This is a genomic window from Acinetobacter sp. 102, assembly GCF_037028485.1.
Taxonomy (GTDB): Bacteria; Pseudomonadota; Gammaproteobacteria; order Pseudomonadales; family Moraxellaceae; genus Acinetobacter; species Acinetobacter higginsii.
This window is the reverse complement of record NZ_JAZEZK010000007.1, coordinates 57,672-115,342: the sequence shown is the minus strand read 5'-3', so window position 1 is coordinate 115,342 and position 57,671 is coordinate 57,672. Positions and strand designations below refer to the sequence as shown.

Annotated in this window: 47 protein-coding genes (2 of these 47 cut by a window edge); 31 read left to right on the top strand and 16 right to left on the bottom strand. The window is 42.8% G+C overall.

The window, feature by feature from the left end; genetic code table 11:
* Together WA352_RS08810 and WA352_RS08805 are read left to right on the top strand one after the other, a co-directional pair.
* Positions 1-262: the end of an electron transfer flavoprotein-ubiquinone oxidoreductase gene (locus WA352_RS08810; protein ID WP_005315055.1), read on the top strand. The gene continues 1,451 nt to the left of window position 1, outside the view; the window shows 262 of its 1,713 coding nt (coding positions 1,452-1,713); its start codon lies off the left edge, out of view; the stop codon is at positions 260-262.
* Positions 263-671: 409 nt separating this feature from the next.
* Positions 672-1,109, top strand: coding sequence for a hypothetical protein (locus WA352_RS08805; protein ID WP_005315052.1), 438 nt, complete (start codon positions 672-674; stop codon positions 1,107-1,109).
* A gap of 68 nt (positions 1,110-1,177) precedes the next feature.
* Here the strand turns inward: WA352_RS08805 and tusA are convergent, their stop codons facing one another.
* Complete coding sequence (gene tusA, locus WA352_RS08800) at positions 1,178-1,435, bottom strand: sulfurtransferase TusA (RefSeq protein ID WP_004656127.1); 258 nt, start codon at positions 1,433-1,435, stop codon at positions 1,178-1,180.
* 175 nt (positions 1,436-1,610) lie between these two features.
* Here tusA and WA352_RS08795 point away from each other — a divergent pair, with 175 nt between their 5' ends.
* Both WA352_RS08795 and lnt read left to right on the top strand, forming a co-directional pair.
* Entirely contained in the window at positions 1,611-2,450 is an 840-nt protein-coding gene (locus WA352_RS08795; RefSeq protein WP_004802396.1) for an HlyC/CorC family transporter, read from the top strand.
* Positions 2,447-4,006 (top strand): apolipoprotein N-acyltransferase, encoded by a 1,560-nt coding sequence (lnt, locus tag WA352_RS08790; protein WP_005315036.1) that lies wholly within the window; start codon positions 2,447-2,449, stop codon positions 4,004-4,006. The genes WA352_RS08795 and lnt overlap by 4 nt, the downstream gene beginning before the upstream one ends.
* A 1-nt stretch (position 4,007) precedes the next feature.
* Here lnt and WA352_RS08785 read toward each other — a convergent pair whose 3' ends face one another.
* Positions 4,008-4,346: a tRNA-binding protein gene (locus WA352_RS08785; RefSeq protein ID WP_032812754.1), complete on the bottom strand. Its 339-nt coding sequence runs from the start codon at positions 4,344-4,346 to the stop codon at positions 4,008-4,010.
* Positions 4,347-4,591: 245 nt separating this feature from the next.
* Here WA352_RS08785 and WA352_RS08780 point away from each other — a divergent pair, with 245 nt between their 5' ends.
* The gene (locus tag WA352_RS08780) at positions 4,592-4,855 is read left to right on the top strand and encodes a DUF2798 domain-containing protein (RefSeq protein WP_005200416.1); all 264 of its coding nucleotides are present in this window, start codon (positions 4,592-4,594) and stop codon (positions 4,853-4,855) included.
* Positions 4,856-4,910: 55 nt separating this feature from the next.
* Here the strand turns inward: WA352_RS08780 and WA352_RS08775 are convergent, their stop codons facing one another.
* From WA352_RS08775 to gspF, 3 genes are all read right to left on the bottom strand, one after another.
* Positions 4,911-5,255 carry a hypothetical protein gene (locus WA352_RS08775; protein ID WP_005315033.1) on the bottom strand — a complete coding sequence of 115 codons (345 nt, stop codon included), beginning with the start codon at positions 5,253-5,255 and terminating at the stop codon, positions 4,911-4,913.
* A 261-nt stretch (positions 5,256-5,516) separates the two neighbouring features.
* On the bottom strand, positions 5,517-6,101 hold the full coding sequence (gene gspG, locus WA352_RS08770) for a type II secretion system major pseudopilin GspG (RefSeq protein ID WP_081401672.1): 585 nt from the start codon (positions 6,099-6,101) through the stop codon (positions 5,517-5,519).
* Positions 6,102-6,109: 8 nt separating this feature from the next.
* Positions 6,110-7,315, bottom strand: a complete 1,206-nt coding sequence (gene gspF, locus WA352_RS08765) for a type II secretion system inner membrane protein GspF (protein WP_005315020.1) — start codon at positions 7,313-7,315, stop codon at positions 6,110-6,112.
* A gap of 161 nt (positions 7,316-7,476) precedes the next feature.
* Between gspF and WA352_RS08760 the strand changes: the two genes are divergently transcribed.
* The 6 genes from WA352_RS08760 to WA352_RS08735 all read left to right on the top strand — a co-directional run bounded on the left by WA352_RS08760 (position 7,477) and on the right by WA352_RS08735 (position 14,776).
* A complete protein-coding gene (locus tag WA352_RS08760) occupies positions 7,477-9,702 on the top strand; it encodes a primosomal protein N' (protein WP_017402455.1) in 2,226 nt (741 codons plus the stop codon).
* Positions 9,703-9,810: 108 nt separating this feature from the next.
* The gene (locus tag WA352_RS08755) at positions 9,811-11,628 is read left to right on the top strand and encodes a cation:proton antiporter domain-containing protein (protein ID WP_005315018.1); all 1,818 of its coding nucleotides are present in this window, start codon (positions 9,811-9,813) and stop codon (positions 11,626-11,628) included.
* Between the two features lie 118 nt (positions 11,629-11,746).
* The gene (gene hslO / locus WA352_RS08750) at positions 11,747-12,622 is read left to right on the top strand and encodes an Hsp33 family molecular chaperone HslO (RefSeq protein WP_005315016.1); all 876 of its coding nucleotides are present in this window, start codon (positions 11,747-11,749) and stop codon (positions 12,620-12,622) included.
* 118 nt (positions 12,623-12,740) lie between these two features.
* Positions 12,741-13,352, top strand: a complete 612-nt coding sequence (locus WA352_RS08745) for a LysE family translocator (protein ID WP_005315014.1) — start codon at positions 12,741-12,743, stop codon at positions 13,350-13,352.
* A 141-nt stretch (positions 13,353-13,493) separates the two neighbouring features.
* Positions 13,494-14,438, top strand: a complete 945-nt coding sequence (locus WA352_RS08740; RefSeq protein ID WP_225761781.1) for a DnaJ C-terminal domain-containing protein — start codon at positions 13,494-13,496, stop codon at positions 14,436-14,438.
* Between the two features lie 11 nt (positions 14,439-14,449).
* Entirely contained in the window at positions 14,450-14,776 is a 327-nt protein-coding gene (locus tag WA352_RS08735; RefSeq protein WP_004802375.1) for a chaperone modulator CbpM, read from the top strand.
* Between the two features lie 29 nt (positions 14,777-14,805).
* Here WA352_RS08735 and WA352_RS08730 read toward each other — a convergent pair whose 3' ends face one another.
* From WA352_RS08730 to rpsO, 4 genes are all read right to left on the bottom strand, one after another.
* Positions 14,806-16,029 carry a magnesium transporter CorA family protein gene (locus WA352_RS08730; RefSeq protein ID WP_005315010.1) on the bottom strand — a complete coding sequence of 408 codons (1,224 nt, stop codon included), beginning with the start codon at positions 16,027-16,029 and terminating at the stop codon, positions 14,806-14,808.
* A gap of 140 nt (positions 16,030-16,169) precedes the next feature.
* Complete coding sequence (locus WA352_RS08725; RefSeq protein ID WP_005315007.1) at positions 16,170-17,492, bottom strand: dicarboxylate/amino acid:cation symporter; 1,323 nt, start codon at positions 17,490-17,492, stop codon at positions 16,170-16,172.
* Between the two features lie 260 nt (positions 17,493-17,752).
* On the bottom strand, positions 17,753-19,840 hold the full coding sequence (gene pnp / locus WA352_RS08720; RefSeq protein WP_171066419.1) for a polyribonucleotide nucleotidyltransferase: 2,088 nt from the start codon (positions 19,838-19,840) through the stop codon (positions 17,753-17,755).
* A gap of 255 nt (positions 19,841-20,095) precedes the next feature.
* Positions 20,096-20,365 (bottom strand): 30S ribosomal protein S15, encoded by a 270-nt coding sequence (gene rpsO / locus WA352_RS08715; protein ID WP_004656162.1) that lies wholly within the window; start codon positions 20,363-20,365, stop codon positions 20,096-20,098.
* Between the two features lie 240 nt (positions 20,366-20,605).
* Between rpsO and WA352_RS08710 the strand changes: the two genes are divergently transcribed.
* Positions 20,606-21,904 (top strand): serine hydrolase domain-containing protein, encoded by a 1,299-nt coding sequence (locus tag WA352_RS08710; protein WP_005315005.1) that lies wholly within the window; start codon positions 20,606-20,608, stop codon positions 21,902-21,904.
* A gap of 704 nt (positions 21,905-22,608) precedes the next feature.
* On the opposite strand, the gene recD is transcribed toward WA352_RS08710, so the two are convergent.
* From recD to WA352_RS08695, 3 genes are all read right to left on the bottom strand, one after another.
* Positions 22,609-24,327, bottom strand: a complete 1,719-nt coding sequence (recD, locus tag WA352_RS08705) for an exodeoxyribonuclease V subunit alpha (RefSeq protein WP_277607266.1) — start codon at positions 24,325-24,327, stop codon at positions 22,609-22,611.
* A gap of 132 nt (positions 24,328-24,459) precedes the next feature.
* Positions 24,460-28,173, bottom strand: coding sequence for a UvrD-helicase domain-containing protein (locus WA352_RS08700; protein WP_005315001.1), 3,714 nt, complete (start codon positions 28,171-28,173; stop codon positions 24,460-24,462).
* Positions 28,174-28,176: 3 nt separating this feature from the next.
* Positions 28,177-31,815: an exodeoxyribonuclease V subunit gamma gene (locus WA352_RS08695; protein WP_005314999.1), complete on the bottom strand. Its 3,639-nt coding sequence runs from the start codon at positions 31,813-31,815 to the stop codon at positions 28,177-28,179.
* Positions 31,816-31,998: 183 nt separating this feature from the next.
* Between WA352_RS08695 and WA352_RS08690 the strand changes: the two genes are divergently transcribed.
* Together WA352_RS08690 and WA352_RS08685 are read left to right on the top strand one after the other, a co-directional pair.
* Entirely contained in the window at positions 31,999-32,505 is a 507-nt protein-coding gene (locus WA352_RS08690; RefSeq protein WP_005314996.1) for a hypothetical protein, read from the top strand.
* Between the two features lie 188 nt (positions 32,506-32,693).
* A complete protein-coding gene (locus WA352_RS08685; protein WP_005314994.1) occupies positions 32,694-33,986 on the top strand; it encodes an MFS transporter in 1,293 nt (430 codons plus the stop codon).
* Positions 33,987-34,014: 28 nt separating this feature from the next.
* On the opposite strand, the gene pap is transcribed toward WA352_RS08685, so the two are convergent.
* Positions 34,015-35,433: a polyphosphate:AMP phosphotransferase gene (gene pap, locus WA352_RS08680; protein ID WP_005314992.1), complete on the bottom strand. Its 1,419-nt coding sequence runs from the start codon at positions 35,431-35,433 to the stop codon at positions 34,015-34,017.
* 210 nt (positions 35,434-35,643) lie between these two features.
* Between pap and WA352_RS08675 the strand changes: the two genes are divergently transcribed.
* From WA352_RS08675 to WA352_RS08595, 17 genes are all read left to right on the top strand, one after another.
* Positions 35,644-36,351: an FFLEELY motif protein gene (locus tag WA352_RS08675; protein ID WP_005314990.1), complete on the top strand. Its 708-nt coding sequence runs from the start codon at positions 35,644-35,646 to the stop codon at positions 36,349-36,351.
* A gap of 204 nt (positions 36,352-36,555) precedes the next feature.
* A complete protein-coding gene (gene ubiE / locus WA352_RS08670; RefSeq protein WP_005314987.1) occupies positions 36,556-37,497 on the top strand; it encodes a bifunctional demethylmenaquinone methyltransferase/2-methoxy-6-polyprenyl-1,4-benzoquinol methylase UbiE in 942 nt (313 codons plus the stop codon).
* 10 nt (positions 37,498-37,507) lie between these two features.
* Positions 37,508-38,188 (top strand): ubiquinone biosynthesis accessory factor UbiJ, encoded by a 681-nt coding sequence (locus tag WA352_RS08665; RefSeq protein ID WP_004802349.1) that lies wholly within the window; start codon positions 37,508-37,510, stop codon positions 38,186-38,188.
* A gap of 12 nt (positions 38,189-38,200) precedes the next feature.
* On the top strand, positions 38,201-39,820 hold the full coding sequence (locus WA352_RS08660; RefSeq protein ID WP_004802347.1) for an ABC1 kinase family protein: 1,620 nt from the start codon (positions 38,201-38,203) through the stop codon (positions 39,818-39,820).
* Positions 39,821-40,060: 240 nt separating this feature from the next.
* Complete coding sequence (locus WA352_RS08655; protein ID WP_005314980.1) at positions 40,061-40,660, top strand: cytochrome b; 600 nt, start codon at positions 40,061-40,063, stop codon at positions 40,658-40,660.
* A gap of 134 nt (positions 40,661-40,794) precedes the next feature.
* On the top strand, positions 40,795-42,111 hold the full coding sequence (locus WA352_RS08650; RefSeq protein ID WP_005314979.1) for an FAD-dependent oxidoreductase: 1,317 nt from the start codon (positions 40,795-40,797) through the stop codon (positions 42,109-42,111).
* A 12-nt stretch (positions 42,112-42,123) separates the two neighbouring features.
* Entirely contained in the window at positions 42,124-42,516 is a 393-nt protein-coding gene (locus WA352_RS08645) for a VOC family protein (protein WP_336142103.1), read from the top strand.
* A 39-nt stretch (positions 42,517-42,555) separates the two neighbouring features.
* The gene (locus WA352_RS08640; RefSeq protein WP_005314975.1) at positions 42,556-42,978 is read left to right on the top strand and encodes a hypothetical protein; all 423 of its coding nucleotides are present in this window, start codon (positions 42,556-42,558) and stop codon (positions 42,976-42,978) included.
* A 79-nt stretch (positions 42,979-43,057) separates the two neighbouring features.
* Positions 43,058-43,825 (top strand): bifunctional phosphoribosyl-AMP cyclohydrolase/phosphoribosyl-ATP diphosphatase HisIE, encoded by a 768-nt coding sequence (hisIE, locus tag WA352_RS08635; protein WP_005314971.1) that lies wholly within the window; start codon positions 43,058-43,060, stop codon positions 43,823-43,825.
* Positions 43,826-43,834: 9 nt separating this feature from the next.
* Positions 43,835-45,337, top strand: coding sequence for a UvrD-helicase domain-containing protein (locus WA352_RS08630; RefSeq protein WP_005314969.1), 1,503 nt, complete (start codon positions 43,835-43,837; stop codon positions 45,335-45,337).
* A 24-nt stretch (positions 45,338-45,361) separates the two neighbouring features.
* Positions 45,362-46,744 (top strand): AAA family ATPase, encoded by a 1,383-nt coding sequence (locus WA352_RS08625; RefSeq protein WP_005314966.1) that lies wholly within the window; start codon positions 45,362-45,364, stop codon positions 46,742-46,744.
* 254 nt (positions 46,745-46,998) lie between these two features.
* Positions 46,999-49,851 (top strand): monovalent cation/H+ antiporter subunit A, encoded by a 2,853-nt coding sequence (locus WA352_RS08620; protein ID WP_005200479.1) that lies wholly within the window; start codon positions 46,999-47,001, stop codon positions 49,849-49,851.
* Complete coding sequence (locus tag WA352_RS08615) at positions 49,844-50,212, top strand: Na+/H+ antiporter subunit C (protein WP_004656199.1); 369 nt, start codon at positions 49,844-49,846, stop codon at positions 50,210-50,212. The genes WA352_RS08620 and WA352_RS08615 overlap by 8 nt, the downstream gene beginning before the upstream one ends.
* Positions 50,212-52,023: a monovalent cation/H+ antiporter subunit D gene (locus WA352_RS08610; protein WP_005314962.1), complete on the top strand. Its 1,812-nt coding sequence runs from the start codon at positions 50,212-50,214 to the stop codon at positions 52,021-52,023. Before WA352_RS08615 ends, WA352_RS08610 begins: the two co-directional genes overlap by 1 nt.
* Entirely contained in the window at positions 52,023-52,550 is a 528-nt protein-coding gene (locus WA352_RS08605; protein ID WP_005314959.1) for a Na+/H+ antiporter subunit E, read from the top strand. The genes WA352_RS08610 and WA352_RS08605 overlap by 1 nt, the downstream gene beginning before the upstream one ends.
* Complete coding sequence (locus WA352_RS08600; RefSeq protein WP_004656203.1) at positions 52,547-52,822, top strand: monovalent cation/H+ antiporter subunit F; 276 nt, start codon at positions 52,547-52,549, stop codon at positions 52,820-52,822. Before WA352_RS08605 ends, WA352_RS08600 begins: the two co-directional genes overlap by 4 nt.
* 11 nt (positions 52,823-52,833) lie before the next feature.
* Positions 52,834-53,208 (top strand): Na+/H+ antiporter subunit G, encoded by a 375-nt coding sequence (locus WA352_RS08595; RefSeq protein WP_004802326.1) that lies wholly within the window; start codon positions 52,834-52,836, stop codon positions 53,206-53,208.
* A 51-nt stretch (positions 53,209-53,259) separates the two neighbouring features.
* Here the strand turns inward: WA352_RS08595 and WA352_RS08590 are convergent, their stop codons facing one another.
* The 3 genes in view from WA352_RS08590 to nusA are tightly spaced (at most 10 nt apart) and all read right to left on the bottom strand, a layout consistent with a single transcriptional unit that may run on beyond the window.
* Entirely contained in the window at positions 53,260-53,661 is a 402-nt protein-coding gene (locus WA352_RS08590) for a ribosome-binding factor A (RefSeq protein ID WP_004774100.1), read from the bottom strand.
* Positions 53,661-56,375, bottom strand: a complete 2,715-nt coding sequence (infB, locus tag WA352_RS08585) for a translation initiation factor IF-2 (protein ID WP_004802324.1) — start codon at positions 56,373-56,375, stop codon at positions 53,661-53,663. Before infB ends, WA352_RS08590 begins: the two co-directional genes overlap by 1 nt.
* Before the next feature lie 10 nt (positions 56,376-56,385).
* A protein-coding gene (gene nusA / locus WA352_RS08580) for a transcription termination factor NusA (RefSeq protein ID WP_004802322.1) crosses the window boundary here: on the bottom strand, positions 56,386-57,671 show its 3' portion. Its footprint extends 199 nt past the window's final position; 1,286 of the gene's 1,485 nt are visible here — the last part of the coding sequence; its start codon lies off the right edge, out of view — the gene reads right to left on this strand; its stop codon occupies positions 56,386-56,388.

Sequence of the window (57,671 nt, the reverse complement as noted above, 5' to 3'; positions counted from 1 at the left end):
AGAAAACCAGCCTGCTCATTTGAAGTTAACTGACCCTTCAATTCCAGTGAACGTGAACTTACCGAAATGGGATGAGCCAGCTCAACGCTACTGCCCTGCTGGTGTTTATGAAATCATGGAAAATGATGATGGTTCTAAACGCTTCCAGATCAACGCAGCCAACTGTGTACACTGTAAGACTTGTGATATCAAAGACCCATCACAGAACATTACGTGGGTAACGCCTGAAGGTGGCGGTGGTCCGAACTATCCGAATATGTAATTCCTTGCGACCCACTAAGACGCTGTCTTGGTGGGTTTTATCTTTGTGGACTTTAGCTACTTCAATATTCAAATATATTTTCAGCATCGGATATAACAAACAGACAAGGTCTGAAATAAAAAATAAATATTTATAAAATCGGCACCATCTGATTAAATTTAGTGCATAAAACGTAAATTAATTAAAATCTCAATATGATAATTTCAAACCTTAAAATAATTTTAAAGGTTAAAGATGAATAATTTTAAGAAGTGTATATTTTTACCATTTATAGCTTTATGCTCTTTTCATACTTATGCAGCTAATTCTCCATTAGCCCAAGAATTAAAAGCACAAGCGAATGTACAGAATATTATTATATGTCTACGGATGAAATTTATAACCTAGGATTTTCTTTAGTCTATTGATCATGAATAAAAAATTTAAACTATTTAGCTCATTCATTGGGTTCATATGTTTTCTTTATGGATGTAACAACCCTAACCAAGAGACTAAAAGCTCTCAATCTACAGTCATTATTCCTCAAATAAAATATACTGGTGAAGGAGACAATGCCAGTTATAGCGAGGCAACTATAAACATTGAAGGGTCATGTTTATATTTTGAGAATAGGGAAAATAGAATTCTTCCTATTTTCGCAACTCAAGAAGCTTATTGGGATTCTAAAAAAAATGTTTTAGTGGTTGATGAAAAAGAATACAAAAATGGAGAAGTAATAGCATATGGAAGTGGAGAGCCTTACCCTATTGATCTTAATACCGACAAATGGATTATTAAACCAGCAAATTCTTGTAGTTTAAAGAAAGGCATTATTATTAATAAATTAATACAACCTTTAATTAAATAACTTAAATCACGATAACGTTGATAAAATCAATTTAGTCGTGATTTAAGCTTTATATTTAAATACTGACCTTAGCCTTTCTGCACTAAATAACGATATTCAGTATTACTGTTTTCATCCAGACTTTCTTCTTTTAACACCAACTCGTGTCCGAGATGCATACAAAACTTTGGAATATCCCATGATGTAGACGGATCTGTAGCAAGTACCTCAACCACATCGCCAGACTTGGCTTTGCGAATGGCTTGGTGCAACATCATCACAGGTTCAGGGCAACGTAAACCTCGCGTATTGATTTGAACAGCAGGAAGTTTTGGTTGTTCAGACATCATAAAACTCAAATATTCGAAGATTCACATTTTAGCATAAACCGCTCATATAAAAATCATCAACAGTGTTTTGAAAAACTGTACGTTTTTTACATAGTATTATTGATGCATATCCGCTTTATCTTCGGTATGATGAAAATCATCTAATTGATATAGAGAGTCTTTAGGAAAGATCATGGTCGAGGAATCCAGTCCATCGTGGGGTATGCGTGGCTTAAGAAAATGGTTAGGTACCGCACCTGAAACCCGCGATGAATTACTCAAGTTAGTTCAAGACTCACGTCGCTTTTTAGAGCCAGATACTGTTGCTATGCTTGAGGGTGTTCTCGATCTGCCAGCAACCAAGATTCGAGAAGTCATGACGCCGCGTACAGCGATTATCAGTTTGCAGGAAGATGATCAATTACTTGATATTCTGCATGTGCTGATTGATTCGGCACATTCGCGCTTCCCGGTATTCTCTGCGGATCAAACGGATAATGTCGTTGGTATCTTATTAGCGAAAGATCTATTGCCCTTCTTAACCGAGCGCAATGTCAAAGTCGATATTCGCTCACTGATGCGTCAGCCTGTATTTGTACCTGAAAGTGCACGTTCAGACCAAGTGCTGCGCATGTTGAAAAATACCCAAACCCATATTGCAATTGTCATCGATGAATATGGTTCGACTTCTGGTTTGGTTACTCTTGAAGATATTCTCGAAGAGATTGTCGGTGAAATTGAAGATGAGCACGATATCGCAGATGAAGAAGCACTGTATATCGTACCAGACAATGATCCGACCACAGCCAATACTTGGATTGTGCAGGCACTTACACCAATCGAACACTTCAACACTATTTTAGATGCAGATTTTTCTGACGATGAAGTTGAAACTATGGGCGGTTTACTGCTGCAAGAGATTGGTTTAGTGAGCGATTTACAAGGTCAAACCATTGAACTTGGAGATTGGCAATTTACCATTATTGAAGCAGATGCACGCACTATCCATCTGATTCGAGCTGTCCGTCAATGAGAACCCATTTTGAGAAGCTGTTAAATCCATCTCAAGCACAAACTCAGCTTCCTTTTATTTTTCCACTGTTGATTGCACTAATTTCAGGTGCAATCTTTAGTTTGGCTTTAGCCCCCTACTATTTTTGGTGGCTTGCGATTCTGTCACCTGCATTATTGTATGCGGTATTGCGTCAACGTAGTCCACGCCAAGCCTTTGCGCTCGGTTGGGCTTATGGTTTTGGTTTATGGTTTGTCGGCGCATTCTGGCTGTATACCTCAATCCATACCTATGGCGATACCAATGCCTTTCTAAGCATTTTGATGATTGTCTTTATGGCAGCCGCAATGGGCTTATTTACCGCATTTCAAACATGGTTGTATCGTCGCTTCTTCCCAGAAACACCGTTAACTTTCGCGCCACTCTGGGTGTTGTTTGAGTGGGCCAAAACTTGGGTATTCACAGGTTTCCCATGGTTATTTGCGGGTTATGCCTTCACTGAACGCTTACTCGATGGCTATGCACCTTTATTCGGGGTCTATGCCGTTTCATTTGTCGTGATTGTATTGGCCTGTGCCTTGGTTGAGATTTTAAACCGTCGTTGGTTCTGGGCCATTCCTTCTGCACTTCTCGTATTAGGTGCTTGGGGCGCTGGTTTTATTCAATTTGTGCAGCCTAAAGCAGCGAAGCCGCTGAGTGTTTCACTGATTCAAGGGAATATTCCGCAAGATCTGAAATGGCTGACTGAATATCAGATTAAAACCTTAGAAATCTATGCCACCCTGACGCGCGCAGAATGGGGCCGTGATCTTATCGTTTGGCCTGAATCCTCAATTCCAATGTTCCAGACCGATATTCAAGAGTTCTTGGATGCAATGTCGGCACAAGCCAAGAAAACTGATACCGCTTGGGTCACAGGTATTCCCTATTGGGATCTAGCCAAATCGCAGCAAGTGGGTGAACCGTTGTATTACAACAGTATTATGGCATCGGGTAGCGATTCCTTTGGCTTGTATAAGAAACAACGTTTAGTACCCTTTGGCGAATATATTCCATTGTCAGGCATGCTGAAATGGGTACTTCCTGCGATGCAGAACGATGTCAGCATGAGTGGTTTTTCACGCGGTGAAGCCAATCAAAAACCGCTGACTGTGAAAGGTCATGCACTGGCAGCCGCCATTTGCTATGAAGTAGCCTATCCAAACCTGACCCGTCGTAATGCTGCTAATAGTGACTTCTTAATCACCGTGTCGAATGATGCATGGTTCACGGGGACGGCTGGACCTTGGCAACATCTGCAAATGGTACAGATGCGTGCCAAAGAAAATGGTCGTTGGTTTATTCGCGCCACCAATACTGGTGTGACCGCATTTATTGATCAGCATGGTCATATTGTTAAACAGGCGCCAATTGATCAAGAAGCGGTATTACGTGGTGACTTACCTGCCATGCAAGGGCAAACACTCTACAATCGTTTGAGTGATTACCCGATCTTGATTTTCTCATTGCTTTTATTGATCGTAGGCTGGATCTATCGCCCACGTAAAGTTGATATCAGCTTCAAATCACGTCGATAAATTACAGTAACTTTGTGCCCAGAGGAACATCAAACTCTGGGACACAAAGTGCGACATCCCCATCTGCATTATGAAAACCTGTCACCAAGCACTCTGATTGAATCGGTCCAATCTGCTTTTTCGGGAAATTCACGACAGCAACCACCAATTTTCCAATCAAACTCTCAGGCTGATACAGCTTGGTAATTTGCGCACTGGATTTTCTGATCCCAAGTTCTTCACCAAAATCCACCTGCAAAATATAAGCGGGTTTTCGCGCTTGTTGAAACACTTCCGCTTGAATGATTCTACCCACACGTAATTCAACCTTAGTAAAGTCATTCCATTCGATCTGTTGCATGCTTTTTCCTTTTCTCTCTTTTAAGCCCAGTTGCAGCATAGCGAATCTATCCAACTCAATAAATACGCTTATTTTTATTTTCAATTGAGCAACTTCATGCTAAATTAATTTTGCTGATCATAAAGCCGTAAACGTTTACGTCAATCAACGTGCCAACATATCTCCAACAAGGCTTGGAGCTATTTGATCAAGATATTTTTTATCTTGGATAAGGCACTGGCGTTTGTTGGTTTACGGAGTAAAAAATGCAGAGTTCAAAATCTTCTAGTTTTAATTTTCAAAAAATTCCTAATCGTTACGCATCCATTGTTTTACCCTTCTTCTTGTCCATTATTATGACTTTTATTGTGTCTTGTATTAGTACGCTCAGAAGTATGGGTTTTGAGCAGTTCTCTTTTGCAACGTGGATGTCAGCATGGGGAATTTCTTGGCTGATCGCATTTCCTGTGCTGCTCTTGGTCTTGCCTATCGTGCGTAAAATGACAATGCTCTTGGTGCGACCAGTTTAACTTTAGACCAAAAAAACGTAGATCTTGAGTCTACGTTTTTTTGAATATCTTCGGCTTAGACATTAATCGATAATTGCACCGATAAATACGCCACGAGACTCGATAAAAACAGCATTGGAATATATCGATAGGCTTTAAATACAAGCTGCTCATATTTAGAAATCAGCTCATGGTTATCCCAAACACTGGTTTTTAAGGCGCTTAAAAAACACAATACAAACCATGCACTCAACATACTCAGTGCAAAAAAGCCGATCATGATTTGACTGCTTCCTTCTGAAGCTTGCCACAAGGTTAAAGCACCTTCACTAAAGGGTAATAGACTTAAGATGAGCAATACAGATTTAAGCATTGCCCAATGAAACTGATTCAGTTCATCCAACATAAAGAATGCTTTCATCTGATTTCTCCACATCTTTTTTCAATGGCTTGAATTTATTATGCAAAGCTTTGATCTAAAGAAATAGTCTATTTTTCTGCATAATTTCTTTTTCTTGTAACTATCAAATATGGGAATAATTCTTATTATAACTCTCACATATTCAATATTTTATTGATTATATATTTTTCAAATAGTTATGTTGTTTTATTTAATTAAGAAACATTATCACTTCACTCTCTATTTATTTAATTCAAAAGTGAAGTGATATTTTATTCTACATTATGGCTGATAATAAATATCCGCATCATTGCCTTCACCACCTTCTTTACCATCCGCGCCAAACGAATATAAATCAAATGCACGACCTTCACGACCTGGAATTACATACTGTAAATCATTTTCCCAACTGTCTTTTGGATAGCCACCTTTGACATAACCACCCGGTAACCAATTTTTTGCAGAAGCAGGTTGATTCACCAATGCATCTAAGCCGCCATCTTGCATCGATGGGTAACGACCATTATCTAATTTATATTGATCTAAAGCACCCGCGACACCTTTTAAGGTAATACTGGTGGTATCCACTTTAGCCTTTTCACCACGCCCCATCACGTTTGGAACGATCAATGCTGCCAAAACACCAAGAATTACAATAACAACCATCACTTCAATGAGTGTAAATCCTGAGACCCGATTAAACCGGGCAACGCTCGGTCGGGTCGCAAGACGAGAAGCTATGCTTCGAGTGGCAGGATTAAGATTATACTCTGACTCTGAGTTGCAAGATTCTGCAACAGGAGAAGCATTCAAGCTACGTCCAACATTTTGTTTATCCATTGAATTATTCATATTCATCTCTTGCATGTCACTCATTAGATCATATTGTTCATATTAATAATTGGCAACATTACCGCAATCACAATCACCAATACAATTGCTGCCATAAAAATCAGCATCAAGGGTTCGAGTAACGCCAGTAAAGTTGAAATAAAGGTGGTTACCTCACGATCTTGCATGGTCGATGCACGATCCAACATCCGGTCCAGTTCACCAGACGCTTCACCACTTCGAATCATTTGTACCATCATTGGTGGAAAATAACCGCAACGCTCCAACTGTGTTGCCAAATTACCACCTTCTGTTACACGCTCCATTGCCACTTCAATCGCATCACGAATCACCCAGTTATTGCTGACTTCCGCCCCAATACGCAAGGCTTCGACCAAAGGCACACCTGAACGAGTCAGAATCGATAAGGTACTGGCAAAACGTGCCGCATTTATACCACGCGAAAGTTTACCAAATAGTGGTAATCTGAGTGTTAATCGGTCAAATGCATAATGTCCCGCATTGGTTCTTAAAAAACGGGTAAATACAATAATGGCAATAAATGCAAGAATGAGCATGCCAATCCAAGTATGCCGAATAAAGGCACTGGCCTTCATCAATGCGACCGTGATCCAAGGCAAGGCTTCTTTACTTTGTTCAAAGGTTTTGACGATTTCAGGCACGACGTAGGTCATCAGGCCCATCACAATCCCGAAAGACATCAACATCAGTACAATCGGATAGATCATCGCGCCCTGCACTTTCTTCTGCATGGCAAAACGATTTTCGGTGTAATCCGACAACTGATCTAAGATTAAATCAAGATGGCCTGAGCGCTCGCCTGCAGCAACGGTGGCAATATACAGTTCGGGAAATCGACCCGATTGCTGCATACTTTTCGCCAGTGAATGTCCTTCCAGAACCTTGGACCGTACGGCGATTAATAGGTTTTGCACATGTGATTTTTCACTTTGTTTACTCACTGCACGCAGTGCTTCTTCAAGTGGAATACCTGCAGCAACTAACACAGAAAGCTGGCGGGTCATCAGTGCCAAATCATAGGCACTAAAGCTTTTTTTAAACCATGAACGTTGTTGCTGTTTGTCTTTTTGCTCAACGGCATCGACCGCAATGGGTGTCCATGCTTTATCGCGTAACTGTTGACGAATTTGGCGTGCAGAATCCCCTTCCAGCACACCTTTATGTTGCTTTCCTGAGGCATCAAGCGCGGTAAATTGATAAGCAGGCATGGTTCTGTTCTAATTGTCCCAAAATAGTTGTTGTTACAGTTGCATCCGTGTTTGAAGTGAAACCTGAGCGTTTCACAAGAAATTCATCGACATAACACTTCGCACTTTAGCATAATTCCATGACATGCAGTCATGCCATTTTACCCATGAATGAAGCCTATATGCCTAGCCAAAATTCTAACGCTATTCTCTACCGTATTCGAGTCGCGATACCCGTCTATGTGTATGACACCTTTGACTATACAGTCAGTGCTGAGCAATATGCACAAGCACAAATCGGTGCACGCGTTGCCATTTCTTTTGGGCGGCAAAACCTCGTGGGAATTATTACTGAAAAAGTAGATCCTCACGAAGTATTTACAGGACAATTCAAACTTAAGGCCATCACAGAATTACTTGATCAGGAAACGATTCTAGACCAACAAGTTTTAACTTTGTTGACATGGTCAGCACAATATTACCAATTCCCGATTGGTGAAGTGATGCAAAGTGCCCTGCCCAGCTTATTAAGACAAGGGCGAGCCTTAGATATCCTGTTTCATTTATGGAAGATCATTCCCCATGAAGACCCAGCCTCTTTATTAAAACGCTCTCAAAAACAATATGATGCTTATCAGGTTCTTAAACTGCATCCAAACGGCACCACTGAAAATGTGCTCAATCTAAGTGGTGTAGAAACCTCAACCCTCAAAGCCCTAGAAAAGAAAGGCTTGGTTGAATGCTGTCTTGAACCACATGATTTCACCCCAACACCAGTACAACTGGCACAAGTACCTTTGACACCGAACGAAGATCAAAAGAAAGCGATTCAACAGATCCTCAAAGTGCAGCATCAATACCAAGCATTTTTATTGGATGGTTTGACCGGCAGTGGTAAAACTGAAGTCTATTTGCAAGTCATGTATGAGGTATTAAAACAAGGTAAACAGGTGCTGGTACTGGTACCTGAAATTGGCTTAACCCCGCAAACGGTCGCTCGTTTTAAGTCACGCTTTCATTGTGATGTTGCCTTACTACATTCAGGCTTAAATGATTCAAAACGCATGCAGGCGTGGCAACATGCGCAAACGGGCAAAGCCTCGATTATTATTGGTACACGTTCTGCAATTTACACCCCACTCCCTCAGCTGGGTTTAATTATCTTGGATGAGGAGCATGATCTCTCCTTTAAGCAGCAAGAAGGTTTCCGCTACCATACCCGTGATGTAGCCCTATATCGTGGTCATTTACAGAACTGCCCTGTCATTCTCGGATCTGCAACACCAAGTATCGACAGTTATCACTTGGTAGAATCGGGCAAATTACATTTGCTTGAACTAAATCAACGTGCGGGCGTGGCGGTACTGCCGAAAATGCATGTGGTTGATTTAAAAATCGCAAAAAAGAAGCACGGACTCAGCCAAACGCTCATCGAACAAATCAAGCATACGTTAGAGCGTAAAGAACAAGTGCTGATCTTTTTAAATCGACGCGGCTATGCACCGATCCTGATGTGTGAAAGCTGTGGTTGGCAAGCCAACTGCCCACATTGTGATGCGCATTTTACTTTGCATTCACAGCCCTATCATTATTTACATTGCCATCACTGCGGCACCATCAATCGCCTGCCTGATCATTGTCCTGCATGTCAGAAACAAAGCTTAAAAACCATTGGTGCAGGCACAGCAAAACTTGAAGAACACTTACAAGAGTTATTCCCACACCATGAAGTGATTCGGGTCGATCGTGACAGTACCAGCAAAGTGGGTAGCTGGCAGAAAATTTATGATCGCATTCAGCAAAATAAACCCAATATTTTATTGGGTACACAAATGCTAGCCAAAGGTCATCATTTCCCACATGTGACGCTCGTTGCGATTTTAGATATTGATGCAGGCTTGCTCAGTGTCGACCCACGTGCACCTGAGCGAACCGCACAGTTGATTGTACAGGTCGCCGGCCGTGCTGGTCGAGGCGAGCATAAAGGCAGTGTCTATTTACAAAGCCTACGCCCCGATCACCCGATGTTGACCACTTTAATTGAGCATGACTACCGTACAGTCGCCAAACAAATGCTGGCTGATCGTAAAATCGCACTCCTTCCACCCTATCGCTATGCGGTATTGGTTCGGGTTGAATCTAAAGATCGGGATTATAGTCAGCAATTCTTAGCGGATATTGCACAACAATTACGGACAATGGCTGGAGATTTAGTCGACATTTGGGGACCGATTCCCGCACCGATGGAACGTAAAGCAGGCCGTTATCGTGCACATATGGTGATTTTGTCTAGCGATCGAGCAAAACTGCATTTTTATTTGCGCCAATGGTGGCAACACGTCGTACACTTACCTCGCCAGCATCTACTAAGGCTATCGATTGATGTTGATCCGCAAGAGTTTAGTTAGAGGCTTAGTCTGAGCGTGTTCAAGTCATCGAACGTTTTCCAATATCATATTTTTACAGACGACTCATTTGAGTTAGTCTAGACAAAATAGAAAAATTTGAGGCATTCAATGTCTTTACTGCTACCGATTATTTTTTTACTGGCTGCGACTTTAATTTTTGTTCCATTAGCAAAACGTTATGCCACCAATACTGTTCTGGGTTATCTGATTGCAGGACTGTTACTTGGCTCCAGTGTTTCAGGCCTGATTGAAGATCCTCAGCTCATCAAGCAGTTGCTACATTTTGGTATGATTGCAGTCATGTTCTTTGTCGGTTTTGCTTTTCGACCACAACAACTTTGGCTCGAGCGTAGAGGCATTCTAAAAAACAGCGGATTACAACTCCTAATCATTACTCTTGTTCTGATTGGCGCATGTTTTTTACTGTTTAATGATGTGCTAACCAGTCTGATTCTCGGATGTGCTTTAGCGCTATCCGCAGTCGCTTTACCATTACAACTCCTAGAAAAAAAACAGCAACTCAATAACAAATTAGGACAAGCGACTTTAGCAACCTTGCAATTTCAAGCCTTTGTTGCCGCTATCTTGATTGTGTTATTTCCATTACTTGAAGACACTGCTTCTACACGGCATGGCATTGCCTATTTTGCAGCAATCATCGCGACATTTTCAGGATTATTCTTAGCCAGCCGTTATTTAGTGCGCCCAGCATTCCGTTTCTTAGCACGGAAAAATAGTATCCATCTGATTCCTGTTCTTAGCTTATTGGTGCTGCTGAGCGTGATCTTGATTATGGATATTCTCAATATCCATATATTGATTGCTGCATTTTTAGCAGGATTACTGCTCGCAGAAACCGAATTTAAAAGTGAAGTTGAACGCATTCTTGAACCCTTTAAAGATGCTGCAACAGGACTATTTTTTCTGGCGATTGGCTTGGGGCTTTCACTGCAACCCCTTGTCCAAACACCATTATTGATCATCGCATCAATCTTTGGTTTAGTTGTGATCAAGGCTGCTGTTGTTACAGCAATCAGCTATTACCAACAGCGCCACGCCAAACTCAGTATCCTGTTTGCAATCACCTTGGCGCAAAGCGGCGAACTCAGTTTTATTCTGCTCAAGCTGGCAGAAAGTGAGAACTTGCTGACCAAAGGTCTTCTGCAACCGACCTTACTCATTGTATTTGGTTCAATGCTCTTGACCCCACTGCTGTATTGGTTATTGGATTCAAAAGTTTTGCCAAAATTGCAGAAGCAGGTGGCAGTAAAGATTGACGATGTCCCTCAACACCCGATTCTTATTTTGGGCTTTGGCCGTTTTGGACAAGTCATCGCACGGGCCTTACACGCTCAAGGCAAACAATTCAGTGTCATTGATAGCAATCAACCCGACGCTGATTTTATTGAACAATATGGACATCGTTTCTTTGATGCCGATGTCACCCAAGTCGAGAACTTACGTGCTGCAGGCATTGAATATTGTAAATTATTGATTATTGCAATTGATGATGTGGAAGACAGTATGAATCTGGCGCGGCATCTACGTTTGAACTATCCAGATTTAACCCTTTTTGTACGAGCACGTGACCGCCATCATGCGCATTTACTCAATGATTTAGGCGTACAACATATTTGGCGTGAAACCTATGCTTCATCGTTAAATATGGCACAACAGGCATTGATTGAAACGGGTCTCTCCGTTGAAGATGCACATATTCAAATTGAGTGCTTTAAACAGGAAGATGAACAGCTGCTCCTGCAGCAGCATTGGTCCCATGATCAACAAGATGTCCTTGAAAACTACCCAAGTGCGATTGCAGAACTTGAGTATTTATTTGAAAACACAAAAACTTTAAGATCAGATCGCTTGAGCAATGATCAAAACACACAAAGTGATGCAAATTCACTCAATGAAATATCTTGAGTTTTGGCAAACTGACACCATTATTGACTGCATACCATGCACCTTTTTATAAAGCCTGAAGTGCTTTACAAGGCAAAGCGTTGCTTTGTTTTCCCCTTAGGGGATACTGGAGAAAAATATGTCTGATTTACGCCAACGCTTTTTTATCGAAGACTGCCCTGTTCGCGGTGAAGTCGTGCATTTAGAAGAAGCGCTTCAAACAATTTTGGCGCAACGTGAATATATGCCTGCGGTACAAAGCCTGTTAGGTGAGATGCTCAGTGCAACAGCCTTACTTGCCAGTACACTCAAAATTCGTGGCCGGATTAGTTTACAGATCCAAGCAAATGGAACTTTTAAATGGGCCATGGCTGAGTGCAACCATTTAGGTGAAGTTCGCGCATTGGCCGATTATGAAGAAGATCCTCGTTTCGTTGAAGGTGGCGACAGTCGTACTGTGCTTGCAGCTTTAACCAATCCAGTGCTGTTCATCAACATTGAACCTGAACACGGCGAACGCTATCAAGGGATTGTCCCACTTGATCAACCGACCTTGGCAGGTTGTTTGACACAGTATTACGATTTGTCTGCACAGATCCCAACCCATATTGTATTGGCAACCAATAACCAACGTTCGGGTGGTCTATTGATTCAGCTGCTTCCTCGTAATGATGAAGAAGAGCAAAAGTTGGTTGATGAAGATCTATGGCCACGTTTGACCATGCTCACTGAAACCCTTAAACCAGAAGAGTTAACCGATCTTCCTGCAAATGAAATCCTCTATCGTTTGTATAACGAAGAAGAAGTGCGTTTACCTGAAGTTGAGCAGTTAAAGTTTGGCTGTACCTGTTCGAAAGAACGTTGTGCCAATGCCTTGATCCAAATCGGCGTGACTGCAGTTCATGAAACACTGGAAGCTCAAAACCCAATCCAAATGGATTGTCAGTTCTGTAATACACGTTATGAATTTACTGCAGAAGAAGCTTTAGGTTTGTTCGGTGAACATTTAAGTTAATTGACTAAATGTTAAAAATAAAAAAAGACGGGCTTCCGTCTTTTTTTATTTTGTATTAAGGTCTATGCGATAAAACAATTTTCAAATCTCCCAAGAACATAGACCTAAAATTTACCTTATGAATTACTTCGAATACTTGCTGTTTATCATCAGTGTGGTTGTACTGATTGCCACGCCTGGTCCTGTGATGATTTTGGTCGCCAGTGCCGGCCTTAAGGGTGGCTATAAAAAAGCACTAGAGACAATTTTTGGAACCAACTTTGCGTCTTTAATCCTGATTTTTATTTCCGTACTCATTCTCAAGGGTTTTCTCACGATTGATGAAAACTACCTAAAAGCCATTCGTATACTAGGTTGCCTTTATATTGCTTATCTGGGCTATAGCATTATTAAAGAAGTGCTTCAGGCACCTCATCCAACCGCCATCCAAACCGTGTCTGCACAAAGCGGTGGCTTTAAAAAAGGCTTTCTGGTGGGTATTTCAAATCCGAAAGACATCATCTTCTTTTCAGCCTTTTTCCCGCAGTTTATTCATATCTCACCGAACATCAATTTCAGTTTAAGCCTACTGACTGTAACCTGGATTATTTTGGACTTTCTAACCCTGTCTTTGGTGTATCTGTTCTTCCGCAGTCTCTCTCAAAATAGTATCTATCCCAAGATTCTGGGACTATGTGGCGTCCTGCTAGTCTTGATTGCACTTTATGGTCTGGTTGATACCTTTCTCTAGTCAATGGCTTCAATCAAGGTCTAAATCCGTTCGCTACTGCAGAGAAAGACAACAGAACAAGTCTTATACAATCGAATCCATTGAAATCTCTTGGATTCGTTTCATAATGAAATAAACACATCATTATATTTATTATAGATCATGGCAAAAAATTATTATGAAGAGCTTGGTGTTTCAAGAGACGCCACAGCAGATGAAATCAAAAAAGCCTATCGGAAACTGGCGCGCAAATACCATCCTGACATTAGCAAAGAAGCCGATGCAGAAACTAAAATGCAGGCCATCAATGTTGCCTATGACACCCTAAGTGATAGCACCAAGAAAGCAGAATATGACCAAATGCTAGATCATCCTCAGGGCTTTTCTAATGCAGGTCAAGGCCAGCATAGTGGTTTTGATGGTTCACAGTTCTATCGTCAAAGCTCCGGTGATGGGGCTGACTTTAGTGGCTTTGAAGATTTATTTGGCCGTTTTGGTTCTGGCTTTGGCGGCGGACAACAACGTTCACAGCGCCAACAACGCAGCTATCGTGGTGAAGACCAGCACGCCAGCATTCAAGTTGATTTAGATATTGCCTATCACGGTTCAACTCAACAAATTACCCTACAGATTCCGACTTATAACGTCTATGGTGAACCTGAGGTACAACGTAAAACCTTGGAAGTTAAAATTCCAAAAGGCATGAAAGAAGGTCAACAAATCCGCCTCAATGGTCAAGGTCAAAGTGGTGTTAACGGCGGTGAAAATGGTGATCTGTATATCGAGATTCAATATAAAGATACTGATCGAATTCGTGTTGAAGGTGCTGATGTCTATCAAACCATTGATGTCAGTCCTTGGGAAGCAGGTATAGGGCAAAGTATAGAACTCAGCACCCCTGCTGGACAGCTCAAAGTAAATTTACCCAAAAATGCAAAAAATGGGCAACAACTACGTTTAAAAGACAAAGGAATTCCAAACAAAACTGCAGGACATTTGTACCTAATCATTAATATTGTTTTACCGCCAGTGCACAATGAGCAAGATCAGCAAGCTTATCAACAATTTGCCGATGCATTTGCTTCATTCCGACCTCGTGCCTCATAAGGAGTAAGATCATGACAACCATTCAATACAAAGAAATTCAATATGACGGTCACAGCCAAGTTGAAATCATTGATGAACAATTGGCACTTGATCTCGAACACTTCGCCGAAGCATGCGGTCAAAGTACCGACTGGGTATTAAAACTGATTGATTATGATATTTTGCAAATCTCTGTAGAACCACAAAGCTATCAGTTTATTGGTGAAGATGTCAGTCGAGCCAGACGTGCCTATCGTTTGCAACGCGACTTTGATGCCAGTTTGTCTGCTGTTGCGGTGATGCTGGATTTAATCGATGAAGTACAGCAACTTCGTAAACAACTCAAACATTTTCACTAAGCCATCATTAGAGCTTGACCAAGCCCAAACTATTTAAGCTTGGTCATTTTCTCCACTTCTTTCAGCGTTTGCTTAATCGGTTCATAATCCAAAAACCAGAGCAGATTAAAATTACGCTGCCGATGTTGCTGAGCCAACAAATCAATCACACTGCGTTCACCACGCCCAACCAAATGCTGTCGATAAAAATAATATAGCAACATCACTGTACTCATCAGCATCACACCCAGCATGATCCAAAAGCCAACAGGTGACTTCAGCCCAGGGATAAATTCAAAGTTCATCCCATAGACCCCAGTCAATAAAGTCAGTGGTGCAAAGATGGCGGTAATAATCGCCAAGATGCGCATGTTCTCATTGGTTTGATTGGCAATTGCAGAGAAATGCAAATCGATGGCTGATTGAATGGCATTTCTTAAACGTAGCGTATGCTTTTGCACCCGCTCCACATGACTCATCAAATCGTTCAGACGTACTAACAGAATATCTTGCGCTTTATGCTTATGTTCACCCACCACATGATGATAATTATCGACCAGTTCATCTCTAAATTCCTGCAAGGTTTCGATCTGCTCTTCACAGAGATTTTCGATTTGCTGAAAGGCCATATCTTCATGGAACAATTGATGCCACTGCTTAAAACGACGATTGCCCTGTAAAAGTTGTTGTTGCCAATATTCGACACGGCGGGTTAAGGGTGTGCGTAAATTCAGATAACCATCAATCATGCTATTCAATAAGCGTAAGCATAAATCTGCGGGGGTGCTGGCTAACTTACGTGGTTTATTCTGCTCGGTACTCGGTCGTCCCATAATGGTCTGAATACGCTGAATATAGCTCTCTACTGCCTGATTGCCCTGCTCTCTCACACTCACCAAAACCGTAGGTGTTAAGATAAAACTCATAGGTGTGGTCGCCAAACCAAAAACACTTTCATGTGATTCTGAAGCACTCTCATTTGCCAAAATCTGGTCGTCCGGGCTAATCAGTTTGCGAAACACCAACAGGTCATATTCCTCGACTGTATCAAATGCGCAAGGGTGTTCGATATTGAGTAAATCCCGCAAATGGAATTCATTCAGTACCAATCCTGTATGCTCATAAATATTCTTCTGCCAAGCCTCTGTATGATTCACCAGATCCTGCCTAAGACTATCAACCCATAAAAATTCAAGCGTATGTTCTGTTTGTTGTTCCGCACTGATAAAAATCGTATTTTCACTGTTATGACGATAAAAATAATAAAGTTGCATAGGACAATAGAGATTAGGATGGCGATAGAAATGCTGCCACGAAGCCAGATAAAAAGCTACGGCTATTACAGGACTGAAACGACATCCAATAAAAAAGCCTCACATGCACAGCATGGAGGCTTTTCCGAATCTCAGGAAGATTACACTTCTTTCTTTTCAATCACACCATATTTAAGGGCTTGGTCAAGTTGCTCTTTGTCCAAGGCATTGTCCCATTTTGCCACCACGATTGTGGCACAAGCATTACCCACCAAGTTGGTTAATGCACGGCATTCTGACATGAAACGGTCGATACCCAGAATCAATGCCATACCTGCGACTGGAATTGCAGGAACAACCGACAGGGTTGCAGCCAAGGTAATAAAGCCCGCACCAGTAATCCCTGCTGCACCTTTAGAGCTCAGCATCGCCACCAATAGAATGGTGATTTGTTGAGTGAGGGTTAACTCAATATTACAAGCTTGGGCAATAAACAATGCCGCCAAAGTCATGTAAATATTGGTACCATCCAGGTTAAATGAATAGCCTGTTGGAATGACTAAACCCACCACCGACTTTTCACAGCCCGCTTTTTCCATTTTTGCCATCAATGACGGTAATGCTGCTTCTGATGAGCTTGTTCCGAGTACCAACCAAAGTTCGTCTTTAATATAACGAATCAAGTCAATAATCGAGAAGCCGTTATAACGTGCCACTGCGCCCAAAATAATAATCACGAACAGCAAAGCAGTAATGTAGAAGGTCGCAATCAATAACATCAAATTACCGATTGAACTGATCCCATAAGCACCAATGGTAAAGGCCATGGCACCGAATGCACCAATCGGCGCAAACTTCATCAACATACCGACTAAGGTAAATACTGGCGTGGTGAGCTGCTGTAGAAAATCAGTGACTGGACGACCCAAATCACCTGATTTTGCCAATGCCAAACCAAACAATACCGCAACAAACAGGACTTGAAGAATTTGACCTGATACAAATGGACTGACCAATGTATCTGGAATAATATTCATCAAGAAGCCGGTAATGGTCGACTCATGTGCTTTGGCAGCATATTCATCTACTTTGGTACTGTGCAAGCTACTTGGATCAATATTTAGACCATGACCAGGTTCAATTACATTTCCGACGATGAGGCCCACAATCAAAGCCAAGGTTGAAAATGTCAGGAAGTAAATCATGGCCTTCGCGGTCACACGACCAACGCTGCCAAGATTTTTCATGCCTGCAATCCCTGTCACAACGGTCAGGAAAATTACAGGAGCAATAATCATTTTGACTAATTTAATGAAGGCTTCGCCCAATGGCTTTAAGCTTTCACCCAGTTCTGGGAAGAAATGACCTAATAATATCCCCGCGACAATCGCGAAGATGACTTGCACATAAAGAATCTGGTAAAACTTTGGTTTCTTTGGAGGTTGTTGGTCATCTTGACCTGTGGCGACATGATCGACAAGCATGTGCGATATTCCTTCATATTGAGATGAACAAATAGACTTCCGACTGTCTATTTAAAACCACATAAACACAGGCAGGCACGGAAATTTGGGGAATTCTACGTTAATTGTGGGGCACACAATTAAAGCATTAGACTAATGTCTAATATCAAGAAATTTTATGTTTATAGTTTTTAATTTTTATGTCTTTAACAATCATTTACTTAATAAAAAAGCGCATTGTTAAAACAATGCGCTTTTTTTAAGCAAAATGCTTGCTAGCATTAAGCTTGTTCAATGTCTTTCATTGTCAACTTGATACGACCACGGTTATCGACATCAGCAACTTGTACTTTAACGTCCTGACCTTCTTTTAATACGTCAGTCACATTCGCAATACGCTCATTTGAGATTTGTGAAATGTGAAGCAAACCATCAGTACCTGGCATGATATTGACGAATGCACCAAATTCAACGATACGAATGACTTTACCTGCGTAGATTGTACCTGGCTCAACTTCTGCAGTAAGCGCTTGGATTTTCGCAATCGCAGCTTTCGCAGCCGCTTTAGTTTCACCAAACACGCGTACAGTACCGTTATCTTCGATATCAATCGCCGCTTTAGTCTCTTCAGTAATCGCACGGATGGTTGCACCACCTTTACCAATCACGTCACGGATCTTGTCAGGGTTGATGTTGATCACTTCAAACGTTGGCGCATGTGCATTGATTTCTGAACGTGCACGTGAAATGACTTTGTTCATTTCATTCAGGATGTGCATACGACCAGCAAATGCTTGGTTTAATGCAACTTCCATAATCTCTTCAGTAATCCCTTCGATCTTGATGTCCATTTGAAGTGCAGTAATACCGTTGGCAGAACCTGCGACTTTAAAGTCCATATCACCTAAGTGATCTTCATCACCCAAGATGTCAGAAAGAACGGCAAAGCGCTCACCTTCTTTTACTAAGCCCATTGCGATACCCGCAACTGGTGCTTTCAATGGTACACCAGCATCCATAAGTGACAATGAAGCACCACATACAGAAGCCATAGAAGATGAACCGTTAGATTCAGTAATATCAGATACGATACGGATCACGTACGGGAAGCGATCAGCTGCAGGAAGAACTGCTTGAACACCACGACGTGCTAAACGACCATGACCGATTTCACGACGCTTAGGACCTGATTCACGACCCGTTTCACCGACAGAGTATGCAGGGAAATTGTAGTGCAACATAAAGTTGTCAGTTTTGGTACCAGACAACGTATCAACCATCAAGGCATCACGTGTATTACCCAAAGTCGTTGTAACCAATGCTTGAGTTTCACCACGGGTGAATAATGCAGAACCGTGCGCACGACCTAATACACCAACCTGAACGTCGATACCACGAACAGTCTTGGTATCACGACCATCGATACGCGGCTTACCAGATAAGATGTTGTCACGTACAGTACGGTATTTCAGATCTTCAAATAATTCGTTCACTTCATCAGCAATACCAGTTTCGTCATTTTCAGGAACAAACTGTGCAACTGCTTCTGCATAAAGTGCATCAAGTGCTGCATAACGATCTTGCTTTACTGCAATGGTATATGCTTCAGAAATTTTCGCTTCGAAAGCAGCTTTTAATTGCTCAAGAAGTGCTTCGTTTTTGCTTGGAGCAACCCAAGTAGATTCAACTGCGCCCGCAGCAGCAGCAAATTCTTTAATCGCTTGAACCGCAATTTGCATTTCGTCATGACCGAAAAGTACAGCGCCAAGCATTTGATCTTCTGAAAGTTCTTTCGCTTCAGATTCAACCATAAGCACAGCTGATTCTGTACCCGCAACTACAAGGTCAAGGTCAGATTGAGCAAGTTGTTCAAAATTCGGGTTAAGAACGTATTCACCATTGATTAAACCAACACGTGCGCCAGCAATTGGGCCACGGAACGGCGTACCCGCAATCGACAATGCTGCCGAAGCACCAAGCATCGCAGCGATATCAGCATCCATAGTTTTGTCAGAAGACACAACTGTTGCTGTTACTTGGATTTCGTTGAAATAACCTTCTGGGAACAACGGACGAATCGGACGGTCAATCAGACGTGAAATTAAAGTTTCAGCTTCAGACGCACGACCTTCGCGCTTACCGTAACCACCAGGGATACGGCCAGCAGCATATTGTTTTTCTTGATAGTTAACAGTTAGCGGGAAAAAGTCTTGACCCGCTTTTGCTTTAGGCTGAGCCACAACCGCAACGAGCACAGTCACACCACCCATAGTGACTAAAACTGTATTTGCTTGACGTGCAACGCGACCCGTTTCTAAAACAACTTGGTGTTGACCAAATTGGAATTCTTTACGAACGATATTAAACATTGACATGTATTATATTTTCCTAGTTTTATTCTAGTGAGACCCCTAAGGTTTGGCATTCAGACTACAACTGCTGTGTAGATAAATGACAAAGCTTAGAAGCCATCGCACTAGATCAAAATTTTAAATAAATTTAAACACAAAGAAGGAGCGAACAAGCGCCCCTTCTAAAGTCATCTAAGATAAATTAGATGAAACTCTCTTTTCAGCAATAAAGCATAGCAACATGCGAAATAGCGAAAACAAAGTAAAATCGAATTAACGACGTAAACCTAATGCGCCGATCAAAGCAACATAACGACCGTGATCTTTACCGTTTAAGTAGTCAAGTAATTTACGACGTTGGTTAACCATACGGATCAAACCACGACGGCTGTGATGGTCGTGTTTGTGTTCTTTAAAGTGACCTTGCAAATCATTGATTTGAGCAGTCAATAAAGCAACTTGTACTTCAGGTGAACCAGTGTCGTTTTCAGCACGAGCAAATTTAGCGATGATCTCTGCGCGATCAGTGTTAGTTAAAGCCATTCGATTTCTCCGAGATGCTTACAAAAATAAAATGATAATGATCAGTTGAAACCAACCGACTGCCGTGCATCACTACAGCAAGGCGCTTATTTTAAGTGATCTATCGCTATATTGCAAAATTGTTTTATATCCGCTGGCAATTCGGCAGCTGACAGCGCTATACAAAATAGGCACACTAGCCTGATTCTGTTTTCAATTTATGACAGAGAAGAAAGAAAACGAAAATATTGCGAGGGAATCGTGAAAATTTTATCAACCAATACCTGTTATGTACCACATGACTTAAATCAAGTCATTCGCAGTAAAGATGAAGTCTCGGCTGAATCGGGTGGCATGACTGAGAGACAAATTCAAAAGATATGGAACAGTGTTGAAGGTCTATATAAAACAGGCAATTATCCACTCATTACTTTATGTTTACGTCGTCAGGGGAAAATTCTTTTAAATCGTAGCATCGGTTATGCGCAAGGTAACTCTCCAGATGGCTTAGCCACCGATGCCAAGATTGGGACACCAGATACCCCAGTTTGCCTGTTCTCTGCCTCCAAAATGGTCACGGCGATGTTGATTCATATGTTGGATGAACGTGGTGAGCTAAATTTACTTGATCCGATTAGTTATTACATTCCGGAATATGGCGTAAATGGTAAACGTCGGGCGACCATTTTCCATTTGCTCTCCCATCGTGGTGGTATTCCACGTATCGACACTGAAGTCACACCAGAACTTCTGTTTAATCAAGATGATATTTTAAAACTGCTCTGTGCCGCCAAACCCGTTTCTCCTTCAGGGACTCATCTTGCCTACCATGCGGTTACCGCAGGTTATATTCTGGGTGAAATCGTTCAACGGGTAACAGGTCAAAGCGTTCGAGAGTTTTTGGCTGAACACATTGAAAAACCAATGGACTTGGATTATTTCAACTATGGTTTAAAACCTGAATATCGTGCCGATGTTGCCTTGAACTATGCCACAGGTATCCATCCAAGTTTAGGCACAGATCATTATCTCAATCATGTACTCGGTGGCGGTCTACAGCTTGCAGTCGATGTCACCAATGATACCCGTTTCATGGACACTATTTGCCCAGCTGGCAACATCTATACCAGTGCTGAACAAGCAGGACGTTTTTTTGAAATGCTATTAAGTGGCGGAGAATATCAGGGCAAACAAATTATGACTGCTCAAACCGTATTCCGCTCCACCCTGCCAACCTCTGGTGTTAGCTTAGATCGTACCTTATTAGCACCAATGCGCTATGCGCTGGGTCCAATGCTCGGCAGTAATCCTGTCGGCTTGTTTGGCCCAATGACAGGACAAGCTTTTGGCCATATTGGCTTTTCCAATATTCTATGCTGGGCTGATCCTGAACGGGATATCAGTGTATCGCTGTTAACCACAGGCAAATCTGTGGTCGGTACCCACTTACCAGCCTTAGCAAAAACACTTTATCAAATCTCAACCAACTGCCCAAAGATTCCAAAAAATCAACGTCGTTCACTATTTGCAACCGATCGTACCGAAGCAGACTTGGTCTAAGGGCTATTCATCCAAATCACACGCACAAAAAAGCCCAAGTTAAACTTGGGCTTTTGCGCTTGAACTTATCATTCTTCTTAATTTTGTTATTTTTTATTCTTTTTTTCTATACCATTCAGACCCTCTGAATGCAGACTCCACACCCTTCTCTTTTATTGTTCTTTCTCTTGCTATTCGCTTTTCCTATACCGACTATTCTGTCAGATTCAATTGTGAAGAAAAATAGCATTTCTCTTATCTCTGTGTAAGAAAAAACGTACAAGTCTGTATAACATTTAACTTAATAATAACAAAAAATTGTCAGACAATAAGTTTTATATTTCTTCCTTTTATTTGATCATTGAATTGAAGCGAAATAGACTCACATTCTGAAAAGCATGAATTTTCACATATTCTCAGAATACTTTATGAACGATATAGATTATGTTGATTTTATAGTGAATTTTGACATGAAAATAAAAAAGCCCTGTAGTCTCTCCCAAAACTACAAGGCTTAGCGGCTGTAAGTTTCCTCTTTTATCACTTACTTCACTGTAAGTTCGCTGTCATACGACGTTATTATTATATTTTTGCGATTTACCTAGCTTTCCATGCTAGGCTCTTTGTGTGTACATAATCTCAAAAACCTTGCGCTTGCTCTAGCGACAATATCTCGAATCCTTGTAAGCTTTTACTTACAAAATAGTGAATTCTAAAGAATAAGTTCACAATCTGTTCAAATTGATCTTTTGCACTAAACCGCTACGGCGAACAGTCCGTATCGTCAATGCCTGCTGCAAAGCCTTTGAATCAGCCAAAATACTCACCACTTTTTTAGCACGGGTGACTGCGGTATAGATCAATTCCTGACTCAACAGCTTCTCGGCATGCGCATCTAAAACAATCGCGGTATGGGTAAATTCCGAACCTTGTGATTTATGAATGGTTAAAGCAAAGGCGGTTTGCATACTGCGTGGCAGTCGATGCGCTGCAATCCATTTATTTAAGCTTAGAAAAAGGACTTCAAATTGCTGTGACTGGGTGCGATGTTTAAAACAGATCCCGATATCACCATTAGAAATCCCAAGCTGATAGTCATTATAGGTCATCATTACAGGACGCCCGATATACCAGTCTCCAACAGCAATTTGTTTGAGTTGCTGATTGAGCCAATGCCCGGCATAACGATTCAGTTGCTCAATTCCCAATGGCCCATGCCGAACTGCCGTTAAGATTCGATAATCATCAAAGGCTTGAATCACCTTCTGGATGTGCTCGGCAGGTTCATCTGCCTGTATATAATGTTTCAAAGCTTCGATATAAGCTTGAAATCCAGCCATTAACTGATGTTGATAAGGTTCAATCTCCACATCCTGCTGCTCGGGTAGATATTCCAACTGGATCAGGTCAGGCATATCTTTATTTAAGGAAATCGTTTGCAAAGATGCAGCCTGAACAATTTCCGCCTCTAGTTTTGATAAAACTAAATCAGGGCTGCTGAAATCTTGCTGGGCCTGAATAAATCGTGCGAATTGCCCAATCTTGGCTTCACCAGAGAAACGACGGCTGGTCTGTAGCTGGACTCGGTTTTCAGCCAATGCCTGTACTTGCTGTAAATCAGCCAAAACTGAGCCGACATCAACCGAAGCCAACTGATTGGCATCACCAAGCAAAATAATTCGGCATTGATCTGGGACTGCTTCAAATAACAGGGTTGCCAAATTTAAATCCAGCATGGAGGCTTCATCCACCACAATCACATCATATGGCAGAGGCTGTTTGGGATGAAAGCGTGGCATTTGTCGATTGCCCATGCCCAGTAAACGGTGCAAGGTCTGCGTGGTTTGATTACGCAACTCATCTGTAATTAAACCTGATTCCAATAATTTTGGATCATTCAATGAGTTCTGTAATGCTTCCTGCATACGTTGCGCGGCTTTACCTGTCGGTGCTGCCATGGCAATACGAATATCAGGTATGGTCTGGTTGAGGGCTGCAATAATACGTGCCAAGGTATAGGTTTTACCTGTCCCTGGCCCGCCGGTAATAATGCTCAGGCCTTGTTGCAGCACCATTTTCAGTGCAGCCTGCTGGTGCACGTCACTCAATAAGTCTTGATAATGTTCGGTATCAACAACCTGAATCGTTTGTCGCTTTAATCGACAAATCTGCTGTGCGAGGCGTTGCTCTAGATGCCAATATCGGTATAATGCCAAGCCCTGCTGATCATAGACACACGGCGCGACTTGCGTCACTGCAATTTCACTCGAAATGGCCAAATCAGCCAGTGCTTCAATCTGTGCTGGATCAGCCTCAATACAACTGTCGCCTTGTAAACTGGCTTCAACCAGTTGTTGTAGTACCTGTGCAGCGTTAACTGATTGAGTAGATTGAGAAAATGGTGCTTGTGAGAGATAGTCACTCCACATATTTAACCATGTCATTTGTGCTGACTGATCATCAACTTGTTTGTCCACAGAGTTATCCTCAAACTTACCCACACGCTTGTCCACAAGGTTATAAACAGAGTTATTCACAAGCTAAGCTTTTGTTTAATTTAAAATCACGCACTTTATCTACACCATTTTTCCAGCTTTATCCTCAGAAAAATATCCAAGTATTGCATCCAAACGCAAGATAAACTCATCCTCAGGCTTCCAGTAGTAACAGCCTTGCTTCGCCTGCCCATTCATGCCGCGCAAATACAGATAAGATGCGCCACCCAAATGCAGCTGCATCTCATAATCCTGCAATTTCACCGACAGATAACGATGTAGTGCCACCAGATATAACGCCGCTTGTAACCAGTAACTCGACAGCGACATACTTTCTGCAATTTGAGTAGCCTGATAATCCAGTTGCTCTGCCCCCAGATAATTACTCTTATAATCGGCGATATGGTAACGCTGGCCATCGAAGTAAACCAAGTCAATAGAGCCATTTAAGTAACGGGCAGATTTAGCCTCAAGTAACTCAGGCATTTCGATACCATATTCCTCAAAAAGCTGCTGTACACGCTGCATCGCCAGCACTCGATCCGATAAAGCCAGATAGAAAGGACATTCCGACAAGTACTGTCCTGCAGCTAATTGCTTTAACTGAAAGCCCTGATTCAGTGGCGTATGTAATACCTCACCAAGCCAATCAGCAATCCATTGATACAGTTGCTGCTCGCTATTTTCTTGTTCAGGGAAATGCTGTTGATATTGTAATAGTAGCTCTGACCATAAACTTTGATAGGTATTTTTAAAACGACGGCGAATTTCTTCCACCCACATGTGGGGTTGCTGAAACTCAATCTGCTCAAAAATCTCATGCAGGAAATTACCTGCCAAGGTCCCTTTCGGGAAATACTGTTTAATCCAGGCAATCGGCTGAGCCGTGGTTTTATTTTCCAATTCTGCAAGATTCAACTCATCTTCAGCTTGCTCAAAATCAATATCGATATTGGCCAAGCGATCAGCCCGAGTCGCTTTATGCTTTAAATGTTGTGCCAGATAGCTAAAACTGGTTTTTCCGCGTGCATAAAAACGTTGTGTCGGCAGTGTTTGGGCCAACAGTACACGCTGTTGTTGAGTTTGTTGCATCTGTAAGGCTTGTGGTCGCGCTAAGATCAGCTCAGCATCGGCACTATAGGGATGTTGAAAGTTATCGCCCTGACTCTTCCAAAAAGCCAAACCTGAAAACTTATTTTTATCGCCTTTTTCCGGTTCAAACACGGCATAAACACGGTGACTGGCACGTGTCAGTGCCACATACCACAACCGATTTTGTTCCGCCAAAGCACGTTGCTGATGTTGATCCAGCTCAGTCTGCTGTAAAAAGTTTTTATCTGCCACTGCCACTACCCGTTGCGTCCGTATTTGCCCCGTTTCAGGCAACTGGATTTCAGTGGTAGAAAAATTCAGTGTTTTCTGTACTTCAGCAAAGGCCTTATTCGCCCCCAGTAAAAAGACGATTTTAAACTCCAAGCCTTTGGACTGATGAATGGTCATCAGTTGCACACCCGCTTCACTGGACAGCTTATGTTCAAGCTCCCAATCGCGATCACTTGGCGAATTTAATTGTTTTAAATACCAGTGATACAGGTTTTGCATCCCTTGAACGTGTTCACTGTGCTGACTCAAGAGATCAGTGAGGTGGCGTAGATTCACCACGGCACGTTCATTGTCTTTACTTTGTGTGGCCACCAGTTGCTGCCAAAGACCAAACTGATTTAGGCAACGCTGCCATGCCGATAAAAAGCCCTGATTCAGCCACATTTCACGTATGTCATCAAACTGCTGAATATAATCACTCAAGCCTTCTGCACTTTGTTCTAAGGCCAATAGTCGAGCCAGATCAAAGCCAAATAAACGGCTGAGCAAAGCCCGTTTGAGCTTGGCTTCATCATAAGGATGAAGCAACGCCGTGAGCAAAGCCCCCACATCCTGTGCAATACTGGAATCAAACACACTGCGTTTCGATGGTCGATTGACCCGAATCCCCATACGTTCCAATACATATTGCACTTCATCCAGTTGGCGATGGCTACGCGAAAGAATGGCAATATCATCTTCATCAATCGCAGTCGGGACATCACCCTCTAAATACAATTGCTTTAAATAGGCTTGGTTGAGTAAGTGCTGAATCTGCCACGCCACCTGTGTGGCCTGTTCATTGCCTTCGTGTAGTTGTACCCAACGTAAAGGTTGCGGATTAAATTGTGCATTTTCAACCAAGGCAGGGTGCGGACGTGAACCCGCTTGAATCGGGTCATAGCTGACCTGCTCACCAAAATCGATCTGGCGTTGAAATAGCAGATCCACCACTTCCACCAGCTCTTTCACCGAACGGTGGTTATGCACCAACTTATACTCACGCCCCTGTTTGGCCATAATATCCTGATAAGCATTCAGGAAGGTCAGCATATCGCCACCACGGAAACCATAAATCGCCTGCTTACGGTCACCCACCATAATCATGCAGCCTTTTTGATAACGTTGCGGATGGCGCCAGATACTGGCCAACATATCATCTTGATCTTGGTTGGTATCCTGAAATTCATCCACCAGAATCAATGGATAGCGTGACTGTACAAATACCGCGAAACGTTGTCCTTGCTCGCCTTTTAAAGCTTCAGACAAGGTCTTGATTTGTTGAGCAAAGGTGGTCTCCCCTTTTTGTTGCAACACTTGAGGCAAACGCTTTTTGACTTCAACACATAAATAGGCTTTTAAATAGACCTGTAACTGCTCAAATTCTTGCTGAGTCTGCTGCACAGCTTGAAACAGCTTTTGCAATTGCAACACGCATGGATGTTGATAGAAGCCCTCGGCAATTTCCGCAGGACATTTCTTAAAAATTTTTTGTGCTTCGAGTTTGTCTAAAAACTTAAATACCGCATCACGTGCATCGGCAAAATAGGCATCAAAGATCTGTATATTCTCAGGACGATTGAGTGCAGTTAATAAGGGCGGCAAGGATTCTGCAAACAATTTATGAAAGGCATTGTTACGGAAAGAAGCACCATTGATATGTGCATAATAGGCGCCCTCTAACTGGAAGTATTCAGCCAAGCTGCTCAGGTCAATCTGCTGTGCTTGCTGTTGCCACTGCTGCAACTGAGCCAACTCAATCTCAGGCATGGCAGGCAGTTTAAATTGTGCCGAACTAAAATTCAGCGAGCTTTCCACCATCCCGACAAAATGATCGACACTTTTCAGCCCCCCCACACTATACAAGGCATTGATTACTTGCTGTGGTTGGGTCTGAATCCATTCCCGCAACACATCATGAATCAATTGACGGGTATAGCTTTTGGCATCCTCTGTGATTTCAGCGCGTTCGATTTTGCCACTTTCAAAGGCAAACTCACGCAATAGCTTTTGACTAAAACTATCCAAGGTTCCAACAAACAATTCATCCAATTGATCGATGACCAATTTTAGCCGTTCACAGGCATAGGCAATTCGTGGTGCAAAGTTTTGTAAGACCTGCTGTTTTAATGGATCAGACTCTTGCAATGCCTTGGCCTGAATATCTTGTTCCAATACATCACGGAAAGGCTCTAAATACGTCAGTATTTCAACCAGACGCAAACGAATACGCGTTTTAAGTTCTGCTGCTGCGGCACGGGTAAAAGTAGTGGCAATCACCTGATTGGGCAAATATTTCTCTAAGAAAATCCGCACCATCAAACTGGATAGTGTATAAGTTTTACCTGTGCCTGCTGAGGCTTCAATCAGATGTAAGCCTTCAAATTGAATATCACCAATCGGCTGATAAGACACGGGATACTTTGAGTTCATGTCTTACTCCACCCGTAAAAATTCAAAAATCGGTTGATATAAAGCAAAGGAATAATGATCACAGGCATACTGTAATAAAGCAGTTGCATCTTGCTCTTGCAAAATAAACTGCCAATCGCGGTGCAATTTACAGGCCTCATTCTGGGTCATATCAAAACCCGAGAAATCACCCGTATCATTCCAGTCTTTCAATACTTGCTTTTGACTCTCTTCAGTTAACACCTGAGTTGAATCCAGCTCAATCCATTCATATTGTTTGCCCTTTTCTAAAGGCTTTAACACTAAGGCAGCAGGCAAGACCACAGGCTGCTGCTGTGCATCGTGCCAAAGCTGTAACCATGCCTTTAAATAATGCTGTGCCTGTTGTGAACTTAGGCCTTCACAAATCACGGTCTGATCGCTAAACACTACAATTCGACGCTTCTCTGTAGCAGCGTCACTATTGATTAGCACCAACCAAAGCAGATATTCCAGCCAGACTCTGGCAAAGCGCTTGGCACGTGCACTTGACGCCTCCAAACTGACCCAATCTTGAGTCAATTGTTTCGGGGTCACACAGGCGATTTGTAATTGTTTCGAGACCCGCCAAACCCGTTGTGTGGTTTCAGTTGGTGCTGGGGCATACTGCTGCAAGCGCTCCAACAAGCGTTGCTGCTCTAAGCGACTTTGCTGCCAAGCACTGTGCTGAACTTTGCCAACGGGCAACTGATCTTGCAACAGACTTGGAGAGAGCTGGTCATCCTGCTGCTGTAAAAAATGCCGAATGGCATATTTACCGAGACCATCGAGTAATAATGGTTCAGCTTGATCGGCCAATTCTTTTGCTATTAAATTTTCCACACCTAAGGTCTTTAAATACAGCCGCGCAGGGAAACTGATATCTTGAATCCATTGCTGACTCTCCAAAATAATCATTTCATTTTGTTCAACAGGATAGGCGGTATTGGCCCACGCCTGCCGCTCACCTTTGACTTGCTGAATTTGTGACGCGACCTTAAACCATTGGTCTTGGAAGCGCACAGGTCGATCCGAAACAAAGCCGAGTGGATCGAACGGTTGTAAACGATGTAAATGATACAACGGATAAAGCTGTGCCGGGACTTGCAAAGCATCTAATCCGGCTAGATCCACTTCGGCTAAAGGAGGGCCATCTTCGCTGCTCGTCGGTTTTACAATCAAAGCCAAATGATCACGGAACCCCTGCAACACACTGGATGGCTCTCTGACTTCGCCATCATTGAGATCAAAGCCATTATAAAACAGCCAAACCTGTTCTTGTGCTAATAAGATGGCATCCAAAAATGCCCCCTGATCATCCTCCAAACGAGAACGATCACCCAATTGCTGACGCAGTGCATCCATCAAATCAAACGGAATATGACTGTCCCGATTTGGAAATTTGCCTGTATCCAGGTTCAGCAACACAATCAGCCGATAAGGAATCGGGCGAATCTGTCCAATCTGACTAAAGGTAATTTGTCCTGTCGGTTCAACTTGTGCGGACTGGCTTTCTAAAGCACGTTGAATTTCTTCGATGATATAAGGCAATGGTAAAGAAATTTGGCGCAACTGTGTTTCAGCATCTTCGTAGTAGCTGGCCAAGGTCAGCATCCGTTCTTGTTTCTGAATAATTTCACGAATTGCTTTTAAAGCAACCACATCGGCTTGCTCAAACTCTTGCACATCCTGTTTGATGCGCTGTAGCCAAAACTCGACCGGCAAACGTTGGCCTTGTTCATGTGCCAGCAGCCAATCACGTCGAAGCGCTAAATCGCGATAGATCTGAATCAGAATCCCAATCAGTTCAAAATCACTTGGCTGTACCAAGGCATAACTGAGCATCTCCTGCACCATCACATGGGCAGGCACGGCAATCCCAAGCGCCAAACGATCGAGGGCAAATTTAAAACTATAACGATAGTCTTGATCGTCATCACTGAGCGTTTGTTTTAAATGTTCAGCATCCAAACCACGCTTAAAGCCAGCATCATCGAGTAAACTCAAAATCCGTTGTGCCTGCGTATAATCTAGCCCATAACGTTGTTGCGTCGCGGAAAGATTGAGCCAATCAGCAAAATCATCCTGCGTAAAACGACCTTGTGTCAATTGCAAGCGTCCAAGTACAGCACGCCATGCATTTAAGGCATCTAACTGCGCCACCCCTGCTATTTTAACGGGTAAAAAGACTTCATGTTCATTTGCAACTGCAGGAAAGACACTGCGAATTAAAGGCTCAAGCTCGGCTAGATTCGGGGTCAAAACCAGCACATCACTTGGGCGACGCGGTGTCGTATCTGTTTGAGACAGCCAATGCAGCAACTGCTCTTTTAAGACTTCGAGCTGTCGTACACTGGAATGGCAAACATGGATCTGAATTGATTCATCCTCAGGTGCAAGTTCATATTGCTGGGGCTGAGGTTCAGCTAAATAGAAAATATCCGACTGAATTTTACCGAGTAGCGTTTCAGGAAACTGTTCTACAAAGGCATCGACCCATTTACCCTCTTCTCCTGTTGCCAGTTGTGATAACAGGGAAAAATGATCACGCGCTTGCTTACCTAAACGTGTCAGTAAGGGATGCCGAGACTCTCGATTTAAGGCATTAAACCCCAGACTAAAACTGTCGAAGAATGCTGCAATGTCTACATCACTGGCATGGGGATGTTTGGCGATATAGCGCTCTTTCACGCCAAGGTCATAACGCTTTTTCCAGAGTGGATCGACACTGTCGGCCCAATATTCCTGCGATGGGTTATAGTGCAGAATCACCACATCCAGATACTGCCCCAAACGACGTAAAAATTGCAGTTGGCTCGGTGGTAAATCTAAAATCGTAAATACAACCACCTGACTCGGCAATTGTGCTAAAGCTCGTGATCGTGTCTGCTGATTGTCTAGAAGCTGCCAGAAATCAGCATCAATGCTTTGTATTTCAACAAAATCATCATGAAAGTAGTTTTGCCACAACCAACGCTGCCAAGCTTCTAATTGTTCGGTTTGTTGTAAGCTAAAGGCTGAAGTTTGTTGATCTGTTTGAGCAATCAATTGTTCGATATTTAAGGCTTTGTTCTGTCCCCAAATCGCTAGCCAATTCCCTGCACAAGTACAATTGCTTTGGCAGCCGCGTTGACAATGACCGCGATAAATCATGTAGTTGTTAAACAGTTGTGAAACCTGCTCCGCAACCCAATACAACATGCTCTGTTTTTTAATTTGTTTTTCAGTGCCTTTTTGCAGTTGATCGGCACTGGCATAAATCCGTTGCACAATTGAATATAAAGGGTGCTCATCCGCAACAGTATTCTGTTCGGGTTGAATAAAAGGCTGTAAGGCTTGATGAATACGCCACTTTAAAATCAAACGCGGAATATTGGCTTTCCGCACTTGCTCTTTATTTTCCAAAACTTGTTGGTAGGCATACCATTGAAAACCACGAATGCGTTGGTGAAATTGATAGTTGGCGGTCATGCCTTGTTGTTCGGCAATTTTTTGCGTCAACCATTGTTCTTGTGCAGGACTCGGGACAATAAAATGCTGGGTTTTAAACACCTGAAAGGGTGTCGTACTCGGTTGGGTAATTGATGCCATCACACCTTGTAATAATACGTCAAGGCGTTGACTTTGAATAACATGAATCCCCATGCGTTAATATAACCTCATCACAAAACGATCATTTAGTTGCACAAAATCGTACATATTCATCACTATACAACTTCAAATCACTATGTCACGCTAAACACACAAGGAAATAAAAAAATTGTTTTGAAATTCACCCTGCCATGCGATTGAATGTAGTATCAAGGGATAGACTTTAGGTATAACTTTATGAAAATTGAAAAAATTCCTGATTCCATTGATCCAAGCCTAAACTTGGAACAGATTCGTGAAGAATGTCTGGAACTGGCCAAGAAACGTGCCTATTGGTCAGCGGGTGCAGCGATTGTACCGATTCCATTTTTTGATGTTGTGGTGGACTTGGGGATGCTGACACAAGTAATCCCCTATATTAATGCCCGCTTTGGTCTCGCTCCTGAACATATCAGTGTTTATGATCCTGAAACCAAAAAAGTTCACTGGGATGAATTACGTAAACGTGGTTTTGAGTTTTCAGGTTTTGTGGTGGCACGTACTGCCATGAAAAAATCATTTAATGGTTTTTTCACCAAAATCGCCACTAAACAAGTGACTAAATTTATTCCTTTAGGCGGGCAACTTGTTGCAGCCAGTTTAGGCTATTTCATGATGCGTAAAATTACCGAAGCGCATGTACAAGATTGCTATAACCTTGCCAAGCGTATTCAGCAAAAAAGTCGCAGTAGCATTGTAGCTTAAAGTTACAATGGTTAATTCGACCTGCCCGTCTTCTGCATCATTGTAAAATGAAGATGTTTACAGTGATGCAACAGATCCATAAAAAAACCACACAAATACGTTAATATTCACTTAATTTTTTAAGCTTTGATAAAGATTGTATTTTTAACCTCCACATCTCGATGATAAATAGATGATGGAGCGTCGTTGTGCAAACTAGCCAATCTCCTTCTCGGGTCCGTTCAATTTTCAACGTGACCAGCGGGAACTTCCTTGAACAATACGACTTCTTCCTGTTCGGACTCTACGCACAAGCCATAGGTGAAACCTTTTTCCATTCAGACAGCAGCTATGCCGCGCTGATGAAAACCTTCCTCGTATTTGCCGTCAGTTTTCTGATGCGGCCAATCGGCGCCCTGGTGCTTGGCCCTTATGTCGATCGTATTGGTCGTCGGCGTGGCCTGATGGTGACCCTGAGTATTATGGCCTTCGGTTCATTAATCATTGCCTTCACACCGAGTTACACCAGTATTGGCTTTGCCGCAACCGTGTTGATTTTCGTGGGACGTCTAGCTCAGGGCTTCTCTGCGGGGGTTGAACTAGGGGGTGTTTCAGTTTATTTAGCCGAGATTGCGGAACCGCATAACCGTGGCTTTATTACCAGTTGGCAATCAGCAAGTCAGCAAGTTGCGGTGATTTTTGCTGCCATTTTAGGTTATATCGTCAGTGTGGTGTTCACCAAAGCTCAGGTCGATGCGTGGGCTTGGCGAATTCCATTCTTTGTTGGCTGTGCCATCATCCCCTTTATTTTCTGGTTGCGTAAGTCACTGGTTGAAACAGAAGCCTTCGCCTCTCGTAAAGAGCATCCAACGACACGACAGATTCTGAGTACCTTAGCGGCAAACTGGAAAATTGTATTGGCGGGTGTGTGTATGGTGGCGACCACCACCACCATGTTTTATTTCATTACCGTCTACACTCCAACCTACGGCAAAGAAGTCTTGAATCTAACCCGTGCAGAAAGTTTGATTGCCACCATTATGGTCGGTGTGAGTAACTTTATCCTGTTGCCTATTGGTGGACATCTCTCAGATAAGTTTGGTCGAAAACCGCTTTTAATCACCACCACAGTCTTAATTTTTATCAGTGCCTATCCACTACTGACTTGGCTGACGCATACCATTAGCCTGTCACATATGTTGATGGTGTTATTGTGGTTCTCATTACTGTATAGCTTCTATAATGGTGCTTTGGTGGTTTCTCTGGCCGAAATGATGCCAAGTTCAGTGCGAATTGCAGGATTCTCGGTTGCCTATAGCTTCGCCACCTCTATTTTTGGTGGTCTGACCCCAATGATTGCTACCTTTCTGGTACAAACATCAGGCAATAAAAGTATGCCAGCCTTCTGGTTAATGTTTGCTGCGATCACCAGTTTGATTGCCACCTTAATTGTTTTCCGCCAACAACCGCGTACAGCGCCACAATTGGCAAATAACAATTAATTTAAATGCAACAGCAACTCAAGGCAGATTAGTCCGCCTTGAGTTGTTTTAGAATCGCTTTTAATACTTCAATTCGTGCTGAATACTTATCATCGGTTGCAATCACATACCACGGTGCATAATCCGTATTGGTTCGTTTAAACATATCTGCAGCGGCATTAAGATAATCATCCCATTTGTCACGGTTACGCCAATCTTCTTCAGTAATTTTAAAACGTTTATGTGGTGTTTGTTCACGTGCTTTAAAACGCAGCGCTTGCTCATCTTTACTAATTGCCAGCCAAATTTTAACAATCACCGTTTGGCTATCGACTAAGTTTTCTTCAAAGCGGTTAATTTCGTTATAAGCACGTTGCCACTCAACTGTAGAAGCAAAACCTTCAATCCGCTCAACCAATACTCGACCATACCAGGTACGGTCAAAGATGGTGATCTTGCCGCCATCATTCAACTTGCTCCAGAAACGCCACAAATAAGGACGGCGCAATTCATAACGCTCAGGGGCTGCAATGGTATGAATTTCATATTCTCTAGGGTCGAGCTTTTTCACGATGCGCTTAATCGCACCACCTTTACCCGCCGCATCCATCCCTTCAAAGGCGATCACCACTTTACGCTCGTCATAACGCAAGGTATCTGCCACTTTTTTGGTGAGCTTACTTAGCTCTTCTTTATAGTCATCTTTTTCTAAACTGGCTTGTTCAGGTTCAAGTAAGGCCTTGGGGATCGTAGCTTGCTGCCATTTCTGCGTGACTTTAGTTTGATGCTCAGGTAGCTCTTGCAAAGTCTGTAGTAAATATTGAGCAAAACATTGATCACGATGTTTTTCATCTTCACCATCGACAATATACCAATCATCGGTAAAGCGCTGACTCAAACCTTGTAAGGTGTCGTACTGCTTTTTGTTGCGCCAATCCAAACCATGTAATTTATGCCAACGCTGCTCAGAAGCGTCTATCTGATCCAAACGCTTTTGTAGCGATTTCCAAGATAAATCAAACCAGACTTTAACGATATGAACGTGGTTATTTTGCAGATCATGTTCAAATGCTCGCATCTGCTCAACATAAGCATCAAACAAATTTTCATCCAAAGGGTTGGACACATGCATTGCGGTAGTTAAAAGGTCGCTATACCAGTTACCAAACATCACCACGATTTGCCCTTCCGCAGGAATAAAACGGGTATAAGACTGCCAGAAGGTTTGATTATTTGATAAGAGCTGAGGAGCATCCGCTTTCACACGTAAATAGCGAGGATCTAACCATTCTCGTAATTGTTTAACCGCCTCACCTTTACCAGCCAGCTCAATTCCACTCACTAAAACCAATACACTTTTAGCATTTTTCTTATCACGGCTATTTTTTAAGGCGTATTGTGCTTCAATCAATTCTAAAGAAAGTTCGTCTTCATCACGCAATTCAAATATTGGCTGTTGTTTACTCATATATTGCTCTAAGCGGCTCATTATTAATATTAAAAATGAGTATAGCCAAAACTAAGTTAATCCCAGAAAAACCCTTGTACAGTTTCTGTAGATTCATTTAGGTGTACTGTTATAGTGACCAATTGTTAAACATTTAGAGTTTATGCTGTCATGGTTCTCCGTTATGATGCAGCCTATGATTTTACTGTTTCATTTTAATTAAGTTTATATATGTCAAAACTCTCTGCCTTTGATGATCTATTACTCCAATACAAAGCTTTTAATTATCATAATGATGCTGTGCTTGAACAACGTTTACATGAAGTTCAAACCTGGATGAAAGAGCGTATTGCGCATACTCACCAAGAATTTTTTGCTCGCCCTGAAAATCAATTGATGGCCCAATATTTTCTCAAACGTCTTTATGGTGGACCCGACTTTGATGCTCTAGCACAACAAATCGAACGTTTATTAAAATTCGCACATAAAGTCGAAAAGTTTGTGCCTGAAAATGGGATTAAGACAGGAACCAAATCCGTTAGTCTGGCTGTGTTGGCAACTCAATTAGATGAACAGGTTGCACAGCAGTTATTAGCCGACTATCCTGCCGATACGCCACTCACCGATGAGATCATGCGCGATACGTTGGTTAAACTTGATCAAGGTGACGCACGTTATGAACAATTGCGTTTACTCGATGAGTTGGGTGTAACACTCGATAAATATATGCGTTCAACCATGATGTATGCGACCTTTAAAATGTGTAAAGGCTTGGCACATAAATACCACTTTGATGGCATGTATGAGTTTATCCAAGAAGGTTTTGCGGCAATGAAACCAATGAAATCTGCAGCGGCGTTCATTCAAACCTTTACTGAAAAAGAGCGTGAGATCATTGATCGCGTTCATGCAGGACACCCAAATCCATTCCGCAATTAGTCCATGTCTTACGTTCTGAGCTATTCTCAAGTAGCTCAGAGCACACTATTTTTCAAATCAATAACGCGATTAAAAACACTTTTGAGAAAGTGACTTTCTGTATATTATTCATAACAATTACATGCGAAAGCCTGTAAAAAAATACAAAATCTGTCATCATGCTTGCTGATTCGTGCCGCTAGAGCGAAAGTTTAGGAGAAAACTATGTCTAACGAAAACCAACAGCCTACCCCAGAAGTTGAGCAAAACCCAAGTTCAGACAAAGTCAGCCCTTTCTTAAACACGCCCCTTCCACAAGGCACACCACAAGGTCAACAGCAACCGATCCAACAAGGTGCAGCTCAGACCTCAACAACTTCTATCCCAAAATATAACTTACCGCGTGGCGCCAACACTGGCAACGTAGGTGCAACCACACACTTTGGTTACCAAACCGTAAATAGTGATGATAAAGCACAAAAAGTTGCAGAAGTGTTCCACTCGGTTGCTAGCAAATACGACATCATGAATGACCTGATGTCATTTGGTATCCATCGTATTTGGAAACGTTTTGCCATTAATATGTCAGGTGTTCGTCGTGGTCAACACGTGCTGGATATCGCAGGTGGTACAGGTGATTTAGCAAAAGTATTTAGCCGTGAAGTGGGTCCACAAGGTCATGTGGTTCTTTCAGATATTAATGAATCAATGTTAAATGTTGGTCGTGATCGCCTCATTGATGCAGGCTGTACCAATGTTGATTTCGTGCTTGCCAACGCTGAAACGCTCGAGCCATTTGCAGACAACAGTTTTGATTTATTAACCATCAGTTTTGGTTTACGTAATGTGACCGATAAAGATGCAGCACTCCAAGCCATGTACCGTGTCTTGAAGCCAGGTGGTCGTTTACTCATTCTCGAATTCTCTAAACCTGTATTTGAACCATTTTCAAAGCTCTACGATCTTTATTCATTCACCGCATTACCCATTATGGGCAAATTAGTTGCCAATGATGCTGAAAGCTATAAATATCTTGCTGAATCAATTCGTATGCATCCAGACCAACGTACCCTCAAAGGTATGATGGAAAATGCGGGCTTCCAAAGCTGTGATTACCACAACTTAACCGGTGGTATCGTTGCTGTTCACCGCGGATTCAAACTTTAAGGTTTAAGATATGTGGTCGATTTTAGCACTCGGTGCAGTCGAACGTATCATTCATCATGTGATTGATTTGGATGCGATCACTCGTATTCAAATCAATCAGTTACAAGGTCAATTATTACGTGTTGTGATCGATAGTCCACAACTCTCGGTTGATGTGTTTTTTGATGAAAATAGAGTTCGCCTAGAACCGACCGTGACGGGACAGAGTCAAACTTCTTCTATTTTTGAACAACGCCCGTTTGATCCTCAAGATAAAATCACGGATGCAACTGCAACACTCCATGTTGAAAATGTAGTTGAGCTGGTTAAATTATTGCTCAGTGATATGGATCAAATTGGTAATATTCCACTGCAAGGTGACTATCACTTATTGCAAGATATTCAAAAAATTATGCAGCAGACTGAGCCCGATCTCGCAGCGCATTTATCGCCTTGGATTGGCCCTCAATTGGCACATGAGTTGGGTAAAATTCAACATGTACCGAAGCAATTGAAACGTTCATTACAAAGTCATTTATTTTTCGTTGAAGATGCCTTAAAAGAAGATAGCGGTTTATTTGCCCCACGTTGGCAGATGGATGATCTCAATCGAGAGACCCGCCAACTCAATCAGGAAATTGATCGTTTGGAAGCCAAGCTTCAACAACTCAATGCTCAATTCAATCCAACCAAACAACCCACACAAGACTAGGTAAGACTTTATATGATTCCGCATGTTACACGGTTACTCGAACTCTGGCGTATTGCAGCACACTATCGCCTTGATACCTTGTTCCCTGCGGAAGAATTACCAGTAAAAGCTCGTCATGCATTAAGCCTGATTAAAATGCATCCTGCAGCTTGGTCAAGTCGTGAGAAAAAGAATCCGCTTAAGCTGAAAGAAGCCCTAGAGGATATGGGTCCCTTAGCAATTAAACTCGGCCAATTGCTATCTACCCGCCGTGATTTGATTCCACCTGAAGTATTATCACAACTGGTGTTATTGCAAGATCGCGTCAAACCGTATGACACTCAGCTAGCCAAACAGCGCATTCAAGAATCACTCAAAGCAGATGTATCAACCTTATTCTCACGCTTCGATGAGCAACCGCTTGCCGCAGCTTCGATTGCTCAAGTGCATACAGCAGCGTTGCATGATGGTCGTGAAGTTGTCGTTAAAGTCACTCGCCCCGATATTCGCAGTCAAATTTTACAAGATTTTGAGATTCTAGCTTGGCTTGGCGATTGGTTGGAAAATCGTTTAGAAGCAGCGCGTGCCCTGCATTTATCAGAAATTATTCAAGATTATCGTCAAATCATATTAAATGAGCTTGATTTAAGTCTGGAAGCAGACAACACCCGCCGGATGCGTCACTATTTTACTGGCTCAAGCATGATGTACGTGCCAGAAGTCTATATGGACAGTAAAGACGTGATGGTGGCTGAACGCATCACCGGTGTCCCGATTTCGGATATTGCTACCTTTGATCGTTTAGGTATGGATCGTGCGGATCTGGCTGAAAAAGGCTTAACCATTTTCTTCACCCAAGTGTTCCGTGACAACTTCTTCCATGCCGATATGCATCCTGGCAATGTCTTTGTCGAAACCATTAACCCAAGCAATCCACGCTTTATCGCGTTGGACTGTGCCATTATGGGTGAGTTGTCTAAGCACGATCAAATGACGATTGCACGTATGCTACTTGCGGTGATGAACAGTAACTTCATGCAATTGATTCAAATTGTGCATCAAGCAGGCTGGATTCCACCAGGTACAGATCAAGATGCATTATCACGCGAAATGCGCCGTACCGTTGGTCCAATGGTATCCAAACCAATGGATCAACTCGATTTTGCAGGCATTTTGATCCAAGTGATGGATATTGCTCGTCGCTTCCATTTGGAAATTCCACCGCAGTTGATGTTATTGCTGAAAACACTGGTACACGTTGAAGGTCTAGGGACTGATCTCTACCCTCAACTGGATATCTGGAAACTGGCAAAGCCGATTCTAACCGAATGGGTCAAAGCCAATATGAACCCCGTCAAAAACGTAAAAGAACTGGGGCAACAGATTCCGGACCTGTTACTTGGCGCCCAAGATATTCCAGGTTTATTGATTGACAGCTTAAATGGTCTAAAAAACCAATCAGCTTGGCATGACAAACAACTGCGTGAAATTCAACAAATGCGCTTACAAATGCAACAACAGCAACGTCGTAGCTGGATATTTGGTAGTACGATGCTGATTTTGTTAACCATCGCGATTATTAGCCCATGGTTTATCTCAGTCATTCTGATTGTACTGAGTAGCTTGATTGCACTGTGGCGCATTGCTAAATAATAAGTAGATATACACAGCAAAGGCCGTATCCATCGATACGGCCTTTGCTTTTATGCAACTGCAACATTTTTAGCTCCCCCCTTTTGCCCATTTAAACACTTTCTGAAATTTCGGCAAAACCATCACATTTTAGGCAAGATTTCCGTCCACCTCAGGCAAAGACTTTTCATCCTTAAATAGATAGACGATCATCGACCTAACATTGAGGTGCATCAACACAGATTTAAAAGGAAGAAAAGCGTGAGTTTAAGAAATAGCATCAATAACTATGGTTCGATTGCAAAATGGCTGCACTGGTCAACCGCAATCCTGTTTTTACTTGCTTACTGTAGTGTTTACTACCGCCAGTGGTTTACCGAAAAAGGCACACCTGAGAACTGGACGGCTTTACAACTTCATCTTTCTGTCGGTATCAGCATTGCCGTGATTATTAGCCTGCGCATTATCTGGCGTTTGACCAATCCACAGCCGCATTTAGAACCTGCCAGCCCCTTGGCAAACTTTGCAGCGCATGCAGGACATTTTGCCCTATATGCCATTATGGTCATTGCACCTTTAACAGGTTATTTGGGTACAGGCGTCAATACTGAGTTTTTCTTCTTGTTTGAGATTCCGAAATTTGAACATACCACTCTATTCCAGAGCTGGGTGGCACAAGGCATGGGTCTCAGTTTTGAACAGTTCGAGAAACCGATTGATTTTATTCATAAGCAAGTTCTTGGAAAATGGCTGATTTGGATACTGATTTTAGGGCATGCAGGTGCGGCACTTTATCATCACTATATCAAGAAAGATCGCACCCTGATCAAGATGACCACAGGCAAAGATCAGTTAAAATAATCCGATTTGAGATTCATTCAATACCGGCAGGATGATCATGGACCTTGTAGCACGATAGATTTTATTTAAAAAAATCACCGAGATCAGTTAAGATCATGATTGACTGATCTATAAGCACTTTAAAAGAACAAATAATGAAAACACCTCATTTCGCCATTGTTGGCGCTGGCACAGCAGGCTTGGCAACCGCAATCCTGCTTGCACGTGCAGGCAATCATGTCACCATTTTTGAACAAGCGGATCAACTTTCTCCCGTCGGTGCGGGTTTACTGCTGCAACCTGCAGGCTTGGCCGTGTTTGAGCATCTCGGTGTGCTTGAGCATGCTTTAAAGTTGGGTGCCAAAGTCACAGGATTGGAAGGCCAACTTCCCAATAAGCGCCTGCTAGTGAATAGTCACTATCATCAAGCAGGCCATAATCTCTATGGCCTCGGTATTCATCGCGCTACTTTATGTCATGTGCTGACCCACAAACTGGCTGAATATGCCAGTCATGTGACATGGCGAATGGGTCATAGCATTGAACGTATTCAAGAACAGCAAAATGAAGTTCGTCTATTCGGTTCTCAGCAGCAACAAAGTTTTGATGCCTGCTTCGATGCTGTATTGATTGCCAATGGTGCACGCAGTCAATTACGCCCTCAAGCATGGGTGAAAGTCGATCAGGCCTATCCATGGGGCGCTGCATGGAGTATCGTGACTGAATGCCCAACACTCGATCCTGAAATTTTGCATCAGTTTTATGATCGCTCTAAAATCATGATGGGCGTGTTGCCTACGGGTGCCATCCCAACTGCACCTCAGCAACGACTTTCTAGCGTGTTTTGGAGTTTGCCAACCTCAAAACTACAATCATTCTTAAAAGATGAGTCGGCTAAACAACAATGGTTAAAACAGGTGGCGGATCGTTGGCCTGATGTCGCAGAATGGTTAAAACAGTTAATCTCAAACGAATACAATCAACCACAATGGTTATCCGCTCAATATCGGGATGTGGTGATGTCTCAATTTGGGCGAGGTCGAATTGGTGTCATCGGTGACGCCGCCCATGCCATGAGTCCACAATTGGGACAAGGCGCCAATATGGCTTTGTTGGATGCATGGGCCTTTTCACAGTCACTACACGCAGCAAAACAAAATCAGCAAATTGATTGGTCAGCCCTATGGCAGCACTATCATCAACAACGGCGTTCCTCGACCCAGTTCTATCAATTTTTAAGTCGTCTACTCACCCCACTGTATCAATCTGATCATTGGTGGGCAGGTGGCTTACGAGACCTAACCTTCCCATGGATGTATCAAATCCCCTATTTTCGTAAAGAAATGGCAATCACCATTTCAGGCTTAAAAACAGGACTGTTTCAGCAACTTGATTATCAACAAGTGGCGCAATATGCTGGGAAAGATCATGTTTTCAATGCTAAAACTGAATCACTACCTGAATATGAATGAGCACAGTGAAATATGAAAATTCGTCATCTAGATCATTTGGTTCTGACCGTTGCAGATATTGAGACAACTTGTAAGTTCTATCAATCAGCCCTGAATTTTGAGGTCATTCATTTCGGTGAAAATCGCAAAGCACTGCAATTTGGCAATCAAAAAATCAATCTGCATCAAGTGGGCAAAGAGTTTGAACCCAAAGCACTTCACCCGACTGCGGGCTCAGCGGATCTGTGCTTTATTGCGGAAACGCCATTGAATGAAGTGATTGCGCATCTCCATCTCCAAGCACAGCAAATTGAAATCATTGAAGGTCCAATCGAAAGAACGGGTGCGATGGGGAAAATTTTATCGGTCTATTTACGAGACCCTGATCAAAACTTGATCGAAATTTCGAACTATATCAACAGTTAAAGAAAATCAAAATTCATCAATAAAAATAAGACGCTCAATATGAAATATAGTTTTTTATGGGCTTTGTATCGACAAGATAAAGGCAAAGCGATCAGGAAAGGATGCTGGTTTTTATTTCCCAGCCTTGCCAATTTTTTGTGTTTTCTAAATTTTCACTATCAACTCATTGAATGGCAAGTGAGCCCTCAATCTTCAGTCGGAAGATTAATATCAGGGCCTCATTTTTGGTTGGTCATTTTATTTGACTGTATCCCATTTCTTTTATTAGCGACGATCAGGCAAAGATATTTGCTTATATTATTAAAAATTTGGTTATTGATCGCCGTGAGTTTTTTCTTGATTAATGCTTGGTTTTGGGCCAGTTATCCCTACAGCACAATTCTACTTTTTACACTCTCTTTTGCCTCTTTAAAACAAGAACAAAATCAGCTGATGAATACCTATATTCGTCCGCATTCTTAAATGTTTTTACCCAACAAGCATAGCCAACCCTTGCCACAACCGCTACACTAGCTGCTCTCCACTCAATGGATTTTCACTCATGTCAAACTGGTTAGATGAAGTTAAATTTGATTCCAATGGTCTTGTTCCTGCCATTGCACAACATCATCAAACTGGTCGAGTGTTAATGGTTGCGTGGATGAATCGTGAGGCATTACAACTGACGGCTGAAAAAAATCAGGCAGTGTATTACTCACGTTCACGTCAAAAACTCTGGCATAAGGGCGAAGAATCAGGACACTTTCAAACCGTGCATGAAATTCGTCTGGATTGCGATGCCGACGTGATTATTTTACAAATTGAACAACATGGCGGCATTGCCTGCCATACTGGCCGTGAGTCTTGCTTCTATCGCAAACTCACGCCACAAGGCTGGGAAATTGTTGATGCTCAGCTCAAAGATCCAACCGCTATTTATGGTGCAGCAGCAAAAACCGAAGCACATGATCATGGTCAAAGTGAACAAGTCGATGTACTCAGCTATTTAGGTCGCTTAATGCAACAGCGTAAAACAGCTGAATCTGATAGTTCTTATATCGCCAGTCTGTACAAAAAAGGCATCAATAAAATTTCAGAAAAAGTCGGCGAAGAAAGTATTGAAAGTATCATCGCTGCCAAAGACTATGCCGTGCTTGCTTCACTGGAAAATAAACACGATCTGATTTATGAAGTGGCTGACTTATGGTTCCATAGTATTGTGATGTTGGGTTACTTCGATCTTGAGCCACAAGTGGTTCTCGATGAACTCGCACGTCGTCAAGGTTTATCAGGTTTAGTTGAAAAAGCTAACCGTAGCAAAGAAGCGTAATCAGAGCCTGTGTCAAATATAGAAAAACCCAAAGCCACTTATGAGCAAGCCATTGCGATAGACAATGCCCGTCTCGGTCAATCCTTTAAAGTGATTGCCTATGCTGGCACAGGTAAAACCACAACACTGCAAATGATCAGCGATGCCATGCCTGAACGGCGTGGCATGTACTTGGCATTTAACAAAGCCATCGCTTCAGAAGCACAAAATAAATTTCACGGCAATGTAAACTGTCGAACCTTTCACTCGCTTGCATTTCGCAGTGCACCGCGTGGCGTGACCGACAAATTACGCTTACCACGATTAAGCCCAAGCTTCATTGCCAAAGAATACCGTCTAGAGCCAATTACGCTACGTCGCCTCATGGGTGGGCGTTACGAAAAATACGTGTTGATGCCAAGTCGTTTGGCCAGCTTAGTTGCCAATGCCGTGAGCTACTTCTGCTCAACCAGTTCACAGTATCCAGCTCCTCGGCATATTCAAGCACCGAGCTGGTTACATCTAGACGATATCGAAGCCTTACAACAACATCTCTACCCGGCGGTGGAACGACGTTGGCTCGAATCAATTGATCCCAATCATCAAGCAGGTATTGGACACGATATCTACTTAAAGCTTTGGGCTTTATCAGAACCAAATATTCCTGCGGATTATGTGTTGTTTGATGAAGCACAGGATGCCGATCCACTGATGCTTGGTATTTTACTGCGTCAGAAAAGTACCCAAGTCATTTATGTCGGTGATGCACACCAACAAATTTACGCATGGCGTGGAGCAATCAATGCCATGCAACAAATGCCATTGCCTGAAAGTCGTTTAACCACCTCTTTTCGTTTTGGCGATGCCATTGCAGATGTCGCCAACAGCTTACTCGGTGCGCTGAATGAAACGGTACCCCTGTTAGGGAATCCAAACCAGAAATCAAGTGTGGTGAATAAACCGCATACCAAGATGCGCGATGCAATCCTTTGTCGGACTAACGCCCGTGCCATGGAGTTATTACTCTCTGGTCTCGTCAATGGTGATAAAGTCGGCTTACAAGCGGACCAGCAGAAACTAAGTCGTTTTGTCGATGCAGCAAGTTTATTGAAACAAGGCAAACGAATTACCGATGTTCCTGAGCTGGCTTGGTTTAACTCTTGGCATGATGTACACGAATATTGTGAAACCAATGATGGCAGTGATATCAAGCCCTTAGTCAAGCTAGTTGATGATCATGGTACTGATCCACTTAAGAAGGCACTGGCAAAAATCACCCCGATTGAACAGGCCGATTATGTGATTTCAACGGCACATAAAGCCAAAGGTTTGGAATGGAATCGTGTGCATATCGAAGACGATTACCAATTTAAAATAAATGGACTAGAACATAAAATTACAGATGAAGAGCTAAGACTACTTTACGTGGCCTGCACGCGTGCTAAAGTAAGTTTAAATATTCATCATTTATACGACTTAATACAACAATTAAAACGGTGCGCCCCCTCAAGTCTTCGTCAGTCAGCAGGTTAAAGCGCTTATGATTGAGGTCAGCTTATGCAGCTTGAATCGGTTCTATTTAAACACATCGGGATGTTTCGGGATTTAAATCTCGAATTTCAACCTGAGCGCTCTCCTATTACCCTGATTTTGGGTGATCAAGCCACAGGCAAAAGTACGATTTTAAAAAATATCTATCAAAGCCTGACTTGGTTTTCTGCACGCTATAAGGATATTCGTACTGCAGGCGTGGTGATTGCTGATCAAGACATTATGCTGAATCGCTTACAGGCAAAAATTCAAATTCAAGTCCGAATGAGCGGTGAACTGAGTGGCTCTTTGGCTGAAAGTAGTTCATCACAACAGACCGACACGCAAACTTGTGCATGGAAACTCTATAAAACATTTAACAGTCAAGGCGTTGGGATTAGCCAAGTGGAGACCCAACAGCTTGATCAAATGGTCACGCTATATCAAAAAACGGGGTTGCAAGATCCTTTATTCGGACTTCCACTGATTGCCTATTATCCTGCCGAACGATTTGTCCAAGACATCAATTTACAAAGCAAAAATACCCCAGGGACATTACAGGAAATTTCGGCCTACGATTTAACTGCTGTACCCTATACTACGTTTGCCCGTTTTTTTGAGTGGCTACGTGAAATCAGCGATGTCGAAAATGCACATTCAGCCCATATCGTTAGACGCTTGATGGGCAATGATTTTAATCAACAAAATCAATCAGAAGTACTGCAAGAATTACAACAAGAACTGATTAATCATCCGAAGCAACTCTCTGCACCCAATCTTTATGCTTTGAAAAACAGCTTACATACGGTTTTCCCTGAATTAAGCGATATTTATATTCAGTATGTGCCAAAGTTACAATTAATGGTGCGTTATCACGATCAGTTGATTCCTTTTCAACAGCTCTCTGCTTCACTCAAAACTTGGATTGCATTAGTTGGAGACATTAGTCGTCGGTTTTGCTTGCTGAATCAGCATTGTTTTAATCCTTGCTTAGAAGGTGAAGGGATTCTATTGATTGATCAAATTGATAATCAACTCGATCAGAATCACTGTGCGGAAATTTTGGAGCGTCTGCATCAAGCTTTTCCACGTCTACAAATCATTGTCACAGGCAATCGAGATGCCTTGCTTGAGCATGCATTACATTACCAGTGCTTAAAATTAGATCAAAAAGGTGTTTACCAACTCAATTTAGAGGCATCTCAACAACAGCTTTCAAATTTATATCAAGGTCTCACCCAGACTGAAACAGCACATTCCGTGCAAGCCCAAACCTTGCTGCAAGCCGATCCACTGACCAGCAAAGTCGATGATTTATTCCAACAAATTCAGGATTTAAACGAACAAGAAAAGAACAATTTACTCCACCTGCTCAAGATAGATGATACACCGCAAGAAACGCCCTTATAAAGACGTATCAAAAGACAGAAATTGAAATATTATCAATCAAATGATGTTGTTTGTTTCATGTAATAACATCAGATTTTTGCTGATTTTTTATAGTAAAATAAATCGTATTTTTTATTTTCAAGTTGTGCAATACAACTTGCTGCCTCCGTTAACTTGATTGGGCTTCAAGATTTAAAGTTTTTGGTATTCTCTTTGAGTGCCTGTAAGTCTTGAAAGAAAATTCACCCCTTAGGTCTTCGACCTAAATCATCGACATGGATACCAGTGTGCTACCGATTATTATCTTATTACCGCTCATACTCGGCACCACCCTTGTCTCACAATTACAGCGTATTTCGCGTGGCGTGACGGCACTTGGGGCGATTGGCATCAGCCTTAGTTGTTTTATTTTACTTTTAACTCAGGCAGAAACGGTTCTTCAGGGCAATACCCTGCAACAAAGCTGGGACTGGCTTCCACAGCTTGGAATTAATCTGAGTTTTCGCCTAGATGCATTAGGTTTATTGTTTGGTCTGCTGATTAGCGGTATCGGCACCCTGATTTATATTTATGCCTATTACTATCTCAGTCCTAAAAATTCTCTGAGTAAACTCTACCAGCTGTTGATGCTGTTTATGGCAGCCATGCTGGGGATTTCACTCTCAAATAACCTAATCATCTTATTGGTGTTCTGGGAGCTGACCAGTATCTCCTCGTTCCTGCTTGTTGGTTATTGGAGTCAATACGAGGCAGCGCAACGTGGCGCCCGTATGGCCCTCACCATCACAGGCATGGGCGGTTTGGCCATGCTGGGTGGCTTTGTACTGATTGGACAAATCACTGGCACTTATCAGATTGATGAGTTGGTGTTGATGAAGGATACCATTCAGCAACATGCGCTATTTGTTCCTGCATTATTGCTGATCCTGTTAGGTGCATTCACCAAAAGTGCTCAGTTCCCCTTCCATTTTTGGTTACCGAATGCGATGGCAGCGCCGACTCCTGTGTCAGCCTATCTACATTCTGCAACCATGGTCAAAGCAGGGATTTTCTTATTAGCGCGTTTAGCTCCTATTTTTATTGGTGCTGCGCTGTATCACAATATCGTGACTTTTGTCGGTCTATTCACCTTGTGTATGGCCGCAGGTTTTGCCATTTTCAAAGAAGACCTGAAAGGACTTTTGGCCTATTCAACCATTAGTCATTTAGGCTTAATCGTATGTTTACTCGGTATTGGCTCGCCATTGGCGGTTGCTGCCGCAATTTTCCACATCATCAACCATGCCACCTTTAAAGCGGCATTGTTCATGATTGCAGGGATTATTGACCATGAAACGGGCACACGCGATTTACGCAAGCTCAGTGGCATCTGGCAACTGCTTCCATTTACAGGCACTCTCACCATGATCACCGCTGCCTCAATGGCGGGTGTACCACTGACCAATGGCTTTATCTCGAAAGAAATGTTCTTTACTGAGTTATTGGCCAACTTATCTGGTCCAGTGATGGTGATTTCAGCTATCGTCGCAACGTTTGCTGGTATTTTCGCAGTCAGTTATTCAATTCGTCTCGTTCATGGTGTGTTTTTTGATGGCCCGATTGGCAAACACGTACCGAATAAAGATGCACACGAACCACATTTAGGCATGCGCTTACCTGCCATTATTTTGGCAACACTCTGTATTTTGGTCGGTATCCTCCCTGCCCTATTTGCAGGGACAATGGTCAACAGCGTCACTCGTGCAAGTTTGGCACAGCCTGAATTTGAAGGCGTTCATCTTGCGATTTGGCATGGCATTAACGCCCCTCTCATCATGAGTTTGATTGCACTGATTGGCGGATCGATTTTCTATTTTGTATTGGCAAAAGATGGGCGCATTCGTAAAATCGACTTAGATCCTTATCTTGGAAAATTCCAAGGCAAGATTCTGTTTGATCTATTCTTGAAAAATTTATTACTGATCAGCCGCAAGATTAAGCAAAAGACCGAAAATGGTTCTTTGCAAAGCTATATCCTCTGGATTGTGTTGTTTAGCATCATCATGGTCGGCTTACCACTGTTCAACCAAGGCTTAACCACTGGCACACGTGAACTGACCCATGCACCTTGGGTGGCGATTGTACTCTGGCTTACCCTGTTCTCAGGTTGCTGGATGATGCTGTGGTTCCATCATGAACGTATCAAAGCCGTCCTGATCAGTGGTGCAGTCGGTTTGGTGGTCACGATGGTTTTTGTGACCCTCTCAGCACCTGACTTGGCATTGACACAGATTACAGTTGATGTGGTGACCACTGTTTTATTACTGATGAGTTTGTCTTTACTACCACAACTCACCCCTTACGAATCAAGCCGTTCACGCCGTTGGCGAGATGCCAGCCTTGCCATCGCAGGTGGTTTAGGTATTGGTTGGATTACCTGGTTGCTGTTAACTCGCGATCACAATTCAATCTCATGGTTCTTTTTACAACAGGCGATTCCGCTGGGCGGTGGTTCAAATGTGGTCAATGTAATCTTGGTTGACTTCCGTGGTTTCGATACCTTCGGTGAAATTACCGTACTCGGCATTGCTGCGATTGGTGCACTTTGTCTGATGGATGGTATGCGTGCACACGGGACCACCATGACCCAAGGCTTAACCTATCGTTTTAACCCTTCACCATTGATGTTCCGTATCACGGCGTCATGGATCTTGCCACTGGCCTTGGTGGTCAGCGTCTACATCTTTATGCGTGGGCATAATCTTCCGGGCGGTGGCTTTATTGCAGGTTTGATTACCTCAATGGCACTGATTATTCAGTACATCGTATTGGGTCAAGATCAAACCGAACAGATGATCAAAGCCAAATCAGGTCGTCTTTATGAGTTATGGATTGGTGCGGGTTTAACCATTGCAGGTCTCACCGGTATTATCGCGTGGTTGTGGGCTCGCCCTTTCCTCACCAGTGCACATATTTATGTAGAAGCCCCATTGCTTGGAAAAATGCATCTTGCCTCTGCAGTCGCATTTGATACAGGGGTCTACATTACCGTTGTAGGGGCTGCCATGTTGTTGATCTCCGTACTCGGAGACTCTCGTCACTCTAGTATGGCTGGTCCGATCCCAGGTGGAGATAATCAAAATGATTAGTATTGAATTTTTACTCGCGTCAGGGATTGGCTTACTCACTGCAACAGGTATTTATTTGATTCTGCGTGCTAGAACATTTCCAGTGGTCCTTGGTTTGGCCATGATTGGCTATGCCGTGAACTTATTCCTGTTTGCCATGGGCCGTCTGCAAATCAATGCACCCGCGGTGTTGACTCAGGCCACCAAAGTGACCGACCCACTCCCTCAAGCACTGGTATTAACGGCGATTGTAATTGGCTTTGCCACCACCGCCTTTATCGTGCAACTTGCCCTACGCAGTCGTTATGAATCTGGTACAGACCATGTCGACTCGAAAGAAGAACCCACCTTGACTTATGACCCACGTGAGGATGAGCCATAATGTTTGATTTTTACAGTTTCTGGCACGCTCACGCTCCAATTATCAGTATCTTAATTCCAGCATTCACCAGTTTTATTCTGGTGTTATTGGGCAATCCAGGTTCAGGTTCTTTAAAGCAAGATTGGCGTCAACCTTGGCGTCGCGGGATTAGTATTGCTTCGGCAGTTTTGGGCTTAATCACGGCAATCAGCTATCTGAGTATTGCCAGCACAGGCCAAATTACAGTTTATCAGCTCAGTGAATGGTCGGCGCCATTCGGGATTGTCTTAGTCCTTGATCGCCTATCTGCCTTTATGTTGGTCCTAACCTATATTCTTGCAGTACCCGTGATTTGGTATGCCAGTGAGAACTGGGATACCCGTGGGCGCTATTTCCATACCATGGTGCATTTCCTGCTCATGGGAATCACAGGTGCATTCCTGACAGGCGACTTATTCAACTTATTCGTCTTCTTCGAAATCCTGCTGATGGCTTCTTATGTGCTGTTACTGCACGGTCAAGGTCGTCCACGTTTTCAACTTGGGGTGCATTACGTCACCATTAACTTGCTGGCCTCTGCCCTATTCCTGATTGGTCTAGGCATGATTTATGGCAGTGTCGGCAGCTTGAACATGGCTGATGTCGGCCGTCTGGTATCAAGCTTAGATGGTGATCAGCACAAGCTTGCCGTTGCAGGTGGACTATTGCTGTTTGTGGTGTTTGGTATTAAAGCTGCGATGTTGCCTGTTGGCTTCTGGTTGCCGAAAACCTATGCGGTTGCAAGCACACCGGTTGCTGCGATTTTTACCATTATGACCAAAGTGGGTATTTATGCCATTTTACGTGTCAATGGCACTGTGTTTGATGATGCCATGGCACAAAGCATTTTCAAGAACTGCTTATTGATCATTGGCTTGGTGACTTCCCTTTATGGTGTGATTGGTGCAATTGGCGCTGAACGCTTACGCCGTTTTGTTGGCTTCATGGTGCTGTCATCGATTGGTACACTGCTGATTTCAATTGCCATGTTCAATACACAGGCATGGGCCGCAGCACTGTATTATTTAGTTCACAGTACCTTGATCGCAGCAGCTTTCTATTTATTCTGTGGCTGGATGACCTCGCAACGTGGTGCTTTTAAAGATCATTTAAAAGTTGCACCACGAATCAAACAGGAAAAAGCGGCTGCTTTTACTTACTTTACCATCGCCTTAATGATGGCAGGTTTACCTCCATTCAGCGGCTTTCTAGGTAAAGTCTTCATCTTGCAAGCCACTGCTGAGACACCATATCAAGGCTGGATCATCGCAGTGATTCTGATTGTAAGCTTGCTCAGCATTATTGCGATGACACGCGTTGGCTTTATTTTGTTCTGGCGTGCAACACCACCTGAAGAAGACCAGAAGGAAGCGGCTTATGCTGAATATCAAGCCCTCCCTGAGCTTGCGCCGAAGCGTAATGATACTGCGATCTATATTTTACTTGGTGCATTAATGCTTTATGTAGTTTGTGCAGCGCCGATTCAGAACTATACGCTTGCAACAGCACAGCAAATTCAGAATCACGCGCTTTATAACCAGACCATTCTGAAACATGATGCACAAGGTCGCCCGATCAGCGTACAGCCTTATGATCCAAGCTACTTACCTGAAACCAAGTATGGTGGTGAAGTTGAAGATCCGAACGCCTTGCTGATTCCAGATATTATTTCTAAGCCAACCCTACAAGGCGAACATATTTCTGAATATAAGCAGCGTCAAATTGCGGAGCAAGTCCTCGAAGCACCAACCATTCCGAATAGCACACAGTTAAAGCCAATGGAGGATCACTGATGCAAAAACTATCTTTGCTTGAGCGTTGGTTCCCACATCCATTTGTGTCGGTGCTGATTTTCTTGAGTTGGTTGATGCTGGCGCATAGTCTGGATCTGACCGATATTTTAATGGCGTTGATTCTAGCTGTTGTGATCGCACGTTTGGTCAGTCCATTTATTGCCAGAACACCGCATATTCATTGGCTTCCTGCGATTAAACTGGTCTTTGTAGTACTGTGGGATATTGTCATTTCCAACTTCCGTGTTGCCAAAATGGTGCTTGGTCCAATGGATCAATTACACCCTAAATGGTATCGCGTTCCATTGGAAACTGAACATGAACAAGTGAATACTTTGCTGGCGATGATTATCACCACCACACCTGGCACGGTTTCAGCCGGAATCGATCAGGAACGTGGAGATATTCTGGTGCATGCACTCAGTTCAGATAATACCGAACTGGATATTCAAGACATTAAAAAACGCTATGAAATGCCTTTAATCGAAATCTTTAATGTCAAGATTACAGAAGGAGCAAATAAATGACCATTTTGCCTTATGCATTGGGTATCGGTTTAATTGCCATTACCATCTCTATGTTTCTGTGCTTGATTCGCTTGATTGCGGGCCCTTCAGTGATTGATCGACTCTTGGCACTCGATACTTTATTTCTAAATGCGACCTGTCTGATCGTGGTTTTAGGCATTTATTGGGTCAGCACTAATCTATTCGAAGGTGCGCTATTGGTTGCAATGCTCGGCTTTGTTTCTACTGCCGCGCTTGCTCGTTACTTCACTACGGGTCATGTAATTGACTAAGGAGCAATGCCATGCAACTAATTCTTGAGATTGTCGTTTCATTTTTTGTGGTGTTTGGTGCGTTCTTTATGCTGATCGGTTCGATCGGCATGATTCGCCTACCCGACTTATTTATGCGTTTACATGCACCGACCAAATCCAGTACTTTAGGCCTTGGTAGCTTTCTGATCGCAGCCATGATTTTTGCTGCAATGCATGGTCGTTTTGGTTTTGCTGAGCTTTTAATTACTCTGTTTGCATTTATCACTGCGCCAGTATCGGCAAATTTGATGGCACAAGCAGCCATCCACTTACGCTTACGCTCAACCAGTGGTGATGTACCAGAAGCTTTAAATCGCCCATTGCCTTGGCAACGTTATCGTCGCCATCCATTGAAAAAAGATTAATCCCATCAAGCCATAAAAAAAGCCACCCGAAGGTGGCTTTTTTATATCAATTTACTTTTGTTCATCTTGCTCTTGTTCAGGCAAATCCTTAACCGCTTCCGCAATCAGACCAAACATATAGTTACCATAGGCATTGGTCTTATCGTAATGGAAACGCAATCTTGGCGTAATACGTGTCTTGATACGACGACTCAATTCATGACGCAAGAAACCAGACGCTTTATTCAAGACATCTAAAGTTTCTTTATTTGCTGCTTCACTTTGATCATCACCCAGCTCACGACCCATTACAGTGACATATACTTCAGCATATCCCATATCTGCACTGACTTTCACGGCTGAGATGGTCACAAGACCACCCAGACGTGGATCTTTAAGCTCCTGACGGATAAGCTCAGACAACTCGCGTTGTACTGAGTCCGCCATGCGCTTTAAGCGTTGGCTACCCGCCATTAAAGACTCCGTTTAATCAATTGAACATCATACACTTCGATCTTATCTTGTGCTTTGATGTCTTTATAACCCTTAACTGCAAGACCACATTCCATACCAGCACGAACTTCTTCAACCACTTCTTTATAGCGACGAAGAGATTCAAGCTCGCCTTGGAACACAACCACATCATCACGTAATACGCGAATTGGCTTGTTACGATGCAATACACCTTCAAGTACCATACAGCCCGCTGCTGCACCAAATTTACTTGAGTGGAATACTTCACGTACTTCAGCCACACCCAAGATCGTCTCACGATGTTCTGGCGCAAGCTTACCGCTCATTGCAGCTTTAACATCATCAATCAAGTGATAAATGACGCTGTAGTAACGAATATCGATACCATCTTGATCAGATTTTTGACGAGCAGTGTTATCCGCACGTACGTTGAAACCTAATAATACTGCTTCTGAAGACTCAGCTAAAGTGACATCTGACTCAGTGATTGCACCAACACCAGAACCGATTACACGGACTTTAACTTCATCAGTAGAAAGCTCATCAAGCGCAACATGTAACGCTTCCAAAGTACCACGTACATCAGTTTTGAGTACGACATTCACATAAGGAATATCTTTTTTACCCATAGATGCCATGATGTTTTCAAGACGCATTGCACTCGCACGCTCTAGACGTTTATGACGTTCACGGTCAGAACGAGCATCAGCAACTTCACGTGCTTTCTTCTCATCATTCACCACAAGAACTTCATCACCCGCCATTGGCGCATCAGGTAAACCTAAAATTTCAACTGGAATCGAAGGACCTGCAGAAGTAATACGTTGACCATTTTCATCAACCATCGCGCGAACACGACCATAAGATGAACCTGCAAGTACCAAGTCACCAATGTTCAATGTACCGTTTTGTACCAGAATCGACGTTACTGCACCGCGACCTTTGTCGACACGTGCTTCGATTACAACACCTTGTGCCGCACCTTCAGCTGAAGCTTTAAGCTCCATCAATTCAGCTTGGATCAAGATTAAATCAAGTAAACCATCGATACCTGCACCAGAGTGTGCTGATACTTTTGCAATTGGCACATCACCGCCCCACTCTTCAGGTACGATACCTTTGGTGGTCAATTCGTTTAATACACGGTCTACATCAGCTGATTCTTTATCCATCTTGTTGATGGCAACAATAATCGGCGTACCTGCAGCACGTGCATGGTCAATTGCTTCAGCTGTTTGTGGCATAACACCATCATCAGCAGCAACAACAAGGACCACGATATCAGTCGCTTTTGCACCACGTGCACGCATTGATGTAAACGCAGCATGTCCTGGTGTATCGAGGAAGGTAATAATCCCTTTCTCAGTTTCAACGTGATAAGCACCAATATGCTGAGTAATACCACCCGCTTCACCCGCAGCCACTTTAGAGCGACGGATACGATCTAGTAACGACGTTTTACCATGGTCAACGTGACCCATGATCGTTACAACTGGCGGACGAGTTGTTTGCTCACCACGAGCTTCTTCAGCAGCAACCAATAAGTTATCTTCTGCTTGCGTATCAGAAACTAAAACTGGATTGTGGCCCAATTCTTCAACCACAAGTACAGCAGTATCTTGATCAATGGCTTGGTTCTGAGTTACAAGTTCACCCATTTTCATGAGGGTCTTGATCACTTCACGAACTTTAACCGCCATTTTTTGTGCTAGATCAGCAACAATGATTTTCTCACCGATCTCAACATCATAAATTTGCTTTTTAACTGGTTTTTCAAAACCATGTTTATTGGCTTGGCTGGTTTTCAAACCACGCTTGTGATGGCTCTTGCTAAAACTTTGTTCAGATTGAGCATCACCACCACGACCGCCTTTCTTACCAGCACGTGGATTTGCAGTTGCACCACCACGTTTGATTTCACGGTCTTCCTTATTAAAGGAATCTTCATACGCTTGACCAACAAGACCAGCAGCCAACGGTGAATCATCAATCACACGAATCGTTGCAGTTGCATCATCATTTGAATATTTTGATGCCATCTGACGCATTTGCTCAAGTGTACGTTGCTGCGCTTCTTCAGCTGCTTTACGACGTACTGCTTCTTCAGTTGCTTTCAACTGAGCAGTTTGCTCTTCACGTGCTCTTTTTTGCTCTGGTGTTTCTGTCGGGCGAATAACAGGGGCTTTAATCACCTTGTCGCTATTACGCTTTTTCACCACAACAGCTGTTTTTGCTGGAGCTTGAGCCGCATTATCAGAAGTATGCGCTGCACGCATGGCTTCTAAAGTTGCATTGGCTTTTTGTTCAGCCGTATGACGTGCAGTTTGCTCAGCATCATTACGTACTTTTTGCTCGGCACGTACTTTTGCATCTGCTTCTACACGCGCTTTTGCTTCAGCTGCAAGTAATTCTGGATTTGGTTTAGCAAAAACTTGTTTCTTACGAACTTCAACATTAATGCTTTTCGCTTTACCTGAAGTACTTGTAACTTTAGCAGTACTCGTTGTTTTACGTTTCAACGCAATTTTTCCTGTGTTACCACTTTCCTGACCATGTACTTTTTTCAAGTGATTGACCAAAGTATCTTGCTGTTCAGTGGTAATAATGTCATCTGCTTTACGCTGTGGTAGACCTGCTTCGCGAACCTGCTCTAGGAGTTTCTCTACAGGACGTTCTACGCTGAGCGCTAACTCTTGAATCGACTTGTCCGTCATCTATTATCTCCTAGTTAAACCATGATTCACGTGCTTTCATGATTAACTGACCCGCTTTGTCATGACCTAAACCTTCGATATCAGAGATATCATCAGTTGCTTGGTCCGCCAAATCATCAACAGTAACCACACCACGCGCCGCCAATGCATACGCAATCTCAGTCGTCATACCTTCCATACCGAGAAGTTCTGCACTTGGCTCTTGAATATTTTCTTGCTGTTTCAATGCATCCGTCAAAGCAGCTTCTTTCGCACGACTTTGTAACAGTTCAACTAAATCTGCTTCAAGCTCGATTTCGTCGAATGTTTCAGCTGGTACATAAGCAATCTCTTCGAGTGAAGTAAAGCCCATTTCTACCAATGCCATTGCCAAGTCTTCTTCAATATCCAGACGTGTAACAAACATATCTAAATATTGTTGTGCTTCATTTTGCTGACGAGCACGATACTCTTCTTCTAACATCATGTCGAGTTTATAACCCGTCAATTCCGATGCTAAACGAACATTTTGTCCTTGCGAACCAATTGCACGCGCTAACTGATCATTGGTTGCAAAGATAATATCTGCACTACGTGCATCTTCATCTAAAACAATACCTGATACATCAGCTGGCTCTAATGCACTTGCAATATATTGTGCTGGGTCATCAGACCACACCACCACATCAATACGTTCACCGTTCAACTCTTGTTGCACTGCTTGGATACGTGTACCACGCATACCAATACATGCACCTACTGGGTCGATACGATGATCATTGGTTTTCACTGCAATTTTAGCACGAACACCTGGTTGACGAGCAGCCGCTTTAATTTCGATAATTTCTTCAGAAATTTCTGGAATTTCTTTTTTCATCAATGCAATCAGCATTTCAGGACGTGCACGAGACAATAATAATTGTGCGCCACGGCCTTCACGATTCACGTTATACAAAATCGCATTGATACGTTGTTTAGGACGTAAAATTTCTTTGTGGATGGTTTCTTCACGCGCTAAATAAGCTTCAGCGTTGTCACCAAGATCAATGATAAAGCCATCTTTAGTTTGCTTTTTCACTTCACCGTAGATCAACTCACCCACTTTAGACTCATAGGCATCCGCAACCAGTGCGCGTTCTGCTTCACGAATCTTTTGTACGATTACTTGTTTTGCAATTTGTGCTGCAATACGACCAAATTCAATTGATTCAACTTCCAACTCACGCACGTCACCGATTGACCACTGAGCAGGGTCTAAATCAGAAATCGCATCTTGGCATGCTGGCATTTCATGATCTTCATCCGCAACCACAGTCC

Bases quoted from the DNA above. Each gene is read 5' to 3' on its own strand.
- pap (WP_005314992.1), bottom strand. From the start codon at position 35,433: ATGAGTAAACAACAGCCAATATTTGAATTGCGTGATGAAGACGAACTT.
- WA352_RS08605 (WP_005314959.1), top strand. From the start codon at position 52,023: ATGCAAAAACTATCTTTGCTTGAGCGTTGGTTCCCACATCCATTTGTG.
- hslO (WP_005315016.1), top strand. From the start codon at position 11,747: ATGTCTGATTTACGCCAACGCTTTTTTATCGAAGACTGCCCTGTTCGC.
- WA352_RS08600 (WP_004656203.1), top strand. From the start codon at position 52,547: ATGACCATTTTGCCTTATGCATTGGGTATCGGTTTAATTGCCATTACC.
- tusA (WP_004656127.1), bottom strand. From the start codon at position 1,435: ATGTCTGAACAACCAAAACTTCCTGCTGTTCAAATCAATACGCGAGGT.
- WA352_RS08665 (WP_004802349.1), top strand. From the start codon at position 37,508: ATGTGGTCGATTTTAGCACTCGGTGCAGTCGAACGTATCATTCATCAT.
- WA352_RS08780 (WP_005200416.1), top strand. From the start codon at position 4,592: ATGCAGAGTTCAAAATCTTCTAGTTTTAATTTTCAAAAAATTCCTAAT.
- WA352_RS08730 (WP_005315010.1), bottom strand. From the start codon at position 16,029: ATGCAACTTTATTATTTTTATCGTCATAACAGTGAAAATACGATTTTT.
- infB (WP_004802324.1), bottom strand. From the start codon at position 56,375: ATGACGGACAAGTCGATTCAAGAGTTAGCGCTCAGCGTAGAACGTCCT.
- WA352_RS08675 (WP_005314990.1), top strand. From the start codon at position 35,644: ATGTCAAAACTCTCTGCCTTTGATGATCTATTACTCCAATACAAAGCT.
- WA352_RS08700 (WP_005315001.1), bottom strand. From the start codon at position 28,173: ATGAACTCAAAGTATCCCGTGTCTTATCAGCCGATTGGTGATATTCAA.
- WA352_RS08775 (WP_005315033.1), bottom strand. From the start codon at position 5,255: ATGAAAGCATTCTTTATGTTGGATGAACTGAATCAGTTTCATTGGGCA.
- rpsO (WP_004656162.1), bottom strand. From the start codon at position 20,365: ATGGCTTTAACTAACACTGATCGCGCAGAGATCATCGCTAAATTTGCT.
- WA352_RS08645 (WP_336142103.1), top strand. From the start codon at position 42,124: ATGAAAATTCGTCATCTAGATCATTTGGTTCTGACCGTTGCAGATATT.
- WA352_RS08615 (WP_004656199.1), top strand. From the start codon at position 49,844: ATGATTAGTATTGAATTTTTACTCGCGTCAGGGATTGGCTTACTCACT.
- WA352_RS08690 (WP_005314996.1), top strand. From the start codon at position 31,999: ATGAAAATTGAAAAAATTCCTGATTCCATTGATCCAAGCCTAAACTTG.
- WA352_RS08620 (WP_005200479.1), top strand. From the start codon at position 46,999: ATGGATACCAGTGTGCTACCGATTATTATCTTATTACCGCTCATACTC.
- recD (WP_277607266.1), bottom strand. From the start codon at position 24,327: ATGACATGGTTAAATATGTGGAGTGACTATCTCTCACAAGCACCATTT.
- WA352_RS08805 (WP_005315052.1), top strand. From the start codon at position 672: ATGAATAAAAAATTTAAACTATTTAGCTCATTCATTGGGTTCATATGT.
- gspG (WP_081401672.1), bottom strand. From the start codon at position 6,101: ATGCAAGAGATGAATATGAATAATTCAATGGATAAACAAAATGTTGGA.
- pnp (WP_171066419.1), bottom strand. From the start codon at position 19,840: ATGTTTAATATCGTTCGTAAAGAATTCCAATTTGGTCAACACCAAGTT.
- gspF (WP_005315020.1), bottom strand. From the start codon at position 7,315: ATGCCTGCTTATCAATTTACCGCGCTTGATGCCTCAGGAAAGCAACAT.
- WA352_RS08660 (WP_004802347.1), top strand. From the start codon at position 38,201: ATGATTCCGCATGTTACACGGTTACTCGAACTCTGGCGTATTGCAGCA.
- WA352_RS08590 (WP_004774100.1), bottom strand. From the start codon at position 53,661: ATGGCGGGTAGCCAACGCTTAAAGCGCATGGCGGACTCAGTACAACGC.
- ubiE (WP_005314987.1), top strand. From the start codon at position 36,556: ATGTCTAACGAAAACCAACAGCCTACCCCAGAAGTTGAGCAAAACCCA.
- WA352_RS08725 (WP_005315007.1), bottom strand. From the start codon at position 17,492: ATGCTTGTCGATCATGTCGCCACAGGTCAAGATGACCAACAACCTCCA.
- WA352_RS08745 (WP_005315014.1), top strand. From the start codon at position 12,741: ATGAATTACTTCGAATACTTGCTGTTTATCATCAGTGTGGTTGTACTG.
- WA352_RS08735 (WP_004802375.1), top strand. From the start codon at position 14,450: ATGACAACCATTCAATACAAAGAAATTCAATATGACGGTCACAGCCAA.
- WA352_RS08640 (WP_005314975.1), top strand. From the start codon at position 42,556: ATGAAATATAGTTTTTTATGGGCTTTGTATCGACAAGATAAAGGCAAA.
- hisIE (WP_005314971.1), top strand. From the start codon at position 43,058: ATGTCAAACTGGTTAGATGAAGTTAAATTTGATTCCAATGGTCTTGTT.
- WA352_RS08760 (WP_017402455.1), top strand. From the start codon at position 7,477: ATGCCTAGCCAAAATTCTAACGCTATTCTCTACCGTATTCGAGTCGCG.
- WA352_RS08740 (WP_225761781.1), top strand. From the start codon at position 13,494: ATGGCAAAAAATTATTATGAAGAGCTTGGTGTTTCAAGAGACGCCACA.
- WA352_RS08650 (WP_005314979.1), top strand. From the start codon at position 40,795: ATGAAAACACCTCATTTCGCCATTGTTGGCGCTGGCACAGCAGGCTTG.
- WA352_RS08795 (WP_004802396.1), top strand. From the start codon at position 1,611: ATGGTCGAGGAATCCAGTCCATCGTGGGGTATGCGTGGCTTAAGAAAA.
- WA352_RS08595 (WP_004802326.1), top strand. From the start codon at position 52,834: ATGCAACTAATTCTTGAGATTGTCGTTTCATTTTTTGTGGTGTTTGGT.
- WA352_RS08755 (WP_005315018.1), top strand. From the start codon at position 9,811: ATGTCTTTACTGCTACCGATTATTTTTTTACTGGCTGCGACTTTAATT.
- WA352_RS08610 (WP_005314962.1), top strand. From the start codon at position 50,212: ATGTTTGATTTTTACAGTTTCTGGCACGCTCACGCTCCAATTATCAGT.
- WA352_RS08695 (WP_005314999.1), bottom strand. From the start codon at position 31,815: ATGGGGATTCATGTTATTCAAAGTCAACGCCTTGACGTATTATTACAA.
- WA352_RS08625 (WP_005314966.1), top strand. From the start codon at position 45,362: ATGCAGCTTGAATCGGTTCTATTTAAACACATCGGGATGTTTCGGGAT.
- lnt (WP_005315036.1), top strand. From the start codon at position 2,447: ATGAGAACCCATTTTGAGAAGCTGTTAAATCCATCTCAAGCACAAACT.
- WA352_RS08785 (WP_032812754.1), bottom strand. From the start codon at position 4,346: ATGCAACAGATCGAATGGAATGACTTTACTAAGGTTGAATTACGTGTG.